The sequence below is a fragment of the Microbacterium sp. H83 genome, from assembly GCF_001650405.1.
Taxonomy (GTDB): Bacteria; Actinomycetota; Actinomycetes; order Actinomycetales; family Microbacteriaceae; genus Microbacterium.
Window position 1 is genome coordinate 1 of the sequence record NZ_LWCU01000021.1, and the last position, 54,011, is coordinate 54,011.

Sequence of the window (54,011 nt, forward strand, 5' to 3'; positions counted from 1 at the left end):
CAGCGTGTCCTGTTCGATCGGGGCGCATCGTCGGCATCGACACCACGAACCGGGTGTTCACCGTGCATCAACGCCGGGCGATCATCGCCCGAGACAAGGAGTGCCTGATCCCGGGGTGTCACGTTCCGGCGTCCTGGTGCGAGATCCACCACGTCACCGAACACGCCAGAGGCGGCCCCACCCATACCGACAACGGTGTTCCGTTGTGCTGGTGGCACCACCGCTCCCTCGACACCTCCGGGTGGGAGATCCGCATGCACGACGGCATCCCCGAAGTCCGCGGACCCGCCTGGTGGGACCCCGCCCGACGATGGCGCACACCCACCCTCAGCCTCTCGACCCCCGATGTCACGAGTCGATCGCGGCGGAACGCGCGAGCGCGTGAGCGGAACCGGCCGCATCACGGACCGCGCCCCACTTTCGCCGCGACGGCCGAGGCCGCGACGGCGTGATGCGCGACGACCTAGCGCGCGCCGCCTTCGAACGCGAGCGATTCCTCGTCGTCCACCGAGAGCGAGAGCACGACCGTCTCGACGATCGGATGCGCCTCGATCTGCTGCTCGATCTCTCGCAGCCGCCGCGCGACGTCGTGCTCGCGGGCGTCGCCCGAGAGATCGACCTCCGCGACGATGAACAGGCGGTTCGGGCCGACGTACTCGATGTGCAGGTACGTGACGCGTTGGATCTCCGGCGAGGCGAGCAGGGCCCGTCCGACACGCGAGCGCAGCGCGGGCGAGGCGTTCGCACCGACGAGGAAGGCGATGTTGCGCCCGATGAGGATCACCGCGACGACCCCGAGGAGGACACCCACCAGGATCGACCCGATCGCGTCCCACGCGGCGACGCCCGTGATCTGGTGCAGTGCGATCGCCCCACCCGCGATCACGAGTCCGACGAGGGCGGCCATGTCCTCGAAGAAGACGGCACGAAGCGTGGTGTCGCTCGTATCGAGAACGTAGTCCCACGTCGACGACCCTCGTTCCCGCGCGAGCGCCCGCGAGCGCACCATCGCCTGCGTGAACGACGCCCCCTCGAGCACGAACGCGATCCCCAGCACGATGTACGCCACGGTGGGGCTCTCGACGGGCCCGGTCTCCGACAGCTCCTGGATCCCATGCATGATCGACACGATCGATCCGGCGGTGAAGATCCCGAACGCCGCGATCAGCGACCACACGAACGCGGCGCGGCCGTAGCCCAGCGGATGCCGCTCGTCCTTCGCCCGCGCTCCGCGCCGATCGGCGATCAGCAGGAAGACCTCGTTGCCGGCATCCGCCCACGAGTGGGCCGCCTCCGCGACCATCGACGCCGAGGACGTGAGGACGGCGGCGACCGTCTTGGCGATCGCGACGAGGATGTTGGCGAGGAACGCGATGATGACCGTCACGCGGTCAGGCTACTCCCGCGGTGCACCCTCCGGCCGCGCGGTGGCCTTCACCGGCAGCAGCAGGAGGAATCCGGCGATCAGCACGAGCACGATGCCCAGGATGCCGAAGGCCGTGGCGCCCGAGATGACGATGAGCAGCGTCCACGCGCCCGACGCCATCCAGCTCGCCGCGCGACCCGTCGTGGCGTAGAGGCCGAAGATCTCGCCCTCGCGCCCCGCGGGGGTGACCCGGGCGAGGAACGAGCGCGATGCGGCCTGAGCCGGTCCCACGAAGGCGCACAGCAGAAGGCCGCCGACCCAGAACACGACCGTTCCGGCATCCACCAGGAAGAAGACCGCGAGCCCCGCGATGACCATCGCGGCCAGCGAGACGAGGATGATCCGCTTCGGTCCGTACGCGTCGTCGAAGCGGCCGGCGATGATCGTCGACACCCCGGCGATCAGGTTCGCCGCGATGCCGAAGATCACGAGCTCGAGGAAGCCGAAGTCGAACACCTGCCCCGCGATGATCGCCCCGAACGCGAAGACGCCGCCCAGCCCGTCGCGGAACACCGCGCTGGACAGCAGGAACCAGAACGTCTGACGGGTGTCGGGGGTGCGGTACAGGCCGATGACGTCCTTCACGAGCAGCGCGTACGAGGCGAAGAAGCCGACCTTGCGCTCGGGGCGCCCGAGCGACGGCTCCGGCACGTTGAGGAAGATCGGGATCGAGAAGACGATCGCCCAGATCGCGCAGCCCACGGCGATGATGCGGAACGGCAGGCCGCCGTCCTCGGGCAGCCCGAACCAGTCGAGCATGTAGAACACGACCACGAGCACGAGGGCGATGATGCCGCCGATGTAGCCGAAGCCCCAGCCGAGACCCGAGATGCGGCCGACCGTCTTCGGGTTCGCGATGCCGATGAGCATGGCGTTCGAGTTGACGGCGGCGATCTCGCCGAACACCGAGCCGGCCGAGATCAGTGCGACGCCGAGCCAGAACAGGGTCGGCGTCGGCTCCACGAACCACAGCCCGAGCATGCACGCGATGAGCGCACCCGTGCCGATTCCCAGCCACAGCTTCTGCCGGCCGGCGGCGTCCGCGCGCTGTCCGAGCACGGGGGCGATGAGCAGGATCGCGATGCCGGCGATCGTCGACCCGAGGCCCAGGCCCGACGCGAGGTCGGCCTCCGCGGCCTCACGGATCGGATCCTTCGCATCGAGCGCCGCGATGTCGGCGGGCAGGAACGCCTCGGTCGTGAGGTACAGCGCCGTGAAGATGAAGGTGAGGATGACGGTGTTGAACGGCTGCGTCGCCCAGTCCCACAGCGCCCACGAATAGACCTGCTTCTTCGGGGCGGACGTCTCGCCGCGCAGGTCGAGGCCGATGACGCCGACCGCGCCGCTGTTCGCCGTCGCGGCGGGCTCGGGCACCGCGCCGTTCTGGGGGTGTTCGCTCATGCTCGAAGTCTGGCGGCGCGCGGTGAACGGACGGTGACGGCGCGCCGGGGCGCGGTCCGCGCCCGCCGCTGCGCGCGTCGGAGATGGCAGGCCGCGCGCGCGTCGGAGATGGCAGGCCGCGCGCGTCAGAAGTGGCGGGGCGCGCGCGTCAGAGCTGCGGCTCGCGCAGCGTGCGCGCGTAGTCCTCCTTCAGCACCGCGAGGTGCAGCCAGGCCTCGATCCGCGTGACGCCGGCCAGAGACCTCAGCCGTTCCAGGCTCGCGTACAGGGCGCCGGCCGACGGCTCCACGAGCGTCGCGACGGCGTCGAAACGTCCGAGGGTGCGTGCCGCGAAGTCGATGCCGCGACCGGTGCGCAGCTCCTCGATGACCGCCTCGTCGTCGTGGTTCAGGTTGAGGCCGACCCCCATCGACAGCTGACGATGGGCGAGTCCTCGCGCCTCGACCGCGCTGATCTTGATGACCCCGCCCTGCGTCAGCCGCTGCACGCGCGTCGCGACCGCCGACGGCGACAGGCGCACCGCCTCGCCGAGAGCGCGGAAGCTCATGCGCCCGTCGGACTGCAGGTGCTCGATCAGGTCCTCGTCGATCGCGTCGAGCGTCACGTCGCCGTGATAGTCCGAGACGAAGAAGCCCTTCACCACGGTCGAGTAGATGATCGTGTTGATGTCGAGCACCCCGTCGATCGCGCGGATCTGCGCGAGCAGGTCATGCAGTTCCGCCATCGTCCCCAGTCGCACCTCGGTCACGAGGTCGTGCGCTCCGCCGACCGCCGACACGAGCACGGTCTCGCTCATGTCGCGCAGGTGCTCCGCGACGATCTCCACCGCGCCGTCGGTGCGGATGGACACGTGGGCGAGGACGTGCTGGCCGAGGAAGACCGGATCCACGGCCGCGAGCACCCTCACCGTGCGATCGTCGAGCATCGTCCGCAGCCGTGCCGCGACAGCCGCCCGCGACTGCCCCACCCGCTGGGACAGGGCGTGGATGCTGGCCCGCCCGTCCTCCTGCAGCGCACGGATCAGCTCGGCGTCGAAATCCATAGGTCGGCCCACATTCGTCAGTTTCCCGAGAACGCGCTCGTGCGCGTCCATAAGTGCAGTGTAGAGACCCACATCGCAGGCTGGAAGTCGCGAGATGCGCCATCACGCGAGCAGAAATCCAGTGAACAGACGATCACGCTGGAGTTCTGACCTTGTCGTGGCGCCCCGGCATCCGTAGCATCCTTCGCTATCCGACCACTTTCCGCAAAGGAGCGGGCTCCCATGACCTCCACCCACAGCAAGGCGCGTCGCGCAGGCTTCGCCGCCTTCGTCGGCACCACCATCGAGTGGTACGACTTCTACGTCTACGCGACCGCCGCGGCGCTCGTGTTCGGGCCGCTGTTCTTCCCGAGCGGCGACCGACTCGCCGAGACCGCCGCCGCGTTCGCGACGTTCGCCGTCGCGTTCCTCGTCCGTCCCCTCGGCGGCATCGTGTTCGGCCACATCGGCGACAAGCTCGGCCGGCGCGTGTCGCTCGTCATCACGCTGCTGCTCATGGGCGCCGCCACCGTGCTCGTCGGCTGCCTGCCGACCTACGAGAACATCGGCATCCTCGCACCGATCCTGCTGATCCTGCTCCGCGCCATCCAGGGCCTCGCGGTCGGCGGCGAGTGGGGCGGCGCGGTGCTCATGAGCGTCGAGCACGCCCCCGAGAAGTCGAAGACGTTCTACGGCGGCTTCACGCAGCTCGGCAACCCGGCCGGTGCGCTGCTCGCCTCGGGCATCTTCGCGATCATGTCGCGCGGCGGCGAGGACTTCATCATCGACGGCGGATGGCGCATCCCCTTCCTGCTGTCGATCGTGCTCATCGGCGTCGGGCTGTGGGTCCGCTTCCGGGTCGAGGAGTCGCCCGTGTTCGAGCAGAAGATCGAGGGGCGCAAGCAGTCCATGCCCCTCGCCTTCGCGCTCCGAGCCAACTGGCGCCCGATCCTCCTCGGCATCGGCATCCTGCCGATCTCGACCGGCGGCTACTACCTGGCCACGACGTTCGCCACCGCCTACGCCACGGGCGAGCCGATCGCGATCAGCGAGCAGGTCATCCTCGACGCCATGACGCTCGCGTCGTTCGTGGAGTTCCTCGTCACGCTGCCGGTCGCCTGGCTCGGCGACAAGTGGGGCAGGAAGAACGTCATGTACATCGGCCTCATCACCTCGGTGCTCACGTTCGCGCCATTCCTGCTGATCATGCCCGGCCGCGTCGAGCCGCTCATCTTCCTGTTCGCCTCGCTCGTGCGCATCGCGATGAGCGCCACCTACGCCCCGATCGCGGCGATCCTCGCGCAGATGTTCCGGCCGCAGGCGCGCTACACCTCGATCGCCCTGTCCTACGGTGTCGGCGCGGCCATCTGGGCGGGCTTCTCGCCGTGGTTCGCGACCCAGCTCATCGCCTGGACCGGCAGCGTCTGGTCGGTCATCGCGATGTTCGTCGGTATGGCGATCATCGCCGGCATCTGCACGCGCCTCGCTCCGCAGCACTCCGACGAGGCTCCCGTCACCGCATCGTTCACCGCCCGCACCGACACCACCGCGAACAGGCTGCCATGAGAAAGCTCACTCCCTTCGACCGCTCCGCCCAGACCACCCCTCGGCTGCTCACGGCCCGCGCGATCCACACGGTCGCAGCGGACGCCGACGCGGCCCCCGCGACCGCGATGCTCACCGACCTCGGCCGGATCGTCGCGATCGGCACGCTCGCCGAGTGCGAGCGGGCGGCCGAGCGGGCGGGGCTGACGCCCGAGCGGCTCGACCTCGAGGATGCGGTGATCGTGCCCGGCTTCGTCGACGCGCACGCGCACCCGCTCATGTACGGGCAGCTGATGACCTGGGTCGACTGCGGGCCCGAGAGGGCCGGCAGCATCCCCGAGATCGTGGCGCTGCTGCAGGCCGCGGCCATCGACGCCCCGGCCGGCCGGCCGGTGCGCGGCTACGGCTACGAGCAGCGCAACCTCGCCGAGAAGCGGCACCCCACCCGCTTCGAGCTCGACGAGGTCGCGACCGACCGCGAGGTGTACCTGATGAACGCCTCCGGCCACGGCGGCGTCGTCAACTCGTTCACGCTCGCGCAGAACGGCATCGACCGCGACACCCCCGACCCCGACGGCGGCGAGTTCTTCCGCGATGCGGAAGGCGAGCTCACGGGAGAGCTGTCGGATGCCGCGTGCAACATCCTCACCGGTGTGCACGGCGTGAAGATCGGGCACCACGGCCCGAACTTCCACCTCGCCGACGAGCCCGAGGAGCACCTGCGGCAGCTGGATGCCGCGACGCAGCGGTTCCTCGCCGGAGGCGTGACGTCGATCGGCGACTGCCAGGTCACCCGCCGCGAGTTCGACATGTACCTGCGTCTCGCCGAGGCGGGACGGCTGGAGCTGCGCGTCTCGATGTACCTGCTGTCGCACCTGCTCGACGAGGCGCTCGAGATGGGGCTCGTCGGTCAGTTCGGCAACGCGCACCTGAGCTTCGCCGGCATCAAGTTCTACGCCGACGGGACTCTCGGCGGATGGACCGCGTACTTCCCCGACGGCTACGTGGGCGACCCCTGCCGCACCGGTCAGCTCTATCACGAGCCGGCCGACTACGCCGAGCTGATCCGCACGGCGCACGCCGCCGGGCTGCAGACGGCCACGCACGCGCAGTCGCCGACCGCGATCGAGATGGTCGTGTCGGCGATCGAGGCCGCCCTCGACGAGCGTCCGGATGCCGACGCACGGCACCGCATCGAACACTGCGGCCTGCCGACTCCCGAGCAGATCACGCGGATGGCGGCCGCCGGCATCCGCCCCGTCAACCAGACCCAGCACTACTTCAACTGGGGCGAGGGCGTGGAGGAGGCCATCGGGACCCCGGGGGAGCGCTTCAACCCGCTCGGCGAGTTCGAGCGCGCGGGCGTGCCGATGACGATCTCGTCGGATGCCCCGGTCGCAGAGCCGATCCCGCTCGAAGCGATCCAGACCGCGGTGACCCGGGTGACGCGGCGCGGCCACAGGCTGGGGCCCGACGACCTTCGGATCACGGCCGCCGCGGCGCTGCGCGCCCACACCTACGAGGGCGCCGTGTCGATCGGCCGCGAAGACGACCTGGGATCGCTCGAGGTCGGCAAGTACGCCGACTTCGCGGTCCTCTCCGACGACCCGCTCGCCGTGGACCCGGAGGACATCGCGGCCATCACGGTGCGCGAGACGTGGGTCGACGGCGAGCGCCGGCACGTCGCCGCGCCCACGTCCGCGGCCCGGGCGATGGTGTCTGCATGACCGAGGATGCGAACGGGCAGTACTCCGACACCGCGGGCCGTGCCGTGCTCGAGACCATCCGCGCGTACGGGGTCGACGCCGTGTTCGGCATCCCCGGCACGCACAACCTCGAGCTCTACCGCCCGCTCGCCGATCTCGGCATCCGCGCGATCACGAACCGGCACGAGCAGGGCTCCGGCTACGGTGCCGACGGGTGGGCGCAGCAGACCGGGCTCCCCGGCGTCGTCATCACCACCTCCGGGCCGGGTCTGCAGAACGCCATGAGCGCGATCGGCACGGCCTTCTGCGAGTCGCGTCCGATGATCGTGCTGTCACCCGGAGTGCCGCTCGGTGCGGAGTTCGCCGACGTCGGCACGCTGCACGAGACGAAGGACGCGACGGCCATGGTCGGGGCGATCGCGGAGTGGTCGCGTCGGGTCACGAGCGCCGCGGATGCCGTCGAGGCCGTGCACGACGCCTTCACCCTGTTCCGGACCGGGCGTCCCCGCCCCGTGCACATCGAGATCCCCCTCGACGTGCTCGAAGCGGCGGCCGATGTCCCCGCGGAGGCGCGCCGTCCCCGGGCGATGCCCCCGCGGGCCTCCGGCGACCCGGAGCGCCTCGCCGAGGCCGCCCGCCTGCTCGCCGGCGCCGAGCGTCCGGTGATCGTCGCGGGCGGGGGAGCGACGGATGCCGCGCACGCCGTCACCGCGATCGCGGAGCGCCTCGGGGCCCCCGTGCTCACGACGCTCAACGGCAAGGGAGTCGTCGACGAACGGCATCCGCTGTCTCTCGGATCGAACCTCCGGCTCGCCGCCGCCCGCGCCGTCGCGGAGGACGCCGACGTGCTGCTCGTGATCGGGTCGAAGCTCGGCGAGGCGGAGCTGTGGGCGCCTCGGCTCGAGGCTCGCGGCGCGGTCGTGCGGATCGACGTCTCCCCGGCTCAGCTCGACAAGAACCTGACGGCGGCGGTCGGCCTCCTCGGCGACGCCGCGGCGACGGCCGCTGCGCTGCTCGCCCTGCTCACGGCCGACGAGCTCGTATCCGACGACCGTGCACCGCGCGACCTGACCGCCGATCGGGCGGCGATCGAGGCCGAGACGCGCGACACCGCCCCCGAGACCGTCGCACTCGCCGAGATCATCGCCGACGCACTGCCGGCCGACGCGATCGTCGCCGGAGACTCCTCGCAGATCGTCTACATGGCGCTCGGCAGCGTGCTGCGCTCGCCGCGGCCGCACGGTCTGCTCTACACCCCGACCTACGCGACGCTCGGCTACGGCCTGCCCGCCGCGATCGGAGCGCGCGTCGCGCAGACCGAGCATCCCGTCGTCACGGTGATCGGCGACGGCGCGCTCATGTTCTGCGTGAACGAGCTCATGACCGCGGTCGAGCAACGCCTCGATGTCACCGTCGTCTGCGTCGACAACGGCGGGTACGCCGAGATCCGCCAGAACGAGGTCGACCGCGGCATGGCGCCCATAGGCGTCGACCTGGTTCAGCCCGACTGGGCGGCCCTCGCCACCGCGTTCGGCGCGACCGGGCGGCGGGTCGACGAGTACGACGACATCGCTCCCGCCATCCAGGAGGCGATCGCGGCGGGCGGCGTGCAGCTCGTGCACGTCCCGATGCACACAGCCCCGATGTACACAGGCCCGAACACTGCCCCGAAGAGACAGGACTGATCATGACCGAGAACGTCGGCCCCATCGACGCCTCCGTGAACCCCCGCTACTCCGGGATCGCGACCTTCGCCCGTCTGCCGCGCATCGAAGACGTGGAGCGCGCCGACATCGCCGTCGTCGGCATCCCGTTCGATTCCGGCGTGAGCTACCGGCCCGGCACGCGCTTCGGTCCGTCGCACGTGCGCGAGTCGTCGCGGCTGCTCCGCCCGTACAACCCCGCGCAGGACGTGTCGCCGTTCGCGATCGCCCAGGTGGTGGATGCCGGTGACATCCCGGTCAACCCGTTCGACCTCGCGGCCGCCGTGGCCGAGGTCGAGAGCGCCGCGCGCGCGCTCGGCGAGCAGGCGCAGCGCATCGTCACGATCGGCGGAGACCACACCGTCGCGCTGCCGCTGCTGCGCGCGATCGCCGCGAAGCACGGCCCCGTCGCCGTGCTGCACTTCGACGCGCACCTCGACACGTGGGACACGTACTTCGGCGCGCCGATCACGCACGGCACGCCGTTCCGTCGCGCGAGCGAGGAGGGGCTGATCGACCTCACCGCGAGCTGCCACGTCGGCACGCGCGGGCCGCTCTACTCGAAGCAGGACCTCGAGGACGACGAGCGCCTCGGGTTCTCGATCGTGTCGAGCGAGTACATCGAGGAGCACGGCGTCGAAGCCGGCATCCGACGCATCCTCGATCGCATCGGCGACCGACCCCTGTACGTGTCGATCGACATCGACGTGCTCGACCCCGCGCACGCCCCCGGCACCGGCACCCCCGAGGCCGGAGGTCTCACGAGCCGCGAGCTGCTGCGCATCCTGCGCGCACTGCGCGACAAGGACATCGTCGGCGCCGACGTCGTCGAGGTGTCGCCCGCGTACGACCACGCGCAGATGACCGGCATCGCCGCGAGCCACGTCGTGTACGAGCTGGTGACCTTGCTCGCCGCGCGCATCGCGAGCTAGGCGCACGACGCGGCGAGCATCTCGGCGAACACTTCCTCGGCGTCGCACTCGACCCGCCGGCGGGTGAACCAGTCGCAGATGTTCACGCAGTCGCGGTGCAGCAGGTCGAGGCCCTGCGGGTTCGCGATGACGTCGACGATCTGCGGCAGGTCGATCACCCGCACGCGGCCCTCGTGCACGAGCAGGTTGTACGCCGACAGGTCGCCGTGGGCGAAGCCCGCCGCGGCGAAGAGCCGCATGAGGTCGACGACCTGCCTATACAGCTCCGCGAGCTCGGCGCGGTCGCTCCGCACCGCGGCGAGGCGCGGAGCCGCGACGCCGGACTCGTCGCCGAGGAACTCCATGAGCAGCTCGGTGCCGCTCACCTGCACCGGATACGGCACGGGCGCCCCGGCATCCCACATCCGGCACAGCGCGTCGAACTCCGCGAACGACCACTGCAGAGCGGCGACCTCCCGACCGTGCGCCGACTTCTTGGCCAGCGCGCGGGTGTCGCGGGTGTTCCGGGTGCTGCGGCCCTCGGTGTAGACCCCGGAGCGGTGGAAGCTGCTGTGGTCGCTGTCGCGGTAGCGCTTCGCGGCGAGCAGCACGCGCTGGGAGGGATCGCCGGGCACGGCGCGCTCCAGGAGGAACACGTCGGCCTCCTTGCCGGTCTTGAGGACGCCGAGCTCGGTGTCGAGCGCGCCCGCGCTCGTGACGACCCAGTCGGGCCAGGGCTGCGGCCCGCGCTCGGAGGGCGTGACGGCCGGCCACGTCGTCCAGCGCTGGTTCTCGCCGGGTTCGACGTCGGCGAAGGTCGGGATCGCGTCGAAAGGGGAGCCGTCGAAAGAGGAATCGTGGAGAGCAGGGGAGGAAGTTGCTCCGGAGGGAGCGAAGAGATCAGACACGGTGTGGCTCCGGGAGAGGGAGGCCGACCGCGGATCAGGAGCGGGAGGCCCCGAGGGGAAGGATGTCGGCGAAGGGCGCGACAGAGACGGTGGTCATGTCATCACTCCTCTCGCTGATGCCTTCCGGGCGACTCCCGGTGCGTCGTCCACGATAGGGCGCAGGGCGGATGCTGTCCAGAGCCGATCCGCCGGGCCGATCCGCCGAGCCGATCCGGACGAATGGTCGGATGCCGTGGACGCCCCGTCGGGCGCGGGCCCCCGCCGACCGGAAGGCTGGAATCATGACGACGACCGCGCCCGTGCCCTTGACGACCGCCCGCACCTCGGGCATCCGCTACGGCGGACTCATCGTGCTGATGCTCATGGGCTTCCTGCTGGTCACCGCGGAGTTCCTGCCGAACGGCGTGCTGACCGAGATGGCCGACGCCCTCGGAGTGACGCCCGGCCAGGCGGGGCAGACGGTGACGGTCACGGCCCTCGTGGGACTCGTCGTCGCCCCGACCGTGGGCCTCATGTTCCCTCGACTCGACCGCCGGTCGCTGCTGGTCTGGATGGCGCTCGCCGCAGCGGCGTCGAACCTCATCGTCGCGATCGCGCCCAACCTCGTCATCGTGCTGCTCGCGCGGTTCCTGCTCGGTGCGGCGATCAGCGCGTTCTGGGCGATGTCCATCACGGTGGCGGCGCGTCTCGCCGGCCCGGAGCACCTCGGGCGCGGTGTGATGTTCACGTCGGCGGGCGTCTCGCTCGCCACCGTGGCCGGCGTGCCGCTGGGTGTCCTGCTCAGCGAGGTCGTGAGCTGGCAGAGCGTCTTCGCGATCGCCGGCGTGCTCATGGTGCTGCTCGCCGTGGCGCTGCGGTTCGTGCTGCCGAAGGTCCCGGCCGAGCAGGCGTCCAGCATCCGCCTGCTCGTCGACACGCTCCGCCGCCCCGGCATCGCCCTCGGCATGGTCGGGCACGTGCTCGTGGTGCTCGGGCACTTCCTCGCCTACACCTACGTGCGTCTGGCGCTGGAGCGCATCCCCGAGGTCGACGCGTCGACGATCATCCTGCTGCTCGCGCTGTTCGGCGTCGGCGGTCTGGCCGGCAACCTCAGCATCGGCCTGATCATCGATCGCTCGTTCGCGTTCTTCGCGGTGTTCGCGCCGCTCGTCATCGCGGCGGCCGTGCTGTCGATGGTCTTCCTGTCGGGAACGGTCATCGGCGTCGGCGCCGTCGTGCTCGTGTGGGGCTTCTTCTTCTCGTCGTGGCTGCTCGTCGCCAACACCTGGGTGGGGCACCGCATGCCCGACCGTCTCGAGGCCGGCGGCAGCCTCGTCGTCGTCGGGTTCCAGGGCGCGATCACGCTCGCCGCAGGGGTGGGCGGCCTGCTCGTCGACACCCTGAGCATCGAGCTGGTCTACGTCGTCGGCGCCACGGCGCTGCTGCTCGGAGCGCTGCTGTTCGGCGCGTCGAACCGACGGAGCTCTCGCGCGGCGGCGTGACGGCGCAACGCCGGCGTCAGGCCGGGACGAGCGCGTGCGCCGAGCGCCAGGCCGACGGCGTCATACCCGTGCGGCGACGGAAGGCGCGACTGAAGCCCTCGTCCGAGGCGTACCCCAGCTCGCGCGAGGTCTCGGAGACCGAGCGGCCGGTGCCGAGCATCCGCTTCGCCGCGTCGATCCGCACCTCGGTCACGTAGTCGGCGGGGGAGCGGCCGATCACGGTGCGGAACCGCTCGGCGAACACCGAGCGGGACATGGCGCCGACGCTCGCGAGCCGCTCGACGGTCCACTCCCGGCCGGGCTCGTGGTGGATGGCCTCGACGACGCGGTCGAGGAACGGGTCGCGCGACACCGACGGCCACCCGTCGGGCGCGCAGCCGTTCGCCGCCCACGCGCGGATCACCGACAGCAGCACGGTCTTCGCCATCATCCGGCAGATCACCGGGTCGCCCTGGCGCACCGGCCAGGAGGGCGGATCGGTCGGACCCATGCTGCCGGCGAGCGCCGCCGCGGCGGGCTCGAGGGCGTCGAAGGACATGACCGTGATCGGATCGGGCAGGACAGCGGCGAGCAGCGACGAGCTGTCCGCGAACTCCAGGTCGACCACCACCAGCTCGGTCTCGTCGTCGGCCTCGAGGGCGAAGGCGGTGCGTCCGAGGGTGAGGAAGGCGTCACCGGTCGTCAGGGTCGCCTGCGGCGGCCGCTCGTCGACGGCGACCGTCTGCGAGGCGCGGTCGACGTCGAGCCGGCATCCGGTCCGCAGCGGAGGATGCCCGTGCACCGTCCCGCGCGCGACGTACACGAGCGCCGCGGCCCCGGTGCCCAGCGGCAGCAGACCGCCCGTCGGGAGCGCGGCGCGTCGGGCCACCCCGACCCGCAGGTCGACGGCGTCGAGCACGGTCGAGAGGGCTGCGGAGTCGACGGTCACCATTCCTTCGCCAACGCCCACGCTCGTCGGGCTATTCCGCACGGGCAGGTCATAGCCGCCCCCCGATACGCTGGCAGGACCCCACCCGAGGAGTCCCGTGTTCCGTGCGCCCGGCCGTCTTTTCCGTGTTCTCGCGATCGCCGAGGCGATCACCTGGACCATCCTCATCTCGGCGATCATCGCCCGCGCGGTCGGGGCGCCGGGCGTCGTGGTGACGATCGGCGGCGGCATCCACGGCTTCGTGTTCCTCGCCTACGGGGCCACGGCGGTGCTCGTGGCGCTGAACCAGCGCTGGCACGTCGGCGTCGCCGTCCTGGCGGTCGCGAGCGCGGTCGTCCCCTACGCGACCATCCCGACCGAGATCTGGCTGCAGCGCACCGGACGCCTGCGCGGCGAGTGGCGGCTGCAGCAGACCGAGGACCCCCGCGACGCACGCTGGTACGACCGGCTCATGCGCTGGTTCCTGCAGCGGCCCTGGGTCCTCGCGATCCTGCTCGTGGCGGCCATCGTCGCGCTGTACGTGATCCTGCTGCTCGTCGGTCCTCCCGGCGGCAAGTGAGCGCACGCCGCGCCGGATGCCGACGGGCCGTCAGTCGATGACGACGGCGTTCTTGTCGACGACCTCGGCCATCACGGCGTTCACGTCACCGCCGGTGCAGTCGACGATGACGGAGAGGCCGACGCCGGTGGCGGTGAAGGCGCGCGTGGCCATCACCCACTGCCGGTCGCCCGCGTCGCCCACGAGCTGCCGGCTCTCGACGTCGGCGTTGCCGCCGATCTGATAGCTGAACGCCGAGGTGGTGGCGGCGGTCGAGATCGCGGCGGTGTCGGTCTCGCCGAGGATCACGGCCAGCATCGCGTCGGAGCTCGCGGCGTCGTCTCCCGGAACGGTCGGCACGTCCGAGATGAGGCCCTGCCAGAACTGGGCGGTGCACAGGCCATCGGCCGTGCCGTAGGTCCATCCGCCGTTCCCGTCGTCGGGCTTCACGGTCGTCCAGCCGTCGTCGACGATGAGGCCGTCGCCCCACTGGATGTAGGCGGTCGCGGGAAGGTCGGCGCCGTCGGCGAAGCTCATGGTCGTCGGGAGGGCGCCGGAGGTCTCGTCGGCGGGCTCGTCCGTCGGCGACGTCGTCGGCACCGGATCGGGGCCGTCCCCGTCGGGGACGTTCACGGGGATCTGCGCGTACAGGCATCCGCTCAGCGGGAGCACCGCGAGAGCGACGGCCGCCACGGCGGCGAAGCGGTGCAGCGGCGAGACCGGCGAGTTGCGCGTCATGCCGGTCAGCCTAGTCCCGCGAGGGTCGGCGCGTCCGGCCGCGCTCAGTGCGCCTGCGCGATGCCCACGGCGTCGTGCACCATCACCGCGGCGACCCGGGCTCCGGCACCGGCCGCGACGATGAGCTGCTGCGGCCCGGGGATCGCGGCGTCGCCCGCGGCATACAGGCCCGGGACGTCGGTGCGTCCCGCCCGGTCGGTCACCAGGTGGCCGTCGGCGTCGAGGGCGGGGGCGAAGCCGCGCAGGAACGACAGCTCGGTCGCCCACTCCGGACGCACGAAGCCGCCGTCGACGGCGACCACCTCGCCGTCGGAGAGGCGGATGCCCTCGATCCGCCCGCGGTCGCCCAGGAGCTCGACGATCGGATGCCGTCGCACCGCCACGCCGGATGCGGCGAGCTCGGCCTCCTCGGCCGCGCTCACGGCATCCGACCCGTTCGTGAAGACCGTGAGGCTCTCGGTCCAGCGGGCGATCAGGCGAGCCCGGTCGCACAGATCGGGCGTCTCGCCGATCAGGGCGAGGCGGCGGCCGCGCAGCTCCCAGGCGTCGCAGGCCGCGCAGCTGAACAGGCTCATGCCGTAGAAGCCGCGCAGGTTGGGCACCTCCGGCAGCGTCTCCCGCAGCCCGGTCGCGAGCAGCACGGCGCGCGCGGACACGACCTCGAGCGGCTCCCTCCTCCCGACGGACGCGGTGAAGACGGCATCCGCGCCGCCGTCGAGATCCCCACCCGTTTCGGCGTCGGGGCGCGCGAGGTCGAGCACCCGCATCCTCGACCGGATCTCGATGTTCGGATACGCGGCCAGCTCCTCGCGGGCGAGTCGCCGGAGCTCGTGCGGCGGGACGCCGTCGCGGGTGAGGAATCCGTGCGAGTTCAGGGTGGCGGCGTTCCGAGGCCGGTCGGCGTCGACGAGGAGCACGCGCATGAGGGAGCGGCCGAGATTCAAGGCGGCGGAGAGCCCGGCCGGCCCTCCGCCGATGACGAGCACGTCGTACGGGTCTGTCTCAGTCATTCGCATCCTCGGAGGGCATCGTGTCCGCTGCGACCATCCTGTCAGCTTTCGGGTGAGGGTGGCCTAACCCGGCTGCGCCTCCGCGAGCGGGTGCCGCTCGGCCCCGAGTCGCGCCGCGGCGTCGGCGTACCGCTGGACGACGAGGTCGACCAGTGCGGCGGGCACGGCGCCGCCGTCGAGCAGCGGCGGACTGATCGGCGTGCTCGACTGACGGCGGGCCAGGTCGAAGAAGTACCCCTGCGCCAGCAGATACGTCGACACGACCGCGTCGGGGTGCGACTGCAGCGCGGTCGGGAGGTCGGGGAAGCGGGCCGCGAGGTACGCCAGCTCGACCGGGTGCCCCAGGCGCTCGGTCAGCAGAGCGGCCATGTCGACGGCGTCGATCAGCGAGACGGGATCCCGCGACCCCGCGACCGCGAGCACCACGGGGCGTCGGGACCCGGATGCCGTCGGCGGCGCCGCCGCGAGTGCTCCCTCGAGCCGGTGGGTCAGCACCTCGGCGAGTCTCGGATCGGGGCCGAGAGGGGCCGCGACGACCGCATCCGCCCTCGTCGCGGCCATGCCGTGCAGGTCGTGGTCGACGTGGAACCCGTGCGACAGCAGAAGCGGGACGATCACGACCGGCCCCTCGAGGGTCGGCATCACGTCCGCCGCGTCGGGCTGCTGCACGTCGACGAAGGCGCTCCGCACCTCGACGTCGGGGAGGGCGAGAGCCACCGCGTCGACGAGGTCGGCGATCGCGCGGGCGCCGGCGACGTCGGCGGTTCCGTGGGAGACGGCGAGCAGGAGAGGGCGGCGCATGCGGTGACTCTAGGAGCGGCGTGTGACGGGGGTGTTTCGGGAGCGTGTTCGCTCTGTTCCGGGTTGCCGGATGCGAAGTTGAGCCGACTGCTATCAAGTTTGTTTGACAGGACGTCGAGGGGGGAGTACAGTTGAGCCATCGCGACTCAGCTTTCCGGTGTCGCCGCAGATTTCCCAGATCAACCGCAACTTCGCAACAAAGGAGAATCACATGGCACGTGCTGTCGGAATCGACCTCGGTACGACGAACTCCGTCGTCAGCGTCCTCGAGGGCGGCGAGCCCAAGGTCATCGCCAACGCCGAGGGCTTCCGCACGACCCCCTCGGTGGTCGCCTTCACGAAGGACGGGGAGGTGCTCGTCGGCGAGACCGCGAAGCGCCAGGCCGTCACCAACGTCGACCGCACCATCGCGTCGGTCAAGCGTCACGTCGGCACCGACTGGTCGTTCGACGTCGACGGCAAGAAGTGGACGCCGCAGGAGATCTCCGCGCGCATCCTCCAGAAGCTCAAGCGCGACGCCGAGTCGTACCTGGGCGACACGGTGACGGATGCCGTCATCACCGTCCCCGCGTACTTCAACGACGCCGAGCGTCAGGCCACCAAGGAGGCCGGCGAGATCTCGGGCCTCAACGTCCTGCGCATCATCAACGAGCCCACCGCCGCCGCGCTGGCCTACGGCCTCGACAAGGGCAAGGAGGACGAGCTCATCCTCGTCTTCGACCTCGGTGGCGGAACGTTCGACGTCTCCCTCCTCGAGGTGGGCAAGGACGACGACTTCTCCACGATCCAGGTCCGCGCGACCGCCGGTGACAACCGCCTCGGCGGCGACGACTGGGACCAGCGTCTGGTCGACTACCTGATCAAGCAGTTCAAGGAGACCACGGGCGTCGACGTCTCGGGTGACAAGATCGCCCTGCAGCGCCTCAAGGAGGCCGCCGAGCAGGCGAAGAAGGAGCTCTCCTCCTCGACCTCGACCAGCATCAACCTGCCGTACCTGTCGCTGACCGAGTCGGGCCCGGTGTCGCTGAGCGAGACGATCACCCGCGCGAAGTTCGAGGACCTCACGAAGGACCTCCTCGACCGCACCAAGAAGCCCTTCGAAGACGTCATCCGCGAGGCGAACATCAAGGTCGCCGACATCGACCACATCGTGCTCGTCGGCGGATCGACGCGCATGCCCGCCGTCGCCGAGCTCGTCAAGCGCGAGACCGGCAAGGAGGCCAACAAGGGCGTCAACCCGGACGAGGTCGTCGCCGTCGGCGCGGCCCTGCAGGCCGGTGTCCTGAAGGGCGAGCGCAAGGACGTCCTGCTCATCGACGTCACCCCCCTGAGCCTCGGCATCGAGACCAAGGGCGGCATGATGACGAAGCTCATCGAGCGCAACACGGCCATCCCGACCAAGCGCAGCGAGACCTTCACCACGGCAGACGACAACCAGCCGTCCGTCGCGATCCAGGTCTTCCAGGGTGAGCGCGACTTCACGCGCGACAACAAGCCGCTCGGCACCTTCGAGCTGACCGGCATCGCCCCGGCCCCCCGCGGCATCCCGCAGATCGAGGTCACGTTCGACATCGACGCCAACGGCATCGTGCACGTGTCCGCGAAGGACAAGGGCACCGGCACCGAGAAGTCGATCGTCATCTCCGGCGGCTCGTCGCTGTCGAAGGAGGACATCGAGCGCATGGTGCGCGAGGCCGAGGAGCACGCGGCCGAGGACAAGGCCCGTCGCGAGGCCGCTGAGGTCCGCAACCAGGCCGAGACCCTCGCGTACTCGATCGACAAGCTCATCACCGAGAACGACGACAAGCTGCCCGAGGACGTGAAGACCGAGGTCAAGGCCGACGTAGACGCGCTGAAGACGGCTCTGGCCGGCGAGGACGACGAGGCCGTGAAGACCGCGTTCGACAAGCTGAACCAGTCGCAGTCAAAGATCGGCGAGGCGATCTACGCCTCCTCGCAGGCGGATGCCGCAGCCGGCGCCGCTCCCGAGGGCGACGCTCCGACCGGTGACGGCTCCTCCGACGAGGATGTCATCGACGCGGAGGTCGTCGACGACGAGGACGAGAAGAAGTAATCATGACGGACAAGAACTTCGACAGCAGTGCCGGAGTTCCGGAAGAGGGGTCGGACGTGAACGCGTCCGGCCCCCAGCCGGATCTGGGCAACCCCGACTCCCGCCAGGCCGCGGCGGCCGAGGGCTCCGACGAGACGCCGGTCGACGACGCACCCGACGACCTGACGGTCGACGACATCCTGGGCGCGACGCAGACCGGAGAGGCCGCGGCGGAGGACGCCGTGCTGGCCGACCTCGAGTCGACCCTGCTCAACGATCTCAAGCGCCTGCAGGCCGAGTACGCCAACTACCGCCGTCGCACCGAGGAGCAGCGTCAGACCGAGATCGAGCGCGCGAAGGGCGAGGCCGCGAAGGGTCTCATCCCCGTGCTCGACGATCTCGACCGCGCCGCTCAGCACGGCGACCTCGTCGAGGGCACTCCCTTCGCCGTGATCGCCGACAAGGTGCGGGCGGTCGTCGACCGGCTCGGCGTCGTCTCGTACGGCGAGAAGGGCGAGGAGTTCGACCCGCAGCGCCACGAGGCGATCTTCCAGCAGCCCACGCCGGGTGCCTCGAAGACCACCGTGCTCGAGGTCGTCGAGGTGGGCTACCGTCTCGGCGACGTCGAGCTGCGTCCTGCGAAGGTCGTCGTCGCCGTCCCTGCCGAGTAGGTGATCGATGGCTAGCCAGGACTGGTTCGACAAGGACTTCTACAAGACCCTCGGGGTCTCGAAGGACGTCTCCGACGCCGATCTCAAGAAGACGTACCGCAAGCTGGCCCGCACGTACCACCCGGACTCCAACCAGGGCGACGAGAAGGCCGAAGCGAAGTTCAAGGAGATCAGCGAGGCCTACTCGGTGCTCTCCGACGCCGAGCAGCGCAAGGAGTACGACGAGATCCGCGCCATGGGCTCGGGCGCCCGCTTCACGGCGGGCGGCCAGTCCGGCGGCGGCTTCGAAGACGTGTTCAGCCGCTTCGGTCAGCAGGGACGCGGGCAGCAGTCCGCCGACTTCGAGGACATCTTCGCGATGTTCAACCAGGGGCAGGGCGGCTCGTTCGGCTCCGGCCGCTTCGGTCAGCCGTCCGGCGGCTTCCGCGGCTTCGGCGGCCCGCAGAAGGGTGCCGACGTGACGGCGCGCACCACGCTCGACTTCGCGACGGCCGTGCAGGGCGAGACCATCACCCTGCAGGGCGAGGACGGCAAGCCGTTCAAGGTGAAGATCCCCGCGGGTGTGGCCGACGGCCAGAAGATCAGGCTCCGCGGACGCGGGCGTCCGTCGCCCGACGGCGGGGAGAGCGGCGACATCGTCGTGCAGATCGCGGTGCGCCCGCATCCGGTCTTCACGCGCGACGGACTCAACCTGCGCATCGTGGTCCCGGTGACCTTCACCGAGGCCGCGCTCGGCGCGACCATCGAGGTGCCGACGCTCAGCGGCGACACCGTGAAGCTGCGCGTCGCGCCGGGCACTCCCTCGGGACGCGTCCTGCGGGTCAAGGGGCGCGGGGTCACGACATCCAAGGGCACCGGCGACCTGCTCGCCGAGCTCCAGGTGGCGGTGCCGTCGCACCTTGACGACGACGCCCGCGAGGCGCTGGAGAAGTTCCAGTCCCTCGAACCCGCCGAGAACCCCCGCGCCGACCTCATGGCCAAGGCGCGCCGCTGATGACGACCGTGACGACGACCGCGAGCACCGAGGAGGTGGCAGGACATGGCTGAGCAGAGCATGGACGCCGACACCCCGGTGTTCGCGATCGCCGTCGCGGCGCAGCTCGCCGGCATGCATCCGCAGACGCTGCGGCAGTACGACCGCATCGGACTGGTGGTACCGGGGCGCACCTCCGGCGGATCACGCCGCTATTCGGCGCGCAACATCGAACAGCTCCGCGAAGTCGCCCAGCTGTCGTCCGAGGGTGTGAGCCTCCCGGCGATCGCCCGCCTCCTCGATCTCGAGGACGAGAACCGGATGCTGCGTCTCCGCGTCGCAGAGCTCGACGCCGCCCTTCGCGCCGAGCGGGAGAGCCGTCCCGGCGTCCGTGTCTTCGCGGCCGGCTCAGCGGGCGTCGTGCCGATGCCGAGCGGTCGCCGCATCCGGCGTTCCACCGAGCTCGTCCTCTGGCACCCGGGCAGCGGCCGGGCCTGACGCGGCGACGTTCATCTGCGCGCGGTATCGTTGCGACACGATGAGGATGACGCGTCGCACTCTGCTGATCGGCGCCGGCGCCGGCGTCCTGGGAGTGCTTCTCGCCTCCTGCACGCCCGAGCCGGCGCCCACGCCCACGCCCACGCCCGACCGGTCGCCGAGTCCGCAGCCGACGACCGACACGGTCACCCCGGCCGCCTTCGCGCGCAGCTCCTGGGCGACCGATCCGTTCGCGCTCGGAGCGGTCAGCTTCACCCCCGTCGGCACGCAGGCCAGCGCCCGTGACGCTCTCGCCGCGCCCGTCGACGACCGCCTGTTCTTCGCCGGAGAGGCGACCGACGTCGACGCGCCCGGGTCGCTGGCCGGCGCGCTCCGGTCGGGCGACCGCGTGGCCGACGAGGTGCTGCGCGCCGGAGACGAGGGCGAGCGGATCGCCGTGATCGGCGCCGGTCTGGCCGGCGCCACCGCGGCCGCGCGGCTCGCGGCATCCGGGGCCGAGGTCACGGTCTTCGAGGCGCGCGACCGGCTCGGAGGGCGCGTGCACTCCGTCGTCGACGACAAGGCCTGGCCGTTCCCCGCCCAGCTCGGCGGATGGCTGCTGGGTGCGCCGGACGACGATCTCCTGCAGACACTCGAGGCGCTCGATGTGCGCGCGGCACCCCTGGCCGGTGCGGCGTGGAGATCGGCGGACGGCGCGGTCGAGCCGGTCTCCGAAGACCCCGTCCTCTCGGCGATCGCCGCAGCCCAGGACCTCCCGACCGACGTCTCGATCGACGACGCGCTGACCCGATCGGGCGCGGACCCCGCCGAACCCGGGCTCGCCGCCCTGCTCGCCGGTCTCGCGGCATCCGGCGGCGCGGACGCGGCGGACGCCTCGAGCTGGTTCCCTCCGCCCTTCCCGCCGGCCGAGCGGACCGCTCCGCTCGGCGACCTCGGCGCCGTGTTCGATCGCCTGCTCGAGGGCGTGAAGGTCAGCCTGTCGTCGCCGGTGAGCCGCGTCGCGTACGACGAGGCCGGGGTCAGCCTCGGCATCGCCACCGGAGAGTCGCTGTCGTTCGACCGCGTGGTCGTCACCGTGCCGCTTGGCGTCCTGCAGGGCGACGGGCTCCAGTTCGCGCCGGCGCTGCCGTTCGGGCACCGCGGTGCCATCTCCGAGCTCGCGACGGGCCATATCGAGACGGTGTGGCTGCGTTTCGACGAGCGGATCGCGTCGGCGGGTCCGGATGCCGGTGCCGAGGCCGGTGCGGAGGCCGGTGCGGACGCGGTCGAGCCCTCGATCTGGCATGTCGTCGGCGGCGACGCCATGATCCGCACCTGGATCGACCTCTCGCCGAGCACGGGGCAGAACGTGCTCGTCGGCATCGTCGGCGGCGCGGCGGCTGCCGAGCTCGCGGCGCTCGACGACCGGAAGGCCCTCGAAGCCGCGATCGCCTCGCTGGCGCCGTTCCTCGACGCACAGGGCTGACGGGTTGCCGGCTCGGCCGCCCGTGCCGCGTCGGGTCAGACGTCCGGATGCTCGCCGTGCCGCGGCATCCTGCTGGCGAGCACGATGATCGTGGCGACCAGCGCGAAGATCGCCAGTGCGATGCCGCTCGTGATGAGGAACTCCGGCGGCCCGGACACCTGCCGCGGGTCGAGGAAGTAGTACGGGTACCACCCGATGGCGGGTCCGCGCCACAGCGTCACACCGCCCCACGCGAGCGGGAACGCGAGGGCGGTCGGCACCGTCCACCACGGCACCCCCCGGTGTCCCGGCGTCAGGACCCACGCGATCGCGGTGCACGCCGGCAGGTAGAAGTGCAGCACCTGGTCCGACCAGGGGACGTCGACGCGGATGCCGCGGAGCCCGGCCTGCCACACGATCAGGGCGAACGCCAGTCCGGCCGTGATCGTCCAGGTCAGGACGAGGGCCAGGGCCACCGTGAACCAGCGCGGGTCGGCTGCGCGGATCACCGCGAGCACGGCCCCGACGAGGAGCACGGCGACCAGAGCGCAGTTCGACTGCACGGTCAGGTACGCGAAGAAGTTGTCGCCTGCGGTGGTCCCCGAGCTGAGGCCCCAGAAGAGCCGATGGACGAGGGCCGCGGTGCACACGCTCGCCGCGACCAGGCGCAGTGCGCCGAAGACCGCGCGTGATCTCACCGTCGCCCGTGCCTCCCCGTGCCCGTCGAACTTCCGCTCGTGACGCCGTCGGCGTCATCCCGCGAGTCTACGGAAGCGCCCTGTGCGGTCGCGCGCCGCGGCGGCGGCCGCGAATCACAACCGCCGGTGAGAAGCAAGCCCCGGGCGCGAACGGAGAAGCGCTTCTAGATTCCGGAGCATGTCGGAAACCCGTGCGGCACGCGTCCGCGACCCGGAGCGCAGCCTTGAGCGCGCTCGGCGCGGCAAGGTGTCCTACAACCGCCGCGAGGCCATCGCGGGCTACCTCTTCATCACGCCGTGGATCATCGGCTTCCTGGTGTTCACCGCCGGGGCGATGATCTACAGCCTGGTCATCTCGTTCTCGTCGTACAACCTCGCCACCGGTGCCGCCAAGCCCGTCGGCCTCGCGAACTACCAGAACCTCTTCGAGGACCCCCGCGTCGCGACGTCCCTCGCGAACACGCTGTTCTACGTCGTGATGGCCGTCCCGCTCGAGATCATCGTCGCCCTCACGCTCGCGATGCTGCTCGCGAAGGTGGGACGCGGTGCCGGCGTCTTCCGCACCCTCTACTACCTGCCGAAGATGACACCGGCCGTGGCGACCGCGGCCATGTTCTTCCTGCTCCTGAACGGCAACACCGGAGCCGTGAACCAGTTCCTCCGGCTCTTCGGCATCGACGGGCCGCAGTGGCTCGTCGATCCGGCGTGGGTGAAGCCCAGCATCGTCCTGATGACGCTGTGGGCCGTCGCCGGCACCATGGTGATCTTTCTCGCCGCCCTCAAGAACGTGCCCGTCGAGCTCTACGAGGTGGCCTCGCTCGACGGCGCAGGGCCCGTGCGCCGCTTCTGGAACATCACGCTGCCGATGATCTCGGGCGCGATGTTCTTCAACGTGATCGTGCTGTCGATCGCGGCGTTCCAGGTGTTCGACCAGGCGTACGTCCTGTTCTGGCGGGACCAGAGCAACTCGTCGCCCGAAGCGTCGCTGTTCTACGCGATCTATCTCTTCCAGCAGGCGTTCCGGCAGTTCGACTTCGGCTTCGCGGCCGCGATGGCGTGGCTGCTGTTCGTCATCGTGATGATCATCACGGCGATCCAGGTGCGCTTCGGCAACCGGTTCGTCTACTACGAGGCGGACAACCGATGAGCACCTCCTACCGACCGCTGCCGGCCGTGCCGGATCGCAACGGAGACGACGGCGACCGCGACATCGAGACGGCGCTCGTTACCGTGCCCCACCGCAGCCGTGGCACGTCACGACGGAATCGCGGCGTCTACAAGGGCAGCCTCCTCGGTCGCATCCTGCGCACGATCGCCCTCGTGGCGTTCTCGCTGCTCTTCCTCTACCCCTTCGTGTGGCTGCTGGCCGCGAGCCTGAAGCCGAGGGGCGAGGTCTTCGACAACTCGCTGATCCCGAAGACCTTCATGCCCGAGAACTACGTCGAGGTCTGGAACCAGCTGCCGCTGCTGAGCTGGGTGTGGAACAGCGTCGCCATCGCGTTCCTCGCCGCCGGCGCGGTCGCGATCTCGAGCTCGATCGTCGCCTTCGGCTTCGCGTACTTCCGGTTCCCCGGTCGCAATCTGCTCTTCGGACTCGTGCTCGCGACCATGATGCTCCCCGGCGCGGTCACGATGATCCCGATCTACCTGATCTGGAAGGAGACGGGGATGCTCGGCACGTGGGTGCCGCTGTGGGGGATGAACCTCTTCGGCTCCGCGTTCTACATCTTCCTGCAGCGGCAGTTCTACCTCGGGCTCCCGCGGGATCTCTTCGAGGCCGCTCGTCTCGACGGGGCGAGCTACTGGGGACTCTTCTGGCGCATCGCCATGCCGCTGTCGATCCCGTCGTTCGTGATCGTCTTCCTGTTCGAGTTCCAGGCCAGCTGGAACAACCTGCAGTCCGCGCTGATCTATCTCAACGCCGGATCGCCCGAGGACTTCACCGCCCCGCTCGGCATCGCCTACGCGATGACCAAGTACAGCCCGACCGCCGGCGGGCACGGCGACTACCAGTACGTCATGGTCGCATCCCTGATCGTGACGCTGCCGATGCTGCTCCTGTTCGCCTTCGGGCAGCGGTACTTCATCGAGGGCGTCGCCACCCAGGGACGCAAGGGATGATCGGCGCCCCCGCGCCGCAGAAGAGAGGAAATCACATGCGCAGGACACTCGCAGCAGCAGCGCTGGTCACCGCATCCGTCGTGGTGCTGGCCGGCTGCGGATCGGGCGGCGGCGACGAACCGACGGCCGACGCCGACTTCACCACCGACCCCGAGGGCACGGTGTCGGCCTGGGGGTTCGAGAACGCCGACGACGTCGGGCAGTCCCGGATCGACTATGCGGCGGAGCAGCTGAGCGGCGTCGAGGTCGATCTCGACGCGACCGCGTTCGACGCCCAGAAGTTCACGACGCGCATCGCCGGCGGCAACGTCCCCGATGTCGTGCAGATGGACCGCCGCTACGTCACGACCTACGCGGCGCAGGGGCTCATCATGCCGCTCGACCAGTGCTTCGAGGCGCAGGACGTCTCGCCGCGCGACCACTGGTATCCGGCCGTGGTCGACGACGTGACCTATCAGGACGCCGTGTGGGCGGTGCCGCAGTTCTACCAGCCGCCGGCGATCCTGCTGAACAAGACCGTGCTCGACGAGGCGGGGGTGACCGCCGACCAGATCGACCCCTCGCAGCCGGACGTGCTGCTCGAGGCCATCGGCAAGATGTACGAGGAGTCGAACGGCGTCCCGACGCGACTCGGGTTCGACCCCGTCGCGACCGGGCAGAGCGGACTGTGGATCCTCGCGACCGGTGGCCAGCTGAACGACGAGGACGGCGCGCCGACGCTCGACGACCCCTCCAACGTCGCCGGCATCGAGCTGCTCAAGGAGATCACCGACGCGCAGGGCGGCTTCGCGGCCGTCAAGAGCTTCACCGACTCGTTCGACACCTTCGGAGACAACAACCAGTACGTCGCGGGTCAGGTCGGCGCGCAGGTCAACGCGCAGTGGTACCCCAACGTCCTGTCGCCCTACGTCGACCAGCTGAACCTCGAGGCGGTGCCGTTCCGCAATGCCGACGGCGAGCCGTTCACGGTCGCCTCGGGCACGGCGTTCGTGATCCCCGCCGGCGCGAAGAACCCGTCCGCGGCGTGCGCCTGGATGGTGGAGCTGACCTCGGACGACGCGTGGATGGCGGCGGGCGAGGCGCGGGCCGAGACGCGCGAGGCCGACGGCGGCATCAACACCGGGCTCTTCACGGGCTCGCCGGAACCGGATCAGGCCATCCGCGAGCAGTGGGTCGTCGAGAGCGGCAACGCCGGCTTCGACCAGGTCATCGCGACGTACTACGACGTCGTGGCCGACGGGGAGTCGTTCGGTTCGTCCCCGGCGGGGCAGGAGATCCAGGACGAGCTGAACAACGCGATCACGGCCGCGCTGCTCGGCGACAAGTCGCCCGAGGACGCGCTCGCCGATGCGCAGCAGGCCGCGATGCGCGCATACGACAAGGCCACCGCGGGCTGAGGCGTCGCGGGCTGAGCCCCGAGCTGCCCGGCGCGTCGACCCCTCTGTCGGCGCGTCGGGCCTCGCGGGCGCCTGCGCTCCCCGCGGCGCGGCGGACGGTGTGTATCCTGTCAACTGTTAACAGGAGGTCACCGTGACACAGACCGTGAAGCGCGGGGAGTCGCTCGGCGCCCAGGTCGCCCGAGTGCTCCGGCAGCGCATCGTCAGCGGCGAGCTCGCCGCGGGCGAGCGCATCACCGAGGAGGCGCTCGCGGAGGAGTTCGCGGTGAGCCGCGGACCGGTCCGCGACGCGCTGACCCAGCTGAGCTTCGAGAAGCTCGTCGAGGTGCAGCGACCGCGCGGCGTGTACATCACAGGCCTCACGCAGGACGACGTCGACCAGCTCTACAGCCTGCGAGGCGCGCTCGAGCAGCTCGCCCTCTCGCGAGCCATGCGGGTCGAGGACGATGCCCGCTGGGCCGCGATGCGCGCGGCGGTCTCGCGCATGGCGGAGGCAGCGGACGCCGGCGACCACGCCGCGTTCGTCACGGCCGACCTCGACTTCCACTCCGAGATCTATCAGCTCGCCGATCATCCTCGGCTGCAGGGCGCCTGGAATCAGTACCTGCCGACGTTCACCGCGCTGCTCGAGGTGACGATCAACCATGACGAGGACCTCCACGAGTCCTCCCACGACCACGTCCGGCTGCTGGACGTCATGCGGTCCGGGACTGCTGCGCAGGCGGCCGAGGTGCTCGCCGCTCACCTGGACGGTGCGCGGGCGCGGATGCTCAGTGAGGTGTCGGACCGCCCGTGAGTCGCCGCCGCAGCACCCACGTGTTGCCGCTCTCGTCGTAGCTGTGAGTGATCTCGTCGAGGACCGACTGCGCGAGGGCGAGACCGCGCCCGCCCTCGGCGTCGACGTCGGGCATGGCGACGCCGTGCCAGTCGATGGACGCCGGCGGTGCGGTGTCGACGAGGGCGGCCCGCAGCTCGCCGTCGCCCAGGCGCAGGTCGACGCTGAGCGTCACGGGGGTCTCGCTCCCGCCGTGCTGCACCATGTTCGTGGCGACCTCGCTGACCGCGAGGCTGAATGCCGCACGGTCCTCGGGTGAGACGAGAGGAGTCTGCTCGCAGATGTCGTCGACGGCATCGAGGATGCTGTCGACGAGGGCCAGCCGTGCGGGCCCGTCTATGTGCGCGGTGCGCTCGTCAGCGGGCATCGAACGCCGATTCCGGCGTCGGGTAGTCGCGGAGCACGCGGTCGAGGTTTGTCAGGTGGAGCACCGTGCGCACAGCGTCGGACACCGCGGCGATCCGCAGATCGCCGCCCGCGACCCTGGCGCTCTTCAGCCCGCCGACCAGGGCGCCGAGTCCCGACGAGTCGACGAACTGCAGATCGGTCATGTCGATGACCACGTGCGTGTCGCCGGCGGCGATCAGCTCGTTCACGGCGGAGCGCAGGGCGGGCGCCCCGATGGCGGTGAGGCGTCCGGCGAGGGCGACCACCCCGTAGCCGTCGCGGGATTCAGTTCGCAGATCCATGGGTCTCCTTCTCGAGGGCGCGCGGGGCCGGGCCGCGGTAGCGGGCGGCCTGGATGATGACGCTGAGGACCACCAGGTCGTACAGCACCCAGATCGTGTTCACCAGTGTGCCGGTGCCGTCGCCGGTGCCGACGATGACGCGCGCCACACCGATCACGAGGGCGATCATGAGCATCACCATGGCGGTGAGCTGCGGCCAGATCTGACCCCACGGCACGCCGCGCGGATCGCGTCCGTCCTTGCGGGTCACGGCGAACGTCAGCGGGCGTCCGAACACGACGTTCGCGAACGCGGTCCAGCACGCCCTGATCCACACCGGGAACAGGGCCAGCGAGTACTGCTGGCCCCGCCAGGTGCGCACGCCTCTGGCGACGATCAGGAACAGCAGCTGGTTGACGATGAAGTACGGCAGGAACCGAGCGAAGAAGTCGACCGACCATGCCGTCACGGGAAGCACGCCGAAGACCAGGTAGACGACCGGGGCGGTGAGGTACACGATCGCGGCGAAGCCGGAGAGGTAGCTCCACATCGTGGCGAAGTACATCAGGCGCTGCCCGAGCGACAGGCCCCGTTTGACCAACGGGTTGTCGCGGAGCATCACCTGCAGGGTGCCCTGCGCCCATCTGAGCCTCTGGGTCAGCATCGTGCGGAGGTCCTCGGGGGCGAGCCCCTGCGCGAGGATCTCGTGGTGGTAGACGCTGCGCCAGCCGAGCGAATGCAGTTGCATGGCGGTCGCCATGTCCTCCGTGACGGAGATCGTGGCGAGGGGCAGGATCGGCTGCGCCTCGCCGCCGCGGTCGAGCCGGAGGACGTCCATGAGGGCGCGCACGGCATCGAGCGCGGTGATGGGGGAGAGGTCCGACGCCGCGAGTGCCGCGAGACCGCCCTCATCGACGACGAGGGCGTCGATCGCTGCGTCGTGCTCGATCGGAAGGGCGCCGATCTCGGCGAGGTCCGCGCGGATGCCGGCGAGATCCTGCGCGACGAGGATCACCGACGCGTTGTGCACGGCGGCGAGTACGGAGTCCGCGACCTCGCTGACCGGCGCACCGCCCGCGAGGTCGCGACGACCCTGGCGGATGGAGATGAGGAGGGCGTACAGCTCGCGGCGGAGATTCTCGTCGGAGGCGGCGCGCATCTCCTTCTCGATCATCTGCTCGGAGGTGCTCAGCGCGCGCGCGGCCGAATCGGTGACCTCGCGGACGTATCCGATGATGCCCAGCTGCATCAGCGCCTCGCGGCGCAGGATGGCGTTCGACCCGCAGAAGAAGGCGGCGTTCCAGCCGTCCTTGCCCTGCTGGATCGGACCGTAGAACAGCGGCGCCTGGCTGCCGAGCGGATCGGCCTCGTCCACGTTGACGAACCACTGCGGTGTCTGCACGACCGCGACGGTGGGGTCATCGGCGAAGTAGCCGAGCGTGCGGTGCAGGATCAGGGGATCTGGCACCTGATCGGTGTCGAGGATGAGGAGGAACTCTCCGTCCGTCTCGAACAGCGCGCTGTTGAGGTTTCCGGCCTTCGCGTGTCGCGGCTTGCCGGTCCAGTCGTCGGACCGTGTGAGATAGCCGACGCCCGCGGCGCGCGCGGCCGTCTCGAGCTCCGGGCGCGAGCCGTCGTCGAGGATCCACGTCTGGTGGGGGTAGGCGATCCTCTTGGCGGCTCGAGCGGTGGTCATGACGAGCTCGACCGGCTCGTCGTAGGTCGTGATGAAGACGTCCACGGTGCCCTGCGGGTCGGAGACGGGGGCGGTGCGCTCCTTCGCCCGCCACATGGTCAGGCAGAAGAGGAAGGTGTCGATGAGGGAGTACGTCTCGGCGACGACGAGCGGCACGGCGATCCACCACGCCGACCAGTTCACCGACTCGAGCCATCGCCAGGCCACGTAGTTCACCCCGAGCAGAACCGACAGCAGTGCGAGGATGCGGATGGTCGCGAAGCGCGCGGTCATGCGTCCCTTCTCACCACGACGACGGTGATGTCGTCCGTCGCGGAGTCTCCGTCCGCCAGCCGCAGCGCCTCGCGGATGGCGCCGTCGGGGCCGAGCGTCGTGAGCACCCGGTAGACGTGTCCGTATGGGTCGTCCGGGTCGAGCACGTCGAGCAGCCCGTCGCTGCAGCAGACGAGGGCGTCGCCGGGCTCGAGCCGCGTGATGCGGGGCTGGCGGACCTCCGGCGGTTCCAGTCCCATCCCCATCCCGAGCGGCAGGCTCGTCGAGCGGAGATGATCCCACGAGCCGTCGCTGCGGAGGATGAAGGCGAGGCTGTGACCCGCGTCGATGATCTGCAGCTCTCCCGACTCGGGGTGGAGCTCGGCGTGCACGGCGGTCACGAACATCGCGGTGTCGGCGAGATCCTCCTCGAGCAGTCGGTCGGCCTCCGCGATCGCCTCGGCGATCGGACGTTCGGGGGCGGTGCGGAGCGAGGCGCGGACGCTCGCTGCGACGAGGGCGGGGCCGGTGCCCTTGCCCATCGCGTCGGCGAGGGTGATGCGGAGGACGCCGTGATGGAGGCCGAGGTCGTAGAAGTCGCCGGCGAGGCGTCCGCGGGAGGCCACGCCGCCGGCGATCGTGTACCCGGCGACGGTCGGGTGGCGATGCGGTCGGAGCGCGCTCTGGATCACTGCGGCGTGGTCGAGCTCGGCGTCATTGGCGAGCTCCGTCTGCACCCAGAACGCGAGGTCGCGGAGCAGGCCGCGCTGGGCGTCGGACAGCGTGTGAGGCTCGGTGTCGAGCACGCACAGGGTGCCGATCGGTTCGCCGCCCGGCGCGTGGAGGGGGTGCCCCGCGTAGAACCGCAGATGCGGGTCGCCGACGACGAAAGGGTTGTCGGCGAAGGTCTCCGTGCGGCTCGCGTCCTCGATGACGACGGTGCGGTCCTGGCTCACGGTGTAGTCGCAGAAGGAATCCTGCCGCGGAGCCTCGTCGCTGCCGAGGCCGATCTCGGTCTTGCGCCACTGACGGTCGCGGTCGAGGAGCGAGACGCTCACCATCGGCACGCCGAACATCTCCTGCGCGAGTCTCGCCACCCTGTCCACGCGCTCGTCGCGCGGGGTGTCGAGGATGTGCAGCTCGTCCAGAGCCGCCTGCCGTCTGCGCTCGTCGAACATCTGGCCTCCCCTGCCGTCGCCCTCTGCCATCCTGACAGATGCGCCGTGGGCAGACGACCCACCATCGGGCGCTCGCATGTTGACTGTTAACAGTCAACACTGTTAGCCTCAAGGGGTCGACAACACGGTCGACCCACGTAGAGGAGCAAAGATGCCCCGCATGCGCTTCACCCGGGCGGCCGCCGCGATCGCCGCCGTCGCAGCCACGGCGCTCGTCCTGTCCGCCTGCACCAAGGTCGAGGAGGGCGAGGATGCCGCATCCGCGTTCCCCGAGAACGACATCCGCCTGATCATCCAGGCCAACCCGGGAGGCGGCTCGGACCTGTCGTCCCGCGCACTCGCCACCGAGCTCGAGGGGATCCTCGGCGTCAGCGTCATCCCCGAGAACATGCCGGGAGCAGCGGGCGCGCTCGCCATGGAGTACGTCGGATCCCAGGACGCCGACGGCTACGTGATCGGGTTCGCCCCCGTCGAGATCGCGATGCTGAACACCACCCAGAGCGCCAACGTCCTCCCCGAGGACTTCGACCTTCTCGGGCAGATCATGCTCGCCCCCGGTGTCGTCACGGTCGGCGCCAACAGCGGCATCGAGTCGCTGGAGGACCTCGTCGACCAGGCGAAGGCGGGCGCCGTCACTGTGGCGAACTCCGGCGCGGGATCGATCTGGGAGGCCGCGACCATCGGTCTCGGCGACGCGACCGACGCGACCTTCACCCCGGTGCCCTACGACGGCGGAGCCACGGCCGTCGCCGCCGCGGCATCCGGAGAGACCGTCGCCGCCGTGTCTGGCCTCGGCGAGGCTCTCGCGCAGGGCGAGGCCGTGCGCATCCTGGCCGTCATGAACGGCGAGCGCCACCCGGACGCCGAGGACGTGCCGACGGTCGAGGAGGCCATCGGCGAGAAGGTCGAGTTCGGCGGATGGGGCGGGATCTACGCCCCCAAGGGCCTGCCGGACGACGTCAAGGCGACGCTCGAGTCGGCCGTGAAGGACGCCGTGGAATCCGACACCTACCAGCAGTTCCAGAAGGACGCCGGCAACCTGATCGTGTACCGCGACTCCGCCGAGTGGACCACCTTCGTCGACGAGCAGTTCGACCTCTTCAAGGACCTGCTGGGCTGAGAGCCCGGACGGATGCCGTGGGGTCGGAGCCGACCCCGCGGCATCCGCACCGACTCCCGCGCAGGGAAGGAGAATCATGTCCCCGTCGGATGACGTCGCGGCAGAGACCGCGAGCGTGCAGGACGACTATCAGGGAGCTCCGGCATCGCGACCGCTCGAGATCGTCTTCGGCGTCGTGGCGCTGGCGTTCAGCGCCGGATACCTGTTCCTGTCGACGCAGATCCCGCTCCGCCGCGAGGCGGTGCCCGGTCAGATCGACGCGCGGTTCTGGCCCCTCGTGATCGGCGTGACCGCCATGGTCATCGCCCTCGCCGTGCTGGCCATGGCCCTGACCCGACCGGCGCCGGGTCGTGAGGACCTCGAGCGCATCCAGCCGGGCGGCGTGCTCCGCGTGATCGCCACACTCGCGATCTCCGGCGCCTTCATCGCCGTGTGGGCCCTCGGCTCCGTCATCCTGTTCGGGTACCGCATCGAGGTCTTCCCGATCGCGGCCGCGCTGCTCATGGCGGCCCTCATGCTCCTCTACGGCCACCGCCGCTGGCTGAGCCTCGTCATCTACTCCGTCTCCGTCACGGCGTTCGTCTACGTCGTGTTCGGGATGCTCCTGAGGATCCCCCTGTGAACGCGCTCATGGAGGGGCTGAACTCGCTCCTCGACGTCTCGATCCTGCTCTACATGCTCGTCGGCCTCGTGCTCGGCTTCATGGTGGGCGCCTTCCCCGGCATCACCGCGACCATGGCGGTCGCGCTCGCCGCGGGATTCACCATGACGCTCGAGCCCGTGCAGGGCCTCGCCGTGCTGCTGACGATCTATGTCGCCGCCAACTTCGGCGATCGCGTGCCGTCGATCCTGATCAACACTCCGGGCACACCCGCGTCGATCGCGACCACGCTCGACGGCTATCCGATGGCGAAGCAGGGGAGGGCAGGACTCGCGCTCACCATCTCCGCGATCGTCTCCGCCGTCGGCATCCTCGCCTCGCTGGTGCTGTTCTCCGTCGCCGCGGTGCCGATCGCCAGCTTCGCCCGCGACTACTTCAAGTCGCCCGAGCTGTTCGCCCTCGTCGTGTTCGGCATCTCGATCATGATCGGCATCTCGTCGAAGTCGATGCTCAAGGGCATCCTCGCGGGGCTCTTCGGCCTCATGCTCGGCACGGTCGGCACCTACGCGGCCACGGCCGACCAGCGCTTCACGTTCGGCGTGCTCGAACTCGTCGAGGGCGTGAACTTCATCGCCGTGATCATCGGCCTCTTCGGCATCGCGGAGCTGTTCGACCAGCTGCTGACGCATCGGAAGAGCACGGTCCGCCCGATCTCCAGCCTCGGCCGCTGGTGGCCGAACCGCTCGGAGCTGCGGCAGAGCGGCCGGGCGACGGCGGTCGGGGGCGCGGTCGGTCTCGGCGTCGGCCTCATCCCCGCGGCGGGCGGCGACATCGCCGGCCTCATCGGGTGGGAGCGGGCGCGCAAGGCCTCGAAGCGACCGGAGATGTTCGGCAAGGGGTCGATCGAGGGCGTCGCGGCATCCGACACCGCGTCCAGCGCCACGCTGGGCGGTTCGCTCACCACGACGATGGCGCTCGGCATCCCGGGCGACTCGGTCATGGCCGTGATGATCGGCTCGATGATCATCTGGGGCATCACACCCGGCCCGACCCTGTTCACGAACCGTCCCGACCTCGTCGTGTCGATCGTCGGCATCATGCTCGTCGCCACCCTGCTGTCGCTCGCCCTCAGCCTCGTGCGCATGAAGGGAATGGTGAAGCTGCTCGATGTGCCGCAGCCCTACCTGTGGAGCGGCATCCTCATCTTCTGCATCATCGGCACCTACGCGACGTCGAACAGCCTGTCGACCGTCGCGACCATGCTCGTGTTCGGCGTCGTCGGCGTGCTGCTCAAGCGCATGCAGGTCCCGGCGGGACCGGTCGTCCTCGGCCTGCTCCTCGGCCCGCTCGCGGAGGAGAACCTCGCCCGCACGCTGGCGATCCTGCCGACGCGTCCGTTCTTCGAGGTCGTCAGCCCGATCGCGCTCGTGCTGCTCGCGCTCGCCGTGCTGTCGATCGTGATGCCGGCGATCCGCGCGGCGCGACGGCCGCGCAGCGAGCGGGCCTCGCTGGAGGACTCGATCCTCGACGACGAGAGTCGCACGCAGATCGAGAAGGCGCACGAGGAGCTCGCCGCGAACCCCGACCTGCTCACCTCCACCGTGCGCAGCGTCGACACCTCTGCCCGTGCGACCCGCCGGGCGCGCAAGAACTCCAAGGAGAACGAGAAGTGACCCGCTACGACATCCTCACCGCCATTCCGACCGCGTTCCACCGCGACGGGAGCCTCGATCTCGAGGGGTCGCGGTCGATCTTCCGCTTCGTCGGGGAGTCGGGCAACGAGGGCGCGTTCGTGCTCGGCACCACCGGGGAGTTCCCCGCGGTCGACGTCTCGGAGTTCACCGAGCTGGTGCGCGCCGCCCTCGACGAGCTCGCCGATCGCATGCGCGTCATCGTGCACGTGGGTCAGCCGAGCACGTACGAGGCCGTGCGCCTCGTCGAGATCGCGAAGGCGCTCGGCGCCACCGAGTTCGCCGCGCTCACCCCGTACTACCTGAAGTCGACGGAGGACGCGATCTTCGACTACTTCGAGGCGGTGTCGGATGCCGTCGGCGAGGGCCGCCTGTACGTCTACATCTATCCGGCGCGCAGCGGCAACAGCGTGTCGCCCGAGCTGCTCGTGCGCCTCGCCGGCCTGCCGAACATCGTGGGCGCGAAACTCAGCGAGCTGTCCCTCGACGAGATCGCGGCGTATCGCGCCGTCGTCCCGGCGGACTTCGACCTGTACACGGGCGCCGACCGCGATCTGATCGCGGCGGTCGAGGTGGGCGCGCAGGGCGTCGTCTCCGGGGTCTCCTCGGTGACGCCGAAGCCCTTCCGCGCGCTCGCCGACGCCGGCCGCTCGGGCGATGTCGCGGCGATCGCCGAGGCACAGCGCGCCGTCGACGACGTCGTCTCGCTCATCGGCGGCGACATGGCCCGCATGAAAGAGGCGTACCGGGTGCTCGACGTGGTCGACACGCACTGCCGCATGGCGATCGCCGAGCCCTCCGATGCCGAGCGCGAGGCTGTGGCGCAGGTGGTGGCCGCGCACCGGTGAGGCCGGCGCGCCTTCCGCAACCCCGATGACGGTCACAGGATCGACCGGCAGGATGAGGTCATGTCGGTCAATCCGTATGGCTCCCGTCCCTGGCTCGACTCCTACGCCGACGGCGTTCCCGCCGAGATCGAGGAGTCGAGCCAGACGCTCCCGGAGATGATGGCGGCGAGCGTGGAGACCTTCGGCCGTCGGCCCGCGCTCGAGTTCTTCGGAGCGGTCACGACGTACCGCGAGCTTGGCGATCGGATCTCGCGGGCGGCGGAGGGACTCCGACGCCTGGGCGTGCGCAAAGGCGATCGGGTGGCGTTGGTGCTCCCGAACTGCCCGCAGCACGTCGTCGCGTTCTACGCCGCGCTGCGGCTGGGGGCGATCGTGGTCGAGCACAACCCGCTGTATACGGCGCGGGAGCTCCGTCATCAATTCGAGGACCATGAGGCGAAGGTCGCGATCGTCTGGGACAAGACCGTCGACACCATCGCGGAGTTCCCGTCCGACCTCCGCGTCGAGCACATCGTGAGCGTCGATCTGACCGAGGCGATGCCCCTCGCGCAGCGGATGCTGCTGACGCTTCCCCTTCCGAAGGCGAGGGCGGCGAGGGGCAGGCTGACCGCCGTCCCGAAGGCGCGACGGGCGCTGCCGTGGAAGAAGCTGATCGATCATCGGCCGCTGTCGCGTCGGATCGAGGGTCCGGAGCTGCGCGACACCGCCCTGCTGCAGTACACGAGCGGCACCACCGGCGATCCGAAGGGCGCCATCCTCACGCACGCGAATCTGCGCGCGAACGCGATGCAGGGACGAGCGTGGGTGCCCGGCCTCGTGGACGGCGACGAGACGTTCTACGGGGTGCTGCCGCTGTTCCACGCATACGGAATGACGCTGTGCCTCACGTTCGCGATGAGCATCGGAGCCAGGCTCGTGCTGTTCCCGACGTTCGACCTCGGTCTCATCACGAAGGCCGCCCGGACGAGTCCGCCGACCTTCCTTCCCGCCGTGCCGCCGATCTACGACCAGCTGGCCCGCGCGGCCGCGCGCGGGACGATCGACCTCTCCACGGTGCGGTTCGCCATCTCCGGAGCCATGAGCCTGCCGGTGGAGACCGTGCAGCGCTGGGAGGAGGCGACCGGCGGACTGCTCGTCGAGGGCTACGGCATGACCGAGAGCTCGCCCGTCGCGCTCGGCAACCCGATCGGAACCAGCAGGCGTCCCGGCACGGTCGGCGTGCCGTTCCCGAGCACCGAGATCCGGGTGGTCGATCCCTCGGACACCGATGCCGACCGGCCCACCGGCGAGGCGGGCGAACTGCTGATCCGGGGCCCGCAGGTCTTCCAGGGGTACTGGCGTCGTCCGAGCGACACGGCCGACGTGCTGCTCGCCGACGGCTGGCTGCGCACGGGCGACATCGCCGAGGTCTCGGCCGACGGTTTCGTGACGATCGTCGACCGGCTGAAGGAGCTCATCATCACCGGGGGATTCAACGTGTCGCCGAGCGAGGTCGAGGATGCCCTGCTCGCCCACCCCGATGTCGTGGGCGCCGCGGTCGTCGGCCTGCCGCGATCGAGCGGGGGCGAGGAGGTCGCCGCGGCCGTGGTGCTCCGCGACGGAGCGACGCTCGACAGCGGCGCTCTGCGCGACTTCTGCCGCACCCGCCTCACGCCGTACAAGGTGCCGAGACGGATCGCGACCGTGGACGAGCTGCCCCGATCGCTCATCGGCAAGGTGCTGCGCCGTGAGGTGAGGGATCGGATGCTGGCGGAGTGATGCGCTGAAATCGGTTACAGTGTGCCGATGGTCACGATCTACGACGTCGCCCGACTCGCACAGGTGTCTCCTGCCACCGTGTCGCGGGTGTTCAACGGCACCAGCGTCTCGGCCGAGAAGGTCGCCGCCGTGCGCCGGGCGGCGAAGAGCCTGGACTTCACGCCGAACCGTGCCGCGCGCAGTCTGCGTCGACAGAGCTCGGAGGTCATCGGCCTCGTGATCCCCGACATCGAGAACCCCTACTTCACGGAGATGGCGAGGGGCGTCGAGGACGTCGCCTCCGAGGCGGGCTTCTCGGTGGTGCTCTGCAACTCGGACTCGCAGACGGAGAAGGAGTCCACCTACCTGCAGATCGCGATCGCCGAGCACATGTCCGGCGTGATCATCGCCCCGGCCTCCGACCGGACGCGACTCGACGGCATCCTCGCCACCGGGCGGCCGGTGGTCGCCGTCGATCGCGGCACGACGTACGACATCGACGGGGTCGTCATGGCGAACCGCGCTGCCGGGACGTCCGCCGCCGAGAGTCTGCTCGCGGCCGGATATCGGCGGGTCGCCTACATCGGCGGACCCCAGGAGATCGACACGGCGGCTGAGCGCGCCGCGGGCTGGCGCTCGGCGATCGCCGGCACCGTGTCAGACGCCGATGCCGAGGAGCTGCTCCGCTTCGCGACGTTCGGCGTCGACGGCGGGCGGCAGGCGATGGAAGAGCTGCTCGCCCTTCCCGCACCACCCGATGCGGTGGTCGCCGGCAACAACCTCATCGGGGTCGGCGCGATCCAGGTTCTCACCGAGCACGGCCTGACCCCTCCGGAGACGGGGGTGGCCGTCATCGGCTCCCTCCCGTTCACCACGCTGTCGCCCACCGCCGTGACCGTGGTGCGTCTGCCCGCTCGGCACATGGGGGTCACCGCCGCGCGCATGCTGCTGGAGCGCATCGCCGGGGACGATCAGCCGCCGCGCACGGTCGTCCTGCGCAACGAGCTCCAGCCTGCGAGCGCCGCCCGCGGCTGAGTGCCGCGCCGATCCCCGGGGCATCGGTCAGCGCGAGCCCCAGAATCGCGTCGCGAGCGTCGTCAGCTCGGCGTCGAGATCGTCGACCTTCGTCTCCACCCGCGTCAGCCGCGCATCCATGGAGTCGAGGCGGGTGTTCACCGCGTCGAAGCGAGCGGTCATCTCGTTCCGCAGACTGCCCAACTCACTGCGGAACCCGTTCATCTCCCCGCGCATCTCTCCGCGCAGCGCGCCGAGCTCGCCGAGGAACTCGGATCGCAGTCCGCCGACCTCGGCGCGGATGACCCGACGGAACTGCGCGGTCATCAGTGTCATCCCTCCCAGGATCGCGGCGGCGAACACGCCGATCAGGGTCCAGACCTGTGGCTCGGTCATCTGCATCCCCCCATTCTTCGATGTCGGGATCAGGATGTCATCGGCCCGAGATGCTTCATGCCGGAGTCCCGGCGATTGTGGCGAGATCCGCCCGATCCGGAAGCGGTGCAGAAGCGGTGGAGGAGCGCTGCAGGAGCGCTGAGTCGGTGCAGTCCGCTTGCATCATGAAATCGATTTCGCGTACAGTGTCGAGGGACGCGATCAAGGAGGACGCCATGCGCTGCACCCTCGGGGTGGACATCGGCACGTCGAGCAGCAAGGGCGTGCTCGTCGACGCCGACGGCGTGATCCTCGCGTCCGCGACGCGGGCGCATGAGGTCAGCCGTCCGCGACCCGGCCGGGTCGAGATGGATGGTCGCGTGTGGTGGGACGAGTTCGCCGCTCTCGCACGGGAGCTCGTCGCTGCGGCCCCGGATGCCGAGATCGTCAGCGTCGGCGTGAGCGGCATGGGGCCGTGCATCCTGCTCGCGGACGAGCACGACGAGCCCGTGCGCGATGCGATCCTCTACGGCGTCGACACGCGGGCCACCGCGCAGATCGAGCGGATGACGACCGAGCTCGGCGTCGACGACATCGTGCGCATCGGTGGCTCGACCCTCACGTCCCAGGCCGGCGGTCCGAAGATGGTGTGGGTGGCCGACGAGGAGCCCGAGGTCTGGACCCGCGCACGGCGTCTGTTCATGCCCGCGTCGTGGCTGGTGCGCAGGCTCACCGGCGCCTACGTGCTCGACCACCAGTCCGCGAGTCAGGTCTCGCCGCTGTACGAGATCGAGGCGGAGCGGTGGCACGAGCCCTTCTGGGATCGCTACGCCGAACGCATCGAGCGCCCCTCGCTGACCTGGGCGGGAGACGTCGCGGGCACGGTGACCGCCGAGGCGTCCGCCCTCACCGGCATCCCCGCCGGCACTCCGGTGATCACCGGCACGATCGATGCCTGGACCGAGGCCGTCAGCGTGGGAGCGCATGAGGTCGGTGATCTCATGCTCATGTACGGAACGACCATGTTCATGGTCTTCACGAACAGCGTCGCGACCGGGAACGAGACGCTGCGGACCCCGTCGATGTGGACCACCGCCGGCGCCTTCCTCGGCACCCGCAACCTCGCCGGCGGACTCTCGACGTCGGGCGCGCTGACGGCCTGGCTCAAGGACCTCACGGATGCCGACTATCCGCAGCTCCTGGCCGAGGCGGACGCGTCCGGTCCCGGAGCGCGCGGCCTGCTGATGCTGCCCTACTTCGCGGGGGAGCGCACCCCGATCCAGGATCCCGACGCGCGGGGAGTGATCGCAGGGCTCACGCTCGAGCACACCCGGGGCGACCTGTACCGGGCGGCCCTCGAGGCCACCGCGCTCGGAGTGCGGCACAACGTCGAGACCATGCGCGCCGCAGGGGCGGACATCCGCCGGATCGTCGCGGTCGGCGGGGGCACGCAGGGGAGACTCTGGCTGCAGATCGTCTCGGACGTCACCGGACTCGTGCAGGAGGTGCCCGCGACCACGATCGGCGCGAGCTACGGCGCCGCCTTCCTGGCCGCCGTCGCGATCGCCGACGCCGAGGCGCCGCAGATCACGGACTGGAACCCGGTCGCCGAGACCGTCACCCCGCGTGCGGAGCTCCGCGACCGCTACGACACGCTCTTCGACCGCTACGTGCGCCTGTACGGCGGTACGAGAGACATCGTCCACGAACTCGCCGCCGACCAGCGCGGCGCCGCCGGACCGCCGTCGGCATCCATCGACCCCACCACCCTCGAAGCGGAGGCATCATGACCACATACACCCTGCCGGCACCGGCATCCCGCCCGGCATCCGCACCCCGGACCGCGTACCTCATCGCCTCGGGCGATCTGCGCGAATCGGCGAACACCGCCGGCTGGCCGACCCAGGTCGAGCTGGAGGCCGGTGTGACCGGCGTGCTGAACGATCTCGGGTGGACCGTGATCCGCGCGAACGACGTCGATCCCGAGACCGGCCACGGCTTCATCTCGAGCCAGCGCATGGGTCTCGAGGTCTTCAAGAACATCCCGACGGATGCTCCGCTCATTGTCGCCGAGGCCGTGTGGCAGTACTCGCACCACGTGCTGGCCGGACTCCGCACGCACGAGGGGCCGATCCTCACGGTCGCGAACTTCGCGGGCGACTGGCCGGGACTCGTCGGTCTGCTCGGCCTCAATGCCGGACTCACCAAGATGGACAAGCCCTATGCCACGATCTGGTCGGTCGACTTCACCGACGAGTGGTTCCGTGACGGCATCCGCGAGTGGACCGAGACCGGGGCGATCACCCACGACGCCTCGCACGTGCGTCCGCTGCCCGAGCTCCCCGAGAGCCCCGAGAAGCAGCTGGGCGAGGCGCTCGCCGCCGAGCTGCGCGCCGAGAAGGCGATCATCGGCGTGTTCGACGAGGGCTGCATGGGCATGTACAACGCGATCTTCGACGACGAGCTGCTCAACAAGACCGGCATCTACAAGGAGCGTCTGTCGCAGTCGGCGCTCTATGCCGAGATGCTGAACGTGACGGATGCCGAGGCCGACGCCGCCTACGACTGGCTGATCGACGCCGGCATGACGTTCGTCTACGGAGAGGATGCGGCGACCGAGCTGACCCGCGAGCAGGTGCAGTGGCAGCTGAAGATGTACATCGCCGCCCTCCGGATCGCCGACGACTTCGGGCTCGACGCGGTCGGCATCCAGTACCAGCAGGGTCTGAAGGACCTCGTCCCGGCATCCGACCTGGCCGAGGGCATCCTGAACTCGACCGAGCGCCCGCCGGTGACCTCGCGTGACGGCTCGCGCGTGCTGCACGAGGGGCGCGCGTTCCCGCACTTCAACGAGGCCGACGAGGGCGTCGCGGTCGACGCGCTCGTCACCGACCGGGTGTGGCGTGCGATGGGCCTCGTGCCCGACAACACCCTGCACGACGTGCGCTGGGGTGAGGACCACGGCGGGGACTTCGTGTGGGTGTACGAGATCTCGGGCTCCGTGCCCGCTTCGCACCTGGGCGGATGGCAGAACGCCGAGGGGTGGCGTCAGGGGCACGTGTTCTTCCCCGCCGGCGGCGCGACGATCAACGGCGTCTCGAAGCCCGGCGAGGTCGTGCTGTCGCGCGTCTTCATCGCCGACGGCATCCTGCAGGCCGACATCTTCCGCGCCTCGGTCGTCGAACTGCCCGCGGAGGAGACGCAGCGCCGCAAGGACGCGACCAACCCGGAGTGGCCGATCGCCCACGTCGTGCTGCACGGCATCTCTCGCGACCAGTTCATGGCCAGGCACAAGGCCAACCATGCGCAGCTCGTCTACGCGCCCGACGCCGAGACCGCCGACAAGGCGCTCGTCGCGAAGGCCGCGATGTTCGACGGGATGGGCATCAGGGTCAACCTCGTCGGAGACGTGAAGATCTGAGGGGGCGCACGACGCGGGCGACGGGGAGTCGCTCGTTACAGTGAGGGGATGAGCTCGGCGAGACGCGTGACGATCACCGACATCGCGCGTCTCGCCGGGGTGTCTCCCGGTGCGGTGTCCTTCGCTCTGAACGGCCGACCGGGCGTCAGCGAGCAGACGCGGCGGCGCATCCTCGCCATCGCCGACGAGCATCAGTGGCAGCCGAGCTCGGCAGCGAGGGCGCTCGTCGGCGCACGGGCGGGCGTCATCGGCTTCGCGGTGAACCGGCCCGCCGAGACCCTCGGCGCCGAGGCGTTCTTCACAGACCTGGTGGCCGGCGCCCAGTCGGCGCTCTCGAACCGGCGCCTCGCGATGCAGATGGTGCTCGTCTCGTCGGTCGAGGAGGAGATGACGACCTATCGCCGCCTGCGCGCGGCGAACCAGGTCGACGGCGTGATCGTGATCGATCCGGTCGACGACGATCCGAGGCTCGCGGCGCTCGTCGCACTCGGGCTGCCGGCGATCGTGATCGGCAGCATCGGGTCGCGAGAGGGGCATCCTGCCGTGCTCCGCGTGGACGACGGGGCGGTCGCGGCGGAGCTGTTCGGACACCTCGCAGACCTCGGCCACCGGTCGATCGGCTACGTCTCCGGTCCGGCGGCGTTCCAGCACACGCGGCTGCGTGCGGAGGCGCTCGACGCGCTCGCATCCGAGGGCGTCGCGAGCGCGGTGGTCGCGACGGACACGACTCCGGATGCCGCAGCCGCTGCCCTGCGTCGGCTGCTCTCCGCAGACGCGCCCCCGACGGCCGTCGTCTTCGACAGCGACGTCATGGCGATCGCCGGACTGCGGGCGGCGCAGGAGCTCGGCATCCGGGTGCCGGCGGATCTGTCGATCGCGGCGTTCGACGACTCCACGGTGGCGGCGCTCGTGCGCCCGTCGCTCACGTGCCTGACCCGCGACACGTTCCGCCTCGGTGCGGATGCTGCAGAGTTCCTGCTCGACCAGATCGAGGCCGCCGAGGTGCTGCCCGATCGGGTCGCCGCGGTGCCGAGACTGACCGTGCGGGAGAGCACCGGCGCCGCTCGCTGAGGCGCGCATCGCGCGTCGAACGTACTCCGGTATATCTGTGGATGTAGCCATGTGAGGTTATATCGACGGCTAGCGTCGACGCATGATCATCCGGGGTGAGTTCGGAGCGCTGGCTCATGAGGCCGGGCGGCTCGACGACATCGGCGACCGCATCGACGGCAGGCTCGCACGTGAGCGCGCGGACATGGAGGAGTTCCTCGGTGCGGGGTGGACCGGTGCGTCCGCCTCGCAGTTCCGTGCGGCCTTCGACCGGTGGGATGCCGCCGCGACCGAGTGCGCGGCGGACCTGCACCGGCTCGTCGATGCGATCCGGGCCGCGACCGCCGACCTCGTAGCGGGCGAGCAGGCGAACACCGAGGTGACGGAGGTGCTGGCCGACAGCATCCCGCCCTCGCTCGCCCGGATGATGGGCGCCCGCTGATGTTCACGATGCGGACCGCGCACGCGGAGCAGATGCTCGACGACACCCGGGCCGTGAGTGCGGAGCTGTTCGACGCCCTGGAGGAGGCCGAGGGCATCGCCGAACGGATGGATGCGGCCTGGGAGGGGGCGTCGGCGTCCGCCCGAGCCGATTCGGGCGCGGAGTGGCGTGACGATGCGCGCCGCATGATCGCCGCGCTCGACGAGATGCACCGCGCGCTGTCGGGGGCGCACGGCAATTACACCGCGGCGGTGTCCGCGAACTCCTCGATGTGGGGGTGAGCGCATGCTGATCTGCGTCGATCCCACGGCCTACGCCTCCGCCGCGCGGATGTTCGGCGACTACCTCGCCTCGGACGTGCGTCGGGTGGCGGATGGCCTCGTGTCGGATCTGTCAGGCCTGCGCGGCTTCGCGGGGCACGATCCCGTGGGCGCGGAGTGGGCGATCGCGTACGACGGCGTGGCGGGCCCGACGGCGCAGGCGATCGACGACCTCGGACGTGCGAGCGCGAACGTCGGCGCGCTGCTGCAGCAGTCGGGCTTCAACCACGCGCGCGCGGAGGCGTACTCGGACGTCACGGGCGGTTCCGTGCTTCCCGCCGAGCCGCTCGCGTACACCGCAGGAGAGGCGCGCTGCATCTCCCTCGCGAGCGCGACGGGCGGCGCGATCGGCGATCCGCCCGTGGGCTGGGAGTGGGTGCGGGACGCGTGCGGTCTGATCTGGCCCGACGGCGATCCCGGCCGGTTGCGCGAGACGGCGTCCGCCTGGGAGCGGGCCGCGGGGCGGCTCGACGACGGCTGGCTGCTGGTCTCTCAGGGCATCACCGCGCTCGATGAGGTCGATTCGCCCGAGATCCAGAACGCGCGCGGGGTGTGTCGCACCCTGAAGACGCTCGACGAGCTCGCGAATCGGCTGTCGAACTCGACTTGGCCGATGCCGCCTGTTCTGCGCGGCTTCGCGATCGAATCCAAGCTCGGCGGAAACCTTCCGCCCGGATTTCCGAAGATCGATCGATGGATCAAGGACAAGGGGATCGCCATCAGCATCAAGACCATCAACCTGGCCTCGAAGACTTATCAGAATCCGACGAGATTGGAGAGCTTGGTGAAGCGGTATGTGGACAAGGTTGCTTCGTTCAAAGGTGATCAGCGAGGCGTTTTCGTCATCAGGGAATCGCAGATCACTCAGAGAGTCCTGCACATCGGAGTCCCCCGAAACGCCACGAGCGAGCAGTCCGAGGTGCTGGGTCTTGTGGCCGATTACGCGGAGAAGCGAGGGGTGGAGCTGATCGTGGAGGTCGTGCGATGAAGGAGCACATCGTGAGCGTCCACCTCCAGCGCGATGGGAGTGTCTTCGTGCAGACCTATTCCGAAATGACTGGGCTGGCAGACATCGGAGATGGGCTTCCTCTGGTGGTCGAGTCCATGAATGATCCTGAGCGTCTCGGCGCGGTTGTCCTGGACGCGCTTCGAGCGTCGAATCGCAGACCGCTCCCATATCGGAACCTTCGTGAGGATCCGCCTGATAGAGAGTTCCTCGCGTGGCTTGGTGTGCAGAGCTACGGGCGTTACATGCGCGGAGTCAGGAGCCTGGGCGTCGATGCACACTTCGATGAGGTGATCCGCGAGATCACGATCACTCCGGAGAGCAATGACGGCCCGCGCGGAGGTTTCTCGCCGATCTCCGAGGAACGATTCTCGATCATGTTCGAAAGTCCGGAGCAGCTCGGACGTGCTGTCCAAGCTGCGATGGCGAAGGCGACTCTCTGATGGGGTGGTGGCAGCGACGACGCGAGCGCCGTCGATGGGAGCGCCGGCTTCGTGATGAGAAGGAGGCTCGCGAACGAGAGCTGCGAGAGAGGCGTGCGGCATTCTTGGCGAAAGAACGTCGGCGGATCCAGCTGCAGTGGCGTCATGGTGTGAGAGATCGCTCGATCCAGGTGATCCTCAAGCCGAAGGGGATGGTCTTCATCGACGTCCATTCCGACACCCTGAACGGGTTCAGCATCACGGATGGACCACCACTGACCCTCCCTTCTCTGGACGACGCCGACGTGCTCGGCGCTACAGTACTCGAAGCATTGTCACGATCGAATCGTCAATTCCTTCCCGCGCGGAATATGCGGACCGATCCGCCCGGAGGGGAAGTGCTCGAGATGCGGAAGGCCAAGTCGTGGTCGGAGTATCTTCGCCACGCTCGGTACGTTCGAATCTACGCTTCGTGCGCGGACATCCCGACTGTGGTCGCGTTCCAGCCGTACCACAACATGGGTCGTAGCCGGGGGCAGGCGATCTCCGAAGCGAAGTTCACCATCGCCTACGAGAGCCCCGAGCAGCTCGGACGTGCTGTCCAGGCCGCGATGGCGAAGGCGACGACCGTGTGACGTGACCGCCGCGCTCACTCCGCCCGGTGCTCGACCACGGTGTTCTGCGACTCGTACGACCAGGGCTCGACGGTCGGGCGCACCAGCTCGGTGATGCCTCGCGATGCGAGCAGTGCCGCGTCGTCGGCATCCTTCGACGTCACGAACGCCGGGTCCGCACCCGCCTCGCAGGCGTCGACCCAGGCCTGGAAGATCGTTCCTCCGGGGCTCATCGCGCCGCGGCTGACCGGCGTCTCATCATCGTCGACCTCGACGACGATGCCCAGCGTCCGCACGGGTGCCTCGCGGCGCTCTCGCAGCTCGGGGATGAGCTCTGCGAAGCGTCGACCGATCGGCTTCGCCCGGCCGTCCTGGTCGACCAGGCCGAGCGTGTACTCGAGTTCGGGGAAGTCCGCGAGGCTGCGGCTGACGTCGTGCGAGCACCACCAGGTCACGCCCCAGAGGTTCTCGGTGCGTGCGACCGAGCGCAGCGTCGCCTCGAGGAAGTCGGGGGTCTGCTCGGGGGTGAGGCAGTTCGACGGAGCCCCCACCTCCTGCAGCCAGATCGGCCGCGCGGCATCCGTCTGGAACGCGCGAGCGAGCTCGATCATGTACTCGGCGTGCCGATCGGATGCGACGGAGCGGCCGCCGTAGCGCTGCGCCGTCCCGTTGAAGATCCACGAGTGCACGGTCGTGATGTCGCCGAGGCGCGACGCCAGCGCCGGGGTGAAGCCGTGGCCGTCCATGTACCAGGCCGCGTCGTATTCGCTGTGCACGTGCTGCTGCCCCGGCGCGGATGCGTGGGCGGCGTCGAGCAGGGTGGTGATCCAGTTCGCCGCCTCGGCCTCGGTGACCGGCCACGGCGACGGGTGCGTCCGCGCGGAGAACTGGTTCGTCTCGTTGCCCAGGGTGAATCCGAGGAAGTTGCGGGCGTCGCCGAGACGCTCGCCCAGCCGGGTCACGAGCTCCGCCTGACCGCTCACCGCATCGGGATGCGTGAACATGTTCTTGTCGTGCCAGGTGAACAGCCAGGAGGGGATGAAGTCGAAGCTCGACAGATGCCCCTGGATCACGTCGACGCTCGCATCGAGGCCGAACTCCGCCGCCACGTCGACCACGGCACGGACGTCGTCGATCGCCTCGGGTCGGATGAGCGTGCGGTTGGGCTGCAGCACGGTCCACAGCGGGAAGATCCGCAGGTGGTCCAGGCCCAGCTCGGCGAGCGCCTCGAAGTCCCGGCGCACCTCGTCGAGGTCGAGCGACATCCAGGCATGCATCCACTGGGAACGCGGCGTGTAGTTCGCGCCGAAGCGCACGGGGGCGGCAGAGTGGGGCATCGTCGACCTTTCGGGAACCGGTCCGTGAACTCTACGACGGATCTCCGGCGTGGTAAAAGCCTTTAGTAAATTAGGGTGAGAAAACCCGCCCTCCACGCACCTCGCACCCCCGCCCCCGCTCTTCACTGGAGAACAGCTGCATGCATGACGACACCTCGCTCACCGTCGGCCGCGTCCGGAGGGTGCTCGACGAGCGAGTGCGTCCGGCCATCCACTCGGCATCCGTCCCGCTGAGCGTCGAGGTCCACGAGCTTCCCGGCGAGCCCATCCCGCCGACCGAGGGGCTCGCGCTCGAGTTCGCTCCGGCGGCGGTGCCGAGCCCGTGGGGGCCGGCGTGGTCGACGACGTGGTTCCGGCTGACGGGCGCGGTGCCGACGGAGTGGACGGGCCGGCGCGTCGAGGCGCTGATCGATCTCGGGTTCACCGACCACATGCCCGGCTTCCAGTGCGAGGCGCTCGCATATCGGCCGGACGGCACGCCGATCAAGAGCATCAATCCGCGCAACCAGTGGATCGCGATCACGGATGCCGCCGAGGGCGGCGAGTCCGTCGAGGTGCTGCTCGAAGCAGCGGCGAACCCGCTCATCCTCGATTTCCCGTCCTTCGCGCCGACGCAGCAGGGCGACGTGCGGACCTCGGCGCGGGAGCCCCTGTATCGCACCCGGCGTCTCGACCTGGCCGTGTTCGAGACGGAGGTCTACGACCTGTCGCTCGATCTGGAGGTGCTCTTCGAGCTGCAGGCCGAGCTGCCCGCGACGTCGCCTCGTCGCATGCGCATCCTGCAGGCGCTCGACGACGCGCTCGACGCCCTCGACCTGCAGCGGGTCGCCGAGACGGCATCCGTCGCGCGTGCCGCCCTGGCCGACGTGCTCGCCGCGCCCGCCGAAGCGAGTGCGCATCGGATCTCGGCGATCGGCCATGCGCACATCGACTCCGCCTGGCTGTGGCCGCTGCGCGAAACGATCCGCAAGGTGGCCAGGACCACCTCCTCGATGACGACGCTGATCGAGGAGCAGCCCGACTTCCGCTACGGGATGTCGAGTGCGCAGCAGTACGCGTGGCTCAGGGAGCACCGCCCCGAGGTGTGGGAGCGCGTGAGAGCGGCGGTCGCGGACGGCCGCTTCCTGCCGCTCGGCGGCATGTGGGTGGAGTCCGACACGGTCATGCCGACGGGCGAGTCGATCGTGCGGCAGTTCGCCTACGGGCAGCGCTTCTTCGAGCGCGAGTTCGGCATCCGCTCGAAGGGCGTGTGGCTTCCCGACAGCTTCGGCTACTCGCCGGCCCTCCCGCAGCTCATGCGACGGGCGGGCTTCGAGTGGTTCTTCACGCAGAAGATCTCGTGGAACCAGCAGAACGTCTTCCCGCACCACACCTTCCTGTGGGAGGGGATCGACGGCTCGCGCATGTTCACGCACTTCCCGTCGATGGACACCTACAACGCCACCCTCAGCGGCGAGGAGCTCGCGAAGGCGACGCGCCAGTTCAAGGAGAACCGCGTCAGCTCCCGGTCGATCGCCCCGGTCGGGTACGGCGACGGCGGCGGCGGGACGACCCGCGAGATGGTCGACAAGGGTCGGCGCCTGCGCGACCTCGAGGGCAGTGCGCGGGTCGAGTGGCAGCATCCGGATGCGTTCTTCGAGACCGCCCGCGCCGAGATCCCGCATCCGGCCGTCTGGGTCGGCGAGCTCTACCTCGAGCTGCATCGCGGCACCCTCACGAGTCAGCACGCGACCAAGGCGCTGCACCGCTGGGCGGAGCAGGCGCTGATCGAGGCCGAGCTCTGGACCGCGACGGATGCCGTGCGCACCGGCGCCGACCATCCGAAGGCTGAGATCGATCGGCTGTGGGAGACCGTGCTGCTGCACGAGTTCCACGACATCCTGCCGGGGACGTCGATCGCCTGGGTGCATCGCGAGGCGGTCGACGTGCTCACGAAGGTGCTGTCGGATGCCGAGGGCATCTCGGCCGCCGCGCGGCGCTCGCTCGCCGGCGAGGGCGATCGCGCGCTGCGGTTCGTCCCCACCTCGGTCGGCGGGGGACGGGCGCTCGGCGCGGCGCTGATGCCCGAACCGGCGGACGGCGGACCGGCGGACGGCGACCCGGCACCGGCATCCGTCTCTCTGGTCGAGCATGCCGGAGGGTGGCGCCTCGAGAACGAGCTCGTGTCGGTGCTCGTCTCGGGCGAGGGGCTCATCGTGTCGGCGGTCGACCGGGCGACGGGGCGCGAGGCCGTCGCCGAGGGCCGTGCGGCGAACCTGCTCCAGCTGCACCAGGACTTCCCGAACATGTGGGACGCGTGGGACATCGACCGGTTCTACCGCAACAGCGTCGAGGACCTCACCGCGGTGACGTCGATCTCGGCGGAGCTCGTCGACGGGGTCGCCGCGGTGAAGGTCGCTCGGACCTTCTCGGAGTCGACGATCGCGCAGACGATCCTGCTGCCTCCCGGGTCGCGCACCGTGCTCCTGCGCAACGAGATCGACTGGAACGAGACCGAGAAGCTGCTGAAGCTCGCGTTCCCGCTCGACATCCAGGCGACGCACACCGAGGCCGAGACCCAGTTCGGGTACCAGTCGCGGGTCACCCACACCAACACCAGCTGGGAGGCGGCGAAGTTCGAGGCATCGATGCACCGGTTCGTGCTGGTGCGGGAGCCCGATTTCGGTGTCGCGCTCGTCAACGACTCGATCTACGGCTACGACACGTCTCGCGAGGTCGCCGACGACGCGGTCACGACCACCGTGCGGCTCTCGCTGCTGCGCGCTCCGCGGTTCCCCGACCCCGACACCGACCACGGGCCGCACGAGATCGAGGTGGGCTTCGTAATCGGAGCGGATGCCGCGATCGCGACGGCCGAGGGCATCGTGCTCAACGCCCCGGCGACCGTGGTGCGCGGCGCTCGGGAGGTCGAGCCGCTCGTCTCCGTGCAGGGAGAGGGGATCGTCGTCTCCGGGGTCAAGCTCGCGGACGACGGCTCGGGCGACGTGATCGTGCGCATGTACGAGGCGCTCGGTCGGCGCGCGGTCGGCACGCTCGAGGCCGCCTTCGAGCACCGGGAGATGCGCGAGGTGACGCTGATCGAGGACGACCTGGAGGGCGGACGCCTCGGCGGAGAGCTGTCGCTGCGTCCGTTCGAGGTGCGGACGGTGCGCATCGTCCGCTGATCGGTCAGAGCGTCGAGGCGGCCCTGAACGCGTTGTAGTCGACGCTGCCCTTCATGTCGTGGAATTGCCGCGCGTAGAAGTCGGCGACGGGGCTGCGGAGGTGACCGAGGAACGGGTCGGACAGCGCCTGCAGGATCCGCTGCATCGCGACGACCCGCGCGCCCTCTCCATGGGCCTCGATGATGCCGACGAGTCCCGGCGGCTGCTCGATGCGCCCGTACTCCACGAGCACGCTGCGGCCGGCTTCCTTGGGCTGCATCAGCAGCGTGTTCCCCTCGCCGTCCTGGAACAGCACGAGGTAGCAGCGGGTGCCGACGCTGCCGACGCCGACGACGCGTCGGGCGACGTCGCTCACCGAGTAGTGCTCGAACAGCAACGCGATGTCGGTGCTGGCGGTATGCCGGTACTGCATGACGAGGTCGTGCACCAGCGCCCGCCGCTCGTCGTCGATCGGCGACGTGGTCGGCTCCTGGTGCAGGAAGCGGCGTCGGCCGTCGGCATCCGCCGCCGTGAGCTTGCGCACCGCCCGATCACCGGTGCGCTTCTGCGCCTGGGCGACCGCGGCGCGGATGGCCTTGCGCGACTCCTTGTCGAGCGAGGTGCGGGTCGACTCGACGTCGAAGTGCGTGAAGTAGCGGGCGGTGGGACTCAGCGCCGTCGCGCGACCGATGCCCCGCGCATAGGTGCTCACCGCGGCGAGGACCGCCTCGTCGATCACGGCATCCGCTCGTCCCGTCGACTGACCGCCCACGACGATGCTCGCCACGAGGCGCTTGACGTCCCACTCCCAGGGCGCCCACGCGGCCTCGTCGAAGTCGTTGAGATCGAACATGAGGCTGCGCTGCGCGGAGGCGTAGAACCCGAAGTTCGAGATGTGCGCATCGCCGCAGGACGCGACGAGGATGCCGCTGTGCGGCGCGTCGGCGAGGTCGGCGGCCATGAGGGCGGCGGTCCCGCGGTAGAACGCGAAAGGGCTCGCCGACATGCGCTCGGCGCGCAGCGGCACGAGCTCCGGGATGCGGGTGCGGTTCTGCGTCTCGAGGATGCCGAGCGGGTCGCGGGGTGCGTCGGCGATCGTGGCGAGCGCCCCGCGCGGGGTGCGCTTGCGGGCTGCCGCGCCGCGCGCTGCGAGGTCGGCGTGCGACGGCGGCAGCGTCCACTCGGAGGTCATGGGGTCATTGTGACAGCCGGGCGGGAGGAGGACTATGACGGAATGGCAACTCTCGAGGACGTGCGCGACATCGCGCTCGCGCTGCCCGGCGTCTCGGAACGGGTCAACGGACACACGGGCGAGCCGGGGTGGAGGCTGAAGACGGGGCACATCGCCTGGATCCGCGGCGCGACCGGCGTGGATCGGCGCCAGCTCGCGGATCTCGGCCGCGACTGGCCCGACGGACCCGTGCTCGGCGTGCGCGTCGCGAGCCTCGAGCAGAAGGACGAGATGCTCGCTGCCGAACCGGAGATCCTCTTCACCATCCCGCACTTCGACGGGTACCCGGGGCTGCTCGTTCGTCTGGATGCGATCGACCGCGAGCGGCTGGCGGAGATCATCGCGGACGCGTGGGTCGAGCGGGCTCCGGTGCTCGTGGCGAAGCGCTGGCTCGACGAGCGCGGGCTCGCCTGACGGCGGCGTCAGGGCGCGTCAGGCCTGGAGCTCGCCCGTGATCGTCCGCATGGCCGCGATGCCGTCGGCCAGAGCGGGACGGTGCTCAGGGGAATCGCGGAAGAAGGCGACGATGGCGGCGGCGGCGGCGGGGTCCGATCCGAGGTGATGCGCGTCGATCATCGCCGGCGCCCGGCCGGCGATCTCGATCATCACCTTCGGACCCTGCGGTCCTACCGGGGCGACGGCTCCCACGTCATCCCAGGAGACTTCGAGGGGCGTGGAACCGCGCACGCCGTGCAGGCCGCGCTCGTCGATGATCAGGCCCAGCGGGCGACGGAGCGCGACGACCTCACGCGCGAGTCCGACGAGCGAGACGATCCCGAGAACGTAGGGTCCCCACTCCAGCAGTCGGCCGCCCATCGTCGGGAGTCCCGATGTCTGGACGACGACGGTCATCGCGGCCGGGATCAGTCCGATGATCGGGACGAGCCAGAGCACGGCACGGACCCGGGAGTCCGGCGTGAGACGCAACGGACCCGTCGTCGAGATCCGGACCAGTCGCTCCCGCAGCGACCTCACCCAGACCGCGAGGGCGATGGCCAGCATCCCGGCGTACACGGCGAGCGACAGCATGACGAGGCGGAAGCCGGGCCGGGAATCCACCACCGCCAGCAGCAGGGGCAGCAGAGGGAGGATACCGACGATCGCCAGGGCGGCGACGGGGAACCGTCCCTTCGGGTGCACGGATCGCGAGCCGTCGACGATATGGGGCGATCGGGCGATGGTGTTCATCTGCATCCGCCGTTCATCCTGCCAGCTGCGGTGGTTGCCACAGGCGCGTACCGTCCTCGAGCCATTCGTCGATCGATTCCCTGGCGTCGACCGGCACCCAGGCCTCCCACGCCCATGTGGCAGCAGAGCCCACGGCGACCGTCGCGACCACGGCGCCGCCGACCACCCATCCGAAGGGACCGCCGGCCGCGGCGATCGCACCGCCGACCACGGCACCGCCCGCCGCGCCGCCGGCGGCTCCCGCGATCGCGGACGACCCGGACTCCCCGTCGGCGATCGCCGCGCCGATCGTGACGATCTCGATCGCCGGGCCGACGATGGGGATGATCTTCCCGATGCGACTCACCTGCTCGACGTGATCGAGCAGCTCCTCCATGCCTTCGCGGATCGCCCGCGGGTTGGCGGCCTCTGCCGCCGCCTGTGTCGCGGGATTGCCGGACCTCAGCTGGTCCGTGAAGGTGTCCGCGTCGTCCTGCATCTGCTGCGCCACCGTACGCCAGTCGGCCAGGTCGCGTTCCGTGCGGGTCTCGGCCGCCTCGAGCGCGGCGTCGACGACGGTCTTGTTCGCATCCGTGGAGGCGAGTTCACCGACGATCCCGTCGAGCGGTGACAGGTCTTCGAGGCAGGCGATCAGCGAGGCGAAGTTCTCGGAGCACCACGTCTCGAGCTCACCCCACCACGTGCCCACCCGCGTGGCGAGGTCGTTGTATGTCGTGACCCGCGACATGAACGCGTCCCACTCGGCGATCAGCTCGGGGTCCGCATCCGCGGTGGGGCACGCGGCCAGATCCGTGGTCGGCTCCAGCACGACCTTGCCGTGCACCGTGAGTCCGCGGTCTGCCGCCTGCGTCAGATAGGAGTCGAAGTCCTCGCGCCCCCGGTCGAGCCGGTTGGCGTAGGCGTGCAGCACCGGCGCCGCGTCGCCCAGGTACTTCATCGCCGGGCTGCACCGGTTGCGGACCGAGGTCGCCGTCCGCTGGAAAGCGCTGCCTGCCTCTCCTCGCAGGTAGTTCTCGCTCTGGCCCGCGACGTAGGCCAGTTCGAGATCGACGTCGACGAGCGACGAGCTCATGCGAGACATCCAGTCGCCGAGTGCGCGGACTGCGGCAGGGTCGCCGGGGATGTGGAGATCGACGCTCACGGCTCGTCCAGCTCTTCCTCGATGTCGCGGATCTCCTCGGCCATCTCCTCGTTCGTGAGGGTCATGTCGGCGAGCACGTCGTTCGTGATCGCCGACAGCGCCCTCGTCGCGTCGTTGGCGACGCCGGCGGCCTCGGCTCCCGCCGACGCCACCAGGGCGATGATCGACGTCGCGATTCCCGCATCGGGCGCGGACGGGAGGTCGGCGAGCGCGGCGTCGGAGTCGTCGATGCGGGCGACCACCTCGCGGAGGCGGATCTCCATGCCGTCGCGGTCCACATAGATGTCGGTCACGCGATTCGTCCTCCGCTCCTCTGAGACGTGGGGACGGGCAGATCGAAGGCGACGACGTCGAATGCCTGCGCCTGCTTGACGCGACCGAGCTCGGGTGTCGGCAGCATCACCCACGGCTGCTGCTCGCCGCAGCACGCCGCGAGGCGATCGAGCGCCGTGTAGGCGAGCAGGCCGGTCCGACCGTTCGTCAGCGGGCGCACGGCGAACATCCGGCCCTGGTCGTCCGGCATATCGATGACCGGCAGGTAGAGCACCGGTGGCACGATCGTGCCTCCGCTCGGCTGGCTCGGCTCGCTCGGCTCGCTCGGCGAAGTACTCCACATCTCGTTGCCCCCCTCGGTCGTGGATGTCGCGTCGATCCTAACGGCCGAGCGATCTCGAGGGTTCCTCGGTGTGGTGGGGGTCGGGTGGTGAGG

Annotated in this window: 52 protein-coding genes; 32 read left to right on the forward strand and 20 right to left on the reverse strand. The window is 70.1% G+C overall.

Translation table 11 applies throughout. From position 1 onward, the window contains the following. Positions 1–452, forward strand: a 452-nt coding sequence (locus tag A4X16_RS18295) for an HNH endonuclease signature motif containing protein (protein ID WP_231880324.1), incomplete at its 5' end; no start/stop codon positions are given. An 11-nt stretch (positions 453–463) separates the two neighbouring features. Here the strand turns inward: A4X16_RS18295 and A4X16_RS09755 are convergent. The 3 genes from A4X16_RS09755 to A4X16_RS09765 all read right to left on the reverse strand — a co-directional run bounded on the left by A4X16_RS09755 (position 464) and on the right by A4X16_RS09765 (position 3,869). After that, positions 464–1,387 (reverse strand): cation diffusion facilitator family transporter, encoded by a 924-nt coding sequence (locus A4X16_RS09755; RefSeq protein WP_067120004.1) that lies wholly within the window; start codon positions 1,385–1,387, stop codon positions 464–466. A gap of 9 nt (positions 1,388–1,396) precedes the next feature. Continuing rightward, the gene (locus A4X16_RS09760) at positions 1,397–2,827 is read right to left on the reverse strand and encodes an MFS transporter (RefSeq protein ID WP_067120006.1); all 1,431 of its coding nucleotides are present in this window, start codon (positions 2,825–2,827) and stop codon (positions 1,397–1,399) included. A 148-nt stretch (positions 2,828–2,975) separates the two neighbouring features. Further along, positions 2,976–3,869: an Lrp/AsnC family transcriptional regulator gene (locus A4X16_RS09765; protein ID WP_067120008.1), complete on the reverse strand. Its 894-nt coding sequence runs from the start codon at positions 3,867–3,869 to the stop codon at positions 2,976–2,978. Positions 3,870–4,091: 222 nt separating this feature from the next. On the opposite strand from A4X16_RS09765, the gene A4X16_RS09770 reads away from it, so the two are divergent. The 4 genes from A4X16_RS09770 to speB are packed head-to-tail and all read left to right on the forward strand — an operon-like array spanning position 4,092 to position 9,734. Continuing rightward, positions 4,092–5,414 (forward strand): MFS transporter, encoded by a 1,323-nt coding sequence (locus A4X16_RS09770; RefSeq protein WP_067120010.1) that lies wholly within the window; start codon positions 4,092–4,094, stop codon positions 5,412–5,414. Further along, positions 5,411–7,120, forward strand: a complete 1,710-nt coding sequence (locus tag A4X16_RS09775; protein WP_067120011.1) for an amidohydrolase — start codon at positions 5,411–5,413, stop codon at positions 7,118–7,120. The genes A4X16_RS09770 and A4X16_RS09775 overlap by 4 nt, the downstream gene beginning before the upstream one ends. After that, entirely contained in the window at positions 7,117–8,784 is a 1,668-nt protein-coding gene (locus A4X16_RS09780; RefSeq protein ID WP_067120013.1) for a thiamine pyrophosphate-binding protein, read from the forward strand. The genes A4X16_RS09775 and A4X16_RS09780 overlap by 4 nt, the downstream gene beginning before the upstream one ends. Positions 8,785–8,786: 2 nt before the next feature. Continuing rightward, on the forward strand, positions 8,787–9,734 hold the full coding sequence (speB, locus tag A4X16_RS09785) for an agmatinase (protein WP_067120015.1): 948 nt from the start codon (positions 8,787–8,789) through the stop codon (positions 9,732–9,734). Here the strand turns inward: speB and A4X16_RS09790 are convergent. Further along, the gene (locus A4X16_RS09790) at positions 9,731–10,621 is read right to left on the reverse strand and encodes a serine protein kinase RIO (RefSeq protein WP_067120017.1); all 891 of its coding nucleotides are present in this window, start codon (positions 10,619–10,621) and stop codon (positions 9,731–9,733) included. The two genes, speB and A4X16_RS09790, sit on opposite strands and share 4 nt — an antisense overlap. A gap of 281 nt (positions 10,622–10,902) precedes the next feature. On the opposite strand from A4X16_RS09790, the gene A4X16_RS09800 reads away from it, so the two are divergent. Next, the gene (locus tag A4X16_RS09800) at positions 10,903–12,102 is read left to right on the forward strand and encodes an MFS transporter (protein WP_067120021.1); all 1,200 of its coding nucleotides are present in this window, start codon (positions 10,903–10,905) and stop codon (positions 12,100–12,102) included. A 16-nt stretch (positions 12,103–12,118) separates the two neighbouring features. Here A4X16_RS09800 and A4X16_RS17495 read toward each other — a convergent pair whose 3' ends face one another. After that, on the reverse strand, positions 12,119–13,051 hold the full coding sequence (locus A4X16_RS17495; RefSeq protein WP_231880325.1) for a helix-turn-helix transcriptional regulator: 933 nt from the start codon (positions 13,049–13,051) through the stop codon (positions 12,119–12,121). A 76-nt stretch (positions 13,052–13,127) separates the two neighbouring features. Here A4X16_RS17495 and A4X16_RS09810 point away from each other — a divergent pair, with 76 nt between their 5' ends. Next, a complete protein-coding gene (locus A4X16_RS09810; RefSeq protein WP_067120023.1) occupies positions 13,128–13,589 on the forward strand; it encodes a DUF3817 domain-containing protein in 462 nt (153 codons plus the stop codon). Positions 13,590–13,619: 30 nt separating this feature from the next. On the opposite strand, the gene A4X16_RS09815 is transcribed toward A4X16_RS09810, so the two are convergent. The 3 genes from A4X16_RS09815 to A4X16_RS09825 all read right to left on the reverse strand — a co-directional run bounded on the left by A4X16_RS09815 (position 13,620) and on the right by A4X16_RS09825 (position 16,117). Then, entirely contained in the window at positions 13,620–14,306 is a 687-nt protein-coding gene (locus A4X16_RS09815) for a hypothetical protein (protein WP_067120025.1), read from the reverse strand. Between the two features lie 44 nt (positions 14,307–14,350). After that, on the reverse strand, positions 14,351–15,316 hold the full coding sequence (locus tag A4X16_RS09820; protein ID WP_067120027.1) for an NAD(P)/FAD-dependent oxidoreductase: 966 nt from the start codon (positions 15,314–15,316) through the stop codon (positions 14,351–14,353). A gap of 63 nt (positions 15,317–15,379) precedes the next feature. Continuing rightward, positions 15,380–16,117, reverse strand: a complete 738-nt coding sequence (locus A4X16_RS09825) for a sirohydrochlorin chelatase (RefSeq protein ID WP_067120029.1) — start codon at positions 16,115–16,117, stop codon at positions 15,380–15,382. A 211-nt stretch (positions 16,118–16,328) separates the two neighbouring features. On the opposite strand from A4X16_RS09825, the gene dnaK reads away from it, so the two are divergent. From dnaK to A4X16_RS09850, 5 genes are read left to right on the forward strand one after another with little or no spacing between them, the layout of a single operon-like run. Beyond that, the gene (dnaK, locus tag A4X16_RS09830) at positions 16,329–18,191 is read left to right on the forward strand and encodes a molecular chaperone DnaK (protein WP_067120031.1); all 1,863 of its coding nucleotides are present in this window, start codon (positions 16,329–16,331) and stop codon (positions 18,189–18,191) included. A 2-nt stretch (positions 18,192–18,193) separates the two neighbouring features. Next, a complete protein-coding gene (locus A4X16_RS09835) occupies positions 18,194–18,841 on the forward strand; it encodes a nucleotide exchange factor GrpE (RefSeq protein ID WP_067120033.1) in 648 nt (215 codons plus the stop codon). Between the two features lie 7 nt (positions 18,842–18,848). Beyond that, on the forward strand, positions 18,849–19,835 hold the full coding sequence (locus A4X16_RS09840; RefSeq protein WP_067120035.1) for a DnaJ C-terminal domain-containing protein: 987 nt from the start codon (positions 18,849–18,851) through the stop codon (positions 19,833–19,835). Between the two features lie 45 nt (positions 19,836–19,880). Further along, complete coding sequence (locus tag A4X16_RS09845; protein ID WP_067120037.1) at positions 19,881–20,312, forward strand: heat shock protein transcriptional repressor HspR; 432 nt, start codon at positions 19,881–19,883, stop codon at positions 20,310–20,312. Between the two features lie 46 nt (positions 20,313–20,358). Next, entirely contained in the window at positions 20,359–21,777 is a 1,419-nt protein-coding gene (locus A4X16_RS09850; protein ID WP_231880326.1) for an FAD-dependent oxidoreductase, read from the forward strand. A gap of 35 nt (positions 21,778–21,812) precedes the next feature. On the opposite strand, the gene A4X16_RS09855 is transcribed toward A4X16_RS09850, so the two are convergent. Then, on the reverse strand, positions 21,813–22,454 hold the full coding sequence (locus A4X16_RS09855) for a Pr6Pr family membrane protein (protein WP_067120041.1): 642 nt from the start codon (positions 22,452–22,454) through the stop codon (positions 21,813–21,815). A gap of 178 nt (positions 22,455–22,632) precedes the next feature. Between A4X16_RS09855 and A4X16_RS09860 the strand changes: the two genes are divergently transcribed. The 4 genes from A4X16_RS09860 (at position 22,633) to A4X16_RS09875 (ending at position 26,768) form a co-directional block, all read left to right on the forward strand. Further along, positions 22,633–23,601 (forward strand): carbohydrate ABC transporter permease, encoded by a 969-nt coding sequence (locus A4X16_RS09860; RefSeq protein WP_067120043.1) that lies wholly within the window; start codon positions 22,633–22,635, stop codon positions 23,599–23,601. After that, positions 23,598–24,575: a carbohydrate ABC transporter permease gene (locus tag A4X16_RS09865; RefSeq protein WP_067120045.1), complete on the forward strand. Its 978-nt coding sequence runs from the start codon at positions 23,598–23,600 to the stop codon at positions 24,573–24,575. The genes A4X16_RS09860 and A4X16_RS09865 overlap by 4 nt, the downstream gene beginning before the upstream one ends. Positions 24,576–24,610: 35 nt before the next feature. Next, positions 24,611–25,972, forward strand: coding sequence for an ABC transporter substrate-binding protein (locus A4X16_RS09870; RefSeq protein ID WP_067120047.1), 1,362 nt, complete (start codon positions 24,611–24,613; stop codon positions 25,970–25,972). 133 nt (positions 25,973–26,105) lie between these two features. Next, positions 26,106–26,768 (forward strand): GntR family transcriptional regulator, encoded by a 663-nt coding sequence (locus A4X16_RS09875; RefSeq protein WP_067120050.1) that lies wholly within the window; start codon positions 26,106–26,108, stop codon positions 26,766–26,768. Here the strand turns inward: A4X16_RS09875 and A4X16_RS09880 are convergent. From A4X16_RS09880 to A4X16_RS09895, 4 genes are read right to left on the reverse strand one after another with little or no spacing between them, the layout of a single operon-like run. Next, positions 26,743–27,174 carry an ATP-binding protein gene (locus tag A4X16_RS09880; protein WP_067120052.1) on the reverse strand — a complete coding sequence of 144 codons (432 nt, stop codon included), beginning with the start codon at positions 27,172–27,174 and terminating at the stop codon, positions 26,743–26,745. The two genes, A4X16_RS09875 and A4X16_RS09880, sit on opposite strands and share 26 nt — an antisense overlap. Beyond that, positions 27,164–27,496, reverse strand: coding sequence for an STAS domain-containing protein (locus tag A4X16_RS09885; RefSeq protein ID WP_067120054.1), 333 nt, complete (start codon positions 27,494–27,496; stop codon positions 27,164–27,166). The genes A4X16_RS09880 and A4X16_RS09885 overlap by 11 nt, the downstream gene beginning before the upstream one ends. After that, positions 27,480–29,444, reverse strand: coding sequence for a glycosyltransferase family 2 protein (locus A4X16_RS09890; RefSeq protein ID WP_067120056.1), 1,965 nt, complete (start codon positions 29,442–29,444; stop codon positions 27,480–27,482). Before A4X16_RS09890 ends, A4X16_RS09885 begins: the two co-directional genes overlap by 17 nt. Further along, on the reverse strand, positions 29,441–30,631 hold the full coding sequence (locus tag A4X16_RS09895) for a PP2C family protein-serine/threonine phosphatase (protein WP_067120058.1): 1,191 nt from the start codon (positions 30,629–30,631) through the stop codon (positions 29,441–29,443). The genes A4X16_RS09890 and A4X16_RS09895 overlap by 4 nt, the downstream gene beginning before the upstream one ends. A 121-nt stretch (positions 30,632–30,752) precedes the next feature. Between A4X16_RS09895 and A4X16_RS09900 the strand changes: the two genes are divergently transcribed. From A4X16_RS09900 to A4X16_RS09925, 6 genes are all read left to right on the forward strand, one after another. Continuing rightward, on the forward strand, positions 30,753–31,721 hold the full coding sequence (locus A4X16_RS09900) for a tripartite tricarboxylate transporter substrate binding protein (protein WP_067120061.1): 969 nt from the start codon (positions 30,753–30,755) through the stop codon (positions 31,719–31,721). A gap of 76 nt (positions 31,722–31,797) precedes the next feature. Next, entirely contained in the window at positions 31,798–32,343 is a 546-nt protein-coding gene (locus A4X16_RS09905; protein WP_067120063.1) for a tripartite tricarboxylate transporter TctB family protein, read from the forward strand. Further along, a complete protein-coding gene (locus A4X16_RS09910) occupies positions 32,340–33,995 on the forward strand; it encodes a tripartite tricarboxylate transporter permease (RefSeq protein WP_067120065.1) in 1,656 nt (551 codons plus the stop codon). The genes A4X16_RS09905 and A4X16_RS09910 overlap by 4 nt, the downstream gene beginning before the upstream one ends. Continuing rightward, the gene (locus A4X16_RS09915; protein ID WP_067120067.1) at positions 33,992–34,861 is read left to right on the forward strand and encodes a dihydrodipicolinate synthase family protein; all 870 of its coding nucleotides are present in this window, start codon (positions 33,992–33,994) and stop codon (positions 34,859–34,861) included. Before A4X16_RS09910 ends, A4X16_RS09915 begins: the two co-directional genes overlap by 4 nt. Positions 34,862–34,921: 60 nt before the next feature. Then, entirely contained in the window at positions 34,922–36,619 is a 1,698-nt protein-coding gene (locus A4X16_RS09920; RefSeq protein ID WP_067120069.1) for a long-chain-fatty-acid--CoA ligase, read from the forward strand. Between the two features lie 27 nt (positions 36,620–36,646). Next, positions 36,647–37,633 carry a LacI family DNA-binding transcriptional regulator gene (locus A4X16_RS09925; RefSeq protein WP_067120072.1) on the forward strand — a complete coding sequence of 329 codons (987 nt, stop codon included), beginning with the start codon at positions 36,647–36,649 and terminating at the stop codon, positions 37,631–37,633. 27 nt (positions 37,634–37,660) lie between these two features. Here A4X16_RS09925 and A4X16_RS09930 read toward each other — a convergent pair whose 3' ends face one another. Further along, entirely contained in the window at positions 37,661–38,014 is a 354-nt protein-coding gene (locus tag A4X16_RS09930; protein WP_067120074.1) for a hypothetical protein, read from the reverse strand. A gap of 209 nt (positions 38,015–38,223) precedes the next feature. Between A4X16_RS09930 and A4X16_RS09935 the strand changes: the two genes are divergently transcribed. From A4X16_RS09935 to A4X16_RS17825, 8 genes are all read left to right on the forward strand, one after another. Further along, the gene (locus A4X16_RS09935; RefSeq protein ID WP_067120108.1) at positions 38,224–39,777 is read left to right on the forward strand and encodes an FGGY-family carbohydrate kinase; all 1,554 of its coding nucleotides are present in this window, start codon (positions 38,224–38,226) and stop codon (positions 39,775–39,777) included. Then, the gene (locus A4X16_RS09940) at positions 39,774–41,408 is read left to right on the forward strand and encodes a fucose isomerase (RefSeq protein ID WP_067120076.1); all 1,635 of its coding nucleotides are present in this window, start codon (positions 39,774–39,776) and stop codon (positions 41,406–41,408) included. Before A4X16_RS09935 ends, A4X16_RS09940 begins: the two co-directional genes overlap by 4 nt. A 48-nt stretch (positions 41,409–41,456) precedes the next feature. After that, positions 41,457–42,479 (forward strand): LacI family DNA-binding transcriptional regulator, encoded by a 1,023-nt coding sequence (locus A4X16_RS09945; RefSeq protein ID WP_067120078.1) that lies wholly within the window; start codon positions 41,457–41,459, stop codon positions 42,477–42,479. An 82-nt stretch (positions 42,480–42,561) separates the two neighbouring features. Then, a complete protein-coding gene (locus A4X16_RS09950) occupies positions 42,562–42,900 on the forward strand; it encodes a WXG100 family type VII secretion target (RefSeq protein WP_067120080.1) in 339 nt (112 codons plus the stop codon). Then, on the forward strand, positions 42,900–43,181 hold the full coding sequence (locus A4X16_RS09955) for a WXG100 family type VII secretion target (RefSeq protein ID WP_067120082.1): 282 nt from the start codon (positions 42,900–42,902) through the stop codon (positions 43,179–43,181). Before A4X16_RS09950 ends, A4X16_RS09955 begins: the two co-directional genes overlap by 1 nt. A gap of 4 nt (positions 43,182–43,185) precedes the next feature. After that, positions 43,186–44,208, forward strand: coding sequence for a hypothetical protein (locus tag A4X16_RS09960; RefSeq protein ID WP_067120084.1), 1,023 nt, complete (start codon positions 43,186–43,188; stop codon positions 44,206–44,208). 11 nt (positions 44,209–44,219) lie between these two features. Continuing rightward, entirely contained in the window at positions 44,220–44,669 is a 450-nt protein-coding gene (locus A4X16_RS17820; RefSeq protein ID WP_157560097.1) for a hypothetical protein, read from the forward strand. Positions 44,670–44,860: 191 nt separating this feature from the next. Then, on the forward strand, positions 44,861–45,283 hold the full coding sequence (locus A4X16_RS17825; RefSeq protein ID WP_157560099.1) for a hypothetical protein: 423 nt from the start codon (positions 44,861–44,863) through the stop codon (positions 45,281–45,283). A 14-nt stretch (positions 45,284–45,297) separates the two neighbouring features. Here A4X16_RS17825 and A4X16_RS09975 read toward each other — a convergent pair whose 3' ends face one another. Next, positions 45,298–46,599 (reverse strand): glycoside hydrolase 5 family protein, encoded by a 1,302-nt coding sequence (locus tag A4X16_RS09975; protein ID WP_067120091.1) that lies wholly within the window; start codon positions 46,597–46,599, stop codon positions 45,298–45,300. 140 nt (positions 46,600–46,739) lie between these two features. Here A4X16_RS09975 and A4X16_RS09980 point away from each other — a divergent pair, with 140 nt between their 5' ends. Beyond that, positions 46,740–49,763: an alpha-mannosidase gene (locus tag A4X16_RS09980; RefSeq protein WP_067120093.1), complete on the forward strand. Its 3,024-nt coding sequence runs from the start codon at positions 46,740–46,742 to the stop codon at positions 49,761–49,763. A 4-nt stretch (positions 49,764–49,767) separates the two neighbouring features. Here the strand turns inward: A4X16_RS09980 and A4X16_RS09985 are convergent, their stop codons facing one another. Then, a complete protein-coding gene (locus tag A4X16_RS09985) occupies positions 49,768–50,934 on the reverse strand; it encodes a DUF2252 domain-containing protein (protein ID WP_082914401.1) in 1,167 nt (388 codons plus the stop codon). A 42-nt stretch (positions 50,935–50,976) separates the two neighbouring features. On the opposite strand from A4X16_RS09985, the gene A4X16_RS09990 reads away from it, so the two are divergent. Beyond that, positions 50,977–51,387: an MmcQ/YjbR family DNA-binding protein gene (locus A4X16_RS09990; protein WP_067120095.1), complete on the forward strand. Its 411-nt coding sequence runs from the start codon at positions 50,977–50,979 to the stop codon at positions 51,385–51,387. An 18-nt stretch (positions 51,388–51,405) separates the two neighbouring features. Here A4X16_RS09990 and A4X16_RS09995 read toward each other — a convergent pair whose 3' ends face one another. From A4X16_RS09995 to A4X16_RS10010, 4 genes are read right to left on the reverse strand one after another with little or no spacing between them, the layout of a single operon-like run. Then, a complete protein-coding gene (locus A4X16_RS09995; RefSeq protein WP_067120097.1) occupies positions 51,406–52,167 on the reverse strand; it encodes a hypothetical protein in 762 nt (253 codons plus the stop codon). A 7-nt stretch (positions 52,168–52,174) separates the two neighbouring features. Further along, on the reverse strand, positions 52,175–53,302 hold the full coding sequence (locus A4X16_RS10000) for a hypothetical protein (RefSeq protein ID WP_067120099.1): 1,128 nt from the start codon (positions 53,300–53,302) through the stop codon (positions 52,175–52,177). Continuing rightward, positions 53,299–53,595 carry a hypothetical protein gene (locus A4X16_RS10005; protein ID WP_067120101.1) on the reverse strand — a complete coding sequence of 99 codons (297 nt, stop codon included), beginning with the start codon at positions 53,593–53,595 and terminating at the stop codon, positions 53,299–53,301. Before A4X16_RS10005 ends, A4X16_RS10000 begins: the two co-directional genes overlap by 4 nt. After that, entirely contained in the window at positions 53,592–53,858 is a 267-nt protein-coding gene (locus tag A4X16_RS10010) for an SAV_915 family protein (RefSeq protein ID WP_231880327.1), read from the reverse strand. The genes A4X16_RS10005 and A4X16_RS10010 overlap by 4 nt, the downstream gene beginning before the upstream one ends. Positions 53,859–54,011: the final 153 nt, after the last annotated feature.

What these genes read in the sequence shown, in the direction of transcription:
- A4X16_RS09760 (WP_067120006.1), bottom strand. Translation starts at nt 2,827, where the DNA reads ATGAGCGAACACCCCCAGAACGGCGCGGTGCCCGAGCCCGCCGCGACG.
- A4X16_RS09765 (WP_067120008.1), bottom strand. Translation starts at nt 3,869, where the DNA reads ATGGATTTCGACGCCGAGCTGATCCGTGCGCTGCAGGAGGACGGGCGG.
- A4X16_RS09770 (WP_067120010.1), top strand. Translation starts at nt 4,092, where the DNA reads ATGACCTCCACCCACAGCAAGGCGCGTCGCGCAGGCTTCGCCGCCTTC.
- A4X16_RS09775 (WP_067120011.1), top strand. Translation starts at nt 5,411, where the DNA reads ATGAGAAAGCTCACTCCCTTCGACCGCTCCGCCCAGACCACCCCTCGG.
- A4X16_RS09780 (WP_067120013.1), top strand. Translation starts at nt 7,117, where the DNA reads ATGACCGAGGATGCGAACGGGCAGTACTCCGACACCGCGGGCCGTGCC.
- speB (WP_067120015.1), top strand. Translation starts at nt 8,787, where the DNA reads ATGACCGAGAACGTCGGCCCCATCGACGCCTCCGTGAACCCCCGCTAC.
- A4X16_RS09800 (WP_067120021.1), top strand. Translation starts at nt 10,903, where the DNA reads ATGACGACGACCGCGCCCGTGCCCTTGACGACCGCCCGCACCTCGGGC.
- A4X16_RS09815 (WP_067120025.1), bottom strand. Translation starts at nt 14,306, where the DNA reads ATGACGCGCAACTCGCCGGTCTCGCCGCTGCACCGCTTCGCCGCCGTG.
- A4X16_RS09820 (WP_067120027.1), bottom strand. Translation starts at nt 15,316, where the DNA reads ATGACTGAGACAGACCCGTACGACGTGCTCGTCATCGGCGGAGGGCCG.
- A4X16_RS09825 (WP_067120029.1), bottom strand. Translation starts at nt 16,117, where the DNA reads ATGCGCCGCCCTCTCCTGCTCGCCGTCTCCCACGGAACCGCCGACGTC.
- dnaK (WP_067120031.1), top strand. Translation starts at nt 16,329, where the DNA reads ATGGCACGTGCTGTCGGAATCGACCTCGGTACGACGAACTCCGTCGTC.
- A4X16_RS09835 (WP_067120033.1), top strand. Translation starts at nt 18,194, where the DNA reads ATGACGGACAAGAACTTCGACAGCAGTGCCGGAGTTCCGGAAGAGGGG.
- A4X16_RS09840 (WP_067120035.1), top strand. Translation starts at nt 18,849, where the DNA reads ATGGCTAGCCAGGACTGGTTCGACAAGGACTTCTACAAGACCCTCGGG.
- A4X16_RS09845 (WP_067120037.1), top strand. Translation starts at nt 19,881, where the DNA reads ATGGCTGAGCAGAGCATGGACGCCGACACCCCGGTGTTCGCGATCGCC.
- A4X16_RS09850 (WP_231880326.1), top strand. Translation starts at nt 20,359, where the DNA reads ATGACGCGTCGCACTCTGCTGATCGGCGCCGGCGCCGGCGTCCTGGGA.
- A4X16_RS09860 (WP_067120043.1), top strand. Translation starts at nt 22,633, where the DNA reads ATGTCGGAAACCCGTGCGGCACGCGTCCGCGACCCGGAGCGCAGCCTT.
- A4X16_RS09865 (WP_067120045.1), top strand. Translation starts at nt 23,598, where the DNA reads ATGAGCACCTCCTACCGACCGCTGCCGGCCGTGCCGGATCGCAACGGA.
- A4X16_RS09870 (WP_067120047.1), top strand. Translation starts at nt 24,611, where the DNA reads ATGCGCAGGACACTCGCAGCAGCAGCGCTGGTCACCGCATCCGTCGTG.
- A4X16_RS09880 (WP_067120052.1), bottom strand. Translation starts at nt 27,174, where the DNA reads ATGCCCGCTGACGAGCGCACCGCGCACATAGACGGGCCCGCACGGCTG.
- A4X16_RS09885 (WP_067120054.1), bottom strand. Translation starts at nt 27,496, where the DNA reads ATGGATCTGCGAACTGAATCCCGCGACGGCTACGGGGTGGTCGCCCTC.
- A4X16_RS09890 (WP_067120056.1), bottom strand. Translation starts at nt 29,444, where the DNA reads ATGACCGCGCGCTTCGCGACCATCCGCATCCTCGCACTGCTGTCGGTT.
- A4X16_RS09895 (WP_067120058.1), bottom strand. Translation starts at nt 30,631, where the DNA reads ATGGCAGAGGGCGACGGCAGGGGAGGCCAGATGTTCGACGAGCGCAGA.
- A4X16_RS09900 (WP_067120061.1), top strand. Translation starts at nt 30,753, where the DNA reads ATGCCCCGCATGCGCTTCACCCGGGCGGCCGCCGCGATCGCCGCCGTC.
- A4X16_RS09905 (WP_067120063.1), top strand. Translation starts at nt 31,798, where the DNA reads ATGTCCCCGTCGGATGACGTCGCGGCAGAGACCGCGAGCGTGCAGGAC.
- A4X16_RS09920 (WP_067120069.1), top strand. Translation starts at nt 34,922, where the DNA reads ATGTCGGTCAATCCGTATGGCTCCCGTCCCTGGCTCGACTCCTACGCC.
- A4X16_RS09925 (WP_067120072.1), top strand. Translation starts at nt 36,647, where the DNA reads ATGGTCACGATCTACGACGTCGCCCGACTCGCACAGGTGTCTCCTGCC.
- A4X16_RS09930 (WP_067120074.1), bottom strand. Translation starts at nt 38,014, where the DNA reads ATGCAGATGACCGAGCCACAGGTCTGGACCCTGATCGGCGTGTTCGCC.
- A4X16_RS09935 (WP_067120108.1), top strand. Translation starts at nt 38,224, where the DNA reads ATGCGCTGCACCCTCGGGGTGGACATCGGCACGTCGAGCAGCAAGGGC.
- A4X16_RS09940 (WP_067120076.1), top strand. Translation starts at nt 39,774, where the DNA reads ATGACCACATACACCCTGCCGGCACCGGCATCCCGCCCGGCATCCGCA.
- A4X16_RS09945 (WP_067120078.1), top strand. Translation starts at nt 41,457, where the DNA reads ATGAGCTCGGCGAGACGCGTGACGATCACCGACATCGCGCGTCTCGCC.
- A4X16_RS09950 (WP_067120080.1), top strand. Translation starts at nt 42,562, where the DNA reads ATGATCATCCGGGGTGAGTTCGGAGCGCTGGCTCATGAGGCCGGGCGG.
- A4X16_RS09955 (WP_067120082.1), top strand. Translation starts at nt 42,900, where the DNA reads ATGTTCACGATGCGGACCGCGCACGCGGAGCAGATGCTCGACGACACC.
- A4X16_RS09960 (WP_067120084.1), top strand. Translation starts at nt 43,186, where the DNA reads ATGCTGATCTGCGTCGATCCCACGGCCTACGCCTCCGCCGCGCGGATG.
- A4X16_RS17825 (WP_157560099.1), top strand. Translation starts at nt 44,861, where the DNA reads ATGGTCTTCATCGACGTCCATTCCGACACCCTGAACGGGTTCAGCATC.
- A4X16_RS09975 (WP_067120091.1), bottom strand. Translation starts at nt 46,599, where the DNA reads ATGCCCCACTCTGCCGCCCCCGTGCGCTTCGGCGCGAACTACACGCCG.
- A4X16_RS09980 (WP_067120093.1), top strand. Translation starts at nt 46,740, where the DNA reads ATGCATGACGACACCTCGCTCACCGTCGGCCGCGTCCGGAGGGTGCTC.
- A4X16_RS09985 (WP_082914401.1), bottom strand. Translation starts at nt 50,934, where the DNA reads ATGACCTCCGAGTGGACGCTGCCGCCGTCGCACGCCGACCTCGCAGCG.
- A4X16_RS09990 (WP_067120095.1), top strand. Translation starts at nt 50,977, where the DNA reads ATGGCAACTCTCGAGGACGTGCGCGACATCGCGCTCGCGCTGCCCGGC.
- A4X16_RS09995 (WP_067120097.1), bottom strand. Translation starts at nt 52,167, where the DNA reads ATGCAGATGAACACCATCGCCCGATCGCCCCATATCGTCGACGGCTCG.